The sequence below is a fragment of the Pseudoflavonifractor sp. An85 genome, assembly GCF_002161235.1.
Classification (GTDB): domain Bacteria; phylum Bacillota; class Clostridia; order Oscillospirales; family Oscillospiraceae; genus Enterenecus.
In genome coordinates, this window is the sequence record NZ_NFHE01000023.1 from 1 (window position 1) to 40,636 (window position 40,636).

The window sequence follows — 40,636 nt, forward strand, 5'->3', positions numbered from 1 at the left end:
GCTCTCGATTTTCTGCGTTCTTTACCAGCATTTTTATCACCCTACACCATTATACCGCATTTTCTCTCTCAATACGAGAAAAAGGCCACCAAAAGGTGACCTTTTTCGACAGGCTGAAACCGCTGTTTTCTCTCGAAAACAGCGGTTTTCATGGTGGACGATACAGGACTCGAACCTGTGACCCCCTGCACGTCAAGCGTTATGGGAACTTTTTTCTAATAATTTCGGCTTGTTTTTAGTAGTTTTCGTTCCATTCTATTTGCTTTTTAGCACTTTCCGCTGGCAGGGTTTTCACGTGTTCCGGGGCTGTCTGTGACTGGTTGTGTGGTCAATTTTTTCAGCCAGCCAAAGAGCAGCCACAATGGCTTTTCTCTTCTCAGTGGTTTTAGTACACCGTTAACAAAGAAAGCCGCTCAACGGATTATACTAGTTTCTATAGAAACGGTCCACATACTACTGCTGTGGGTGCATTTCTTTGGAATGGTCAGACGATGACGCTCACTCCACTTTTCGACGTATTGCATAGGCTTCGTGTAATTATGGGCATAACGGGAAGTTGAAAACATACCGTTTAGGAGTACGGCTACCATTTCGCAGATTGTTCATATCATATCTTCCCATGTTGTTTTTTCGCAAATTGCGCTGCTTGGAGGCAGGTCAATTTGCACACCCCCCTAAAACATGCTGCCTTGTAACGGCTTTTCAAATGTCGTATTAGCAAGGTATTAGCAGGAACCCCTTGTGACAAAGGTACCCGTCAAAGCCCATAGCTTGAACAAAGCGCACCACCGTGGGCTGGCTGACCTGCACGCGCTCGGCCAGCTCGGAAATGGTGCACTGGGTGCATCCCTCCGGGTCTCCCAGCACATAGTCTGCCACTCGCTGCTCCGAAGGGCGCAGGGAGGCATAGGCGTTTTTTACTCGATCTAAGACCTGAATATCCTGCCGCATGAGTCTTCCTCCTTATGTAACAAACTTACACATCCCGTTTTCCCCGCCCTGATTTCTCTTACAAAATCCAGCCAGGCGTCTTGTAAGAAATACAAAACTTTTTTCTTCCCCCTCCCCCGGGGGGCGTTGTCATTTTAGGGGTTATATGATTTTAACAAAGGCATGTAAAGGCCCCAAGTATCCCTGGGTGTGCTGCGTGTAAAATGTTCCTCCACCCCTTGACTTTTCCACAGTGGGGACGTATAATGTGCAAAACTTTTGGGAGGTGTGACCATGCTTCGTCGTATGGATAACGGCAATATGAACGATCTTCTGTCCGGTATGCCTTGTGGCAGTGTCGGGCTTGCATGGTCATACTCTTTTTCGGAATAACCCCGAAGGATAGTTCCAAAAAGCAGACGCAGTGCAAGCTCACCCCATCACCGGGTGCTTGCACTGCGTTTTATTTTCACGGAGAGGATGCCCAGGCCATGTTTGACCACTGGGCCTCTGACCCGCAGGTCACCAAATATCTCATGTGGCCCGCCCACAGCAGCCCTGACATCACCCGGCAGGTGTTGCAATTCTGGGTCAATGGCTACCAGCAGGACAACTTCTACCAGTGGCTCATTGTGCCCAAGGACTTGGGCCAGCCCATCGGCAGCATCAGCGGCATGAACCCCAATGACCTGCTCTCCTGTGTGGAGCTGGCCTACTGCATTGGTCAGCCCTGGTGGCACCAGGGCCTTACCACCGAGGCGGTGGAAGGGGTGATCCGCTACCTGTTTGAAACCTGCGACTTCAACCGCATCACCGCCAAACACGACACCCGCAATCCCCACTCCGGCGGGGTCATGCAAAAATGCGGCATGACCTGCGAGGGCACCTCCCTGGAATCGGACTACAACAGCCAGGGCCTTTGCGACACCGTCCACTATGCCATCTTAAAGCGCCAATGGGAACGCCCCAAGGACTTCACGGAGTGGCTTGTATACAAAAACGACACCCAACTGGTGCAAGACCTGTTCCGCCGCTTGGATGAAAGCCGCCGTCTCACCCGCTCCCAGGCGGCCCGGGTAGAGTTTCTCACCACCGTGCGCTACATAGAGCGCTATCTCACTCCGGTGGCCAAGATTCTGGATATCGGAGCCGGGGCTGGAGAATATAGCCTGTATTTCGCCCGAAAGGGCTACCAGGTATCTGCTCTGGAGCTGTCTGAGGCCAACATCGCAGCTTTCCGGGCCAAACTGACCCCAGAGGACAACATCGACCTGGCGCAGGGCAACGCCCTGGACCTCAGCCGCTACCCGGACAACGCCTTTGACATTGTGCTTCTCTTTGGCCCTCTGTATCACTTGCACAGCCAGGCCAACAAACTCCGCTGTATTCAGGAGGCCAAGCGGGTGTGCAAACCGGATGGCACCCTGTTCTTCGCCTTCATCGCCAACGATATGGTCATTCTCACCATGTTTCATGAGGAGCCGGACTATTTTCTCCATGGCGCCTATGACAAGGAAACCTTCCGCTGTGAGGACTTCCCCTTCGTATTCCACACCGTAGACGCATGTCGGGAACTGCTCCGTCAGGGTGGTGTGAAGGTGCTGCATGAAGTGGCCTCCGACGGTGTGAGCGAATTGCTCCAGGATCAGATCAACGCGATGGATGCCGCCAGCTACGCCCAATATTTGCGGTACCACTTTTACACCTGCGAGAAACCTGAACACCTGGGCGCCTCCAACCAACCACCTGCTGTTTGTGGGAAAGGCATAGGGCATTGGGCTGCGGTCCGTCAAAAACGGATCTATCTCATACACCAGTAAATTCATTTTGACATTTTGTCCACTCCGTGCTATACTCCCACGTAGGAATAAGTGGTGGAGTCTGTCATAGAGTGCTTGGATGCATCTCTATTTATTCCAAAGGGGATTTTAATCAAAATTAGTATAATTCTTGATTAAGAGAAAAAGACAGCTCTTCTAGGGGGAGACTGTCTTTTTTTGCGTTTTAAAAGGTTCTTTCGTATCCTTTTGGCGCATCTACGGACGGGATTGTATCAAACTTCACGCCACTTGTTACCGTGCAGTTTACACTTGGAGTAGTCTTTCCCAGGATTGAAGCGATGGACGAACCGCCATCGTTCCAAGCATAACCACGATGAACATGTGGGTTTCCCAGACCTGGGATCGTACTGAGGCGGATGATATGTAATTTGATGACCTCTTGATGGGATGACAATGAGTGCAGACAGAACGATCCATTTGGTGGTGCTGCGGAGACTTTATTCCGTGGCCATACCATTCATTCACAGAGCGCAGGATGGACAAATGTTTATCAGCGTTCTGTTTTTTTGGAGCTGCTTGTTCCATCGTCATGGCTCATCTCTGGACTGGTCTTTTTGTATTTCCAATTATCGTGTTCCATCTCATCCTGTCGTCTGGAACAAGTGTAGGAGGTGAAAATACCACATCTGTCGGTACAGATGGAATCCTATCGTCGTACCACAAATCCATGTTCAGTGCGAACACTGCTCAAGATGGAAAGGGGCGTATTCTGCCGGAATGATTACCGGCCGTCATTATGGAAAAACTGATGATTCAATTCAAAAAACAGCCACCGGGAAGACTGATTGCTGCCGGATTTGCAATGCTTATCCTGTTTGGGGCAGTTCTTCTCCTTCTTCCTCTGTCCGTGAGAGGCGACGCGGAGGTACACTTTATTGATGCTCTTTTTACCTCCACCAGTGCAGTTTGTGTGACAGGTCTCATTGCAATTGATGTGGCAGATCACTTCACTACTTTTGGTCAAGCTGTCGTTGCCGTTTTGATTCAGGTTGGCGGTTTAGGCGTTACATCCATTGGTGTGGGTTTGATCTTGGCCGCACGAAAGAACGTGGGTCTCAAAGGGCGTATTTTGCTCAAAGAAGCCTTAAATATCGAGGGAATCAAAGGCATGATCCGTTTGGTGAAGTCTATTTTGCTTATGACGCTGTGCTTTGAACTGATGGGTATTGTCTTGAGTTTTCTTGTATTTGTTCAGGACTATCCTGTGCTGAAAGCCCTTTGGATCAGCATATTTCATTCCATCGCAGCTTTTAACAACTCTGGTTTTGATATTTTAGGCGGGCTGAGAAACCTCATCCCTTACCAGAACAACATTCTTTTGAATCTGACCACAAGCGGACTTATCATTTTTGGTGGATTGGGTTTCCTTGTGATTTTAGACGTCTTGAAAAAGAGATCTTTTCGCAAACTAACCCTTCACTCCAAAGTGGTTTTAACCACAACGCTCACTCTGCTTGTGGCGGGTACGTTACTATTAAAGGCCACGGAGGATATCACCTGGCTTGGAGCCTTTTTCCAGAGCGTATCTGCACGAACAGCTGGTTTTTCTACTTACCCCATTGGCGAATTTACAAATGCCGGTCTGTTCACCCTCATTATTTTGATGTTTATTGGCGCTTCCCCCGGGTCTACCGGCGGCGGTATCAAAACAAGCACGTTCTTCGTCTTATCGCAGCACGTACGAAGCCTGTTCACAAAAAGGCATATCAGTGCCTTCCGGCGCAACATCCCGTCGGAAGTCTTTTCCAAGGCCTGCACCATTTCATTGCTTTCCCTTCTACTCGTATGTGTGGGAACATTTTTCCTTTGTGTGCTGGAGCCGGAGTACAGCTTTGTCCAACTGCTATTTGAAGAAGTGTCCGCGTTCGGTACTGTGGGCCTTTCTACCGGCATTACGCCGACTCTGAGTGTAGCAAGCAAGTTAATTTTGATTTTCACCATGTTTGCTGGACGAGTGGGCACGTTTACCCTGCTGACAATGTGGATTGATCGTCCAGCCCCCAGCGTTCGTTATACAGAAGAATCCGTTTCGATCGGATAAATAAGGAGAAAATACCGATGAAAAGAAAAGACTACGCAAGCAGCTATGGAGTGATTGGTCTTGGACGGTTTGGCATGGCCCTTGTGGAATGCCTTTCCTCCGCCGGAAAAGAAGTCATTGCCATTGACAAAGAAGAGTCTCGTGTGCGGGAAGCACGCCGTTTCACAGAAATGGCTCTGGTTGTGGAGAACCTGGATCAAGAGGCGCTGGAAGAAGCAGGCATCCGAAACTGCGACGTCGTGGTGGTGTGTATTGGAGAAAGAATCGATGTCAGCATCCTTGTCACCATGACCGTGCTGAAAATGGGGATTGCTCATGTTATCTCAAAAGCCACCAGCTTTATTCATGGGGAGGCACTCAAGCAGTTAGGTGCTTCTGTGGTTTTCCCTGAACGAGATATGGCAATCCGCCTTGGAAAAGGGTTAATTTATGACAGTTTCCTGGACTCTGTCGCCTTAGGCGGAGATGCCGAAGTTCGGAGAATCCTGGTGACCAAAAAGCTCATCGGCACCTCAATCCAGGATATGAACATCCGTCATCGCTACGGGGTAAACATCATTGCAATCGAACACGATGGCCATACAAATGTAAACTTCAACGCGGACTATTTCTTCCGCGAGGGCGATGCCATTTGTATCGTGGGGCAGAGCAAAAACGTAGAATATTTTGAAAAGGACATTCATTGATTGCACATATGAAAATGAAGAACATTTGGGAGAAATATATTTCGGTTGCCGCAAAGGGATTCGTCATCGGAGGGACCATGCTGGTTCCCGGTGTCAGCGGTGGTTCGATGGCAATGATTCTTGGTATATACTCCTCTCTCATTTCCGCTGTCAGTTCATTTTACCAGAGAAAAAAGGATAGCTTTTGTTTCCTCTTTACATTTTGCATCGGTGCCGTCATCGGAATGGCACTGCTTGCCAATCCCATCTCCGATTTAATTGACGCATTTCCCAAACCGATGATGTATTTCTTTATCAGTGCAGTGGTCGGGGGCATCCCCATGATGTTTCGAGAAGCGAAAATTCAGAGTTTTTCATGGAAAGTACCTGTTTATATCCTTCTCGGGATGCTAATGGTTTGTGCGATCTCCATTCTTCCGTTGAACTCAGAAAGCATCGAGCAATCCAATGGGATATTCGAACTTCTGCTTCTGTTTTTTGCGGGAATCATTGCTGCAATCGCCCTGCTCCTCCCAGGCATCAGTATATCCTATCTTTTGCTGCTGCTGGGACTGTACAGCAAGACGATCACTGCGATCAAAGCCCTCCAATTCTCCTTTTTACTCCCCATGGCACTGGGCGGCCTGGTTGGTATTATCCTAATGGCCAAACTGTTGGAAAAAGCGATGGCCCGCTATCCACAAGTGACCTATTTAGTGATTCTTGGCTTTATTCTTGGTTCAGTGGTCAGCATTTTCCCTGGACTTCCCACTTTGAGTGAACTATTGAGCTGCTCCATCGCCATTGGTGGTGGATTTGCGGCGATATATTTTTTACCAAGCAGTTGCCCGGACGACGGGCCTCATACCATAAGCGAACAGCATTCTTAATCACGTTATCATGCAAACACAACGAGAGGCCGCCCAGAAATCGGGCGACCTCTCGTTGTCTATTGCTCTTAAACAAAGCATTCCCCATCCACGGAACACACCACACGTTGTTCTCTCAGTCTCGTTTTGAGAAACCCAATATGGTCACATAGATGCCTACCAGCATTGCCCCCACAGAGATCCCCAGCAGCAGACCGGAAACAAAGTCCTGCACGTCGCTCCCGCCCACATTATCGTGCAAAGCCAACATGGCAACTCCCATCAACAGCAACACAATGCCGTATAGAGATGTACGCTGATTCTCCAGGGTCTGGGTCCGCCGCAGCAAATCTAACATCTGCGCTTCATCGCAAGTGCTGATGCTGTTGGGGCCTGCCTCTCCTCCGTCCATCAGCTCCTGTAGGGTAACGCCCAGTTCTCGGCACAAAGCCTGAATCACGCTGTAGTCGGGCATACACCTTCCATTCTCCCACTTAGAGACCGTCTTATTGGAAATGCCTAAACGCTCGGCCAGTTGCGCTTGAGTCAGGTTTTTCTCTTTTCGTTTCAAGGCAATGAAATGGCCAATGCCGGTTTGGTTCACAATGTCCCCTCCTCTCATTTGATGGAACGAGTATAGCCCAAGCATCCCGCAAAAAACACCCCCTATCTGGAGAATTTCGGGGGAATCCATGAAATAAGGACATGCCGATACCCATTCATACGGTTTTTCCTATCCTGTTGTATCCTACCATACGTCCGTCTGTTTGGGCAGATGGGTTTGCCGTTCTTGTTTGCCTTCCCAAACCGGCACCCAGGACAGGCCGATGACCCAACCATTGCCCCTGTAAGCCTCTGTGTCCCCTTCTTCGGCGCAGGGCCATATTCTCCCCCACCTAGGGCGGCTCTGCCCAATTTAAGCGGCTTTCAAGGACACTGGCAGCGGCCACCATGGGCAGCTTTATGGCACAAGTGATGTAAAGCAGAGAGAAAAAGCCGGACAGGAATCATGACCTTCCTGTCCGGCACTCTTTGCCCCACACCAAAATATCATTATTGGAAGCAAAAAAGCCTTGAAAACTTCGGTTTTCAAGGCTTTTTGGAGCTGCTAGGCAGATTCGAACTGCCGGCCTCATCCTTACCAAGCGGAAAGTAAACTTTTTTCTAATTATTTCGGCTTCTTTTTCGTTGTTTCTGCTCCATTTCGATTGATTTCCGGCACTTTCTAACCATGGGGTATCCGTGTGTTCCACGGCGGTCTGTGGCTGGGTGTGTGGTCAATTCCTTCAGCCAGCCCAGACATGGACACTGTACTTTTCACCCCTCCGTGGTTTTAGTACGCTGTTATCAAAGAGAGCCGGTCAACCGATTACACTACTAGTTTCTTTAAAACGCTCCATGTACCACTGCCATAGGCTTTCCGCTTCTCTGGAATACTCAGACAGATTGCTCACGACATCATCAGATAGAGCGCTAATATGCACTTCATGAAGCAGCAGGCAGAGCACGCCACATAATGTAAGCAATAGGGCAATAGTGGTAATACCAAGAAATTAACACAAGAAATTACATGTCAATTTGTAGTTGCTCCATACTAGCATTATCATTTAGACGCTGTTCAGAAGTAATTGAAGAGAAAACTTTTTTCATATTTGGAATTCCATTTTTCCCTCGTATGGGGATCCCACCCTTACTGATAAAATACGGATTAGCCTCGGCGGTTGTATCTGGTTTAGAAAAATCAATAACAAATAATGGACAGTTTACTCGTAATGCTTCTTCTCCAGCAGCGAATGTACCACCTTCAAGTCTCGATTCAACTAATATCATGGCTCTCGATAGCCCAATGATAGTTGAATTTCGCTTCATAGCATTGCCAGCATTCCAAGTCAACTCAGGCAAAAATTGCGATATAAACAAATGGTTCTTATCATTTAATAGGGGAGCTATTTGTTTCTTTATCCTGGCCTGTAAAATTCCCTCAGATAAAACAAATATTGTACTTCCCTCATTTTCTAATGCCGCTTTATGCACAGTTAGGTCGGTACCCGCAGCATATCCGCTAATAATGGTAACATTTTTTTCTACTAATTGTTTTGTGCAATTGGTAGCGATAGCCATACCCTTGTCAGATACTTTTCGTGATCCACAGAAACCAACACTAAGTTCACTTAAAAGTCGTTTGTTTCCTCGTGCAAATAGCAAGGGTGGACATTTATTTTGAAGCATTCTTTTTAAGTATTGTGGGTAATCATTCGATGTTTCTGTAATAATTTCGACATCTTTTAAACAGAGTTTCTCAAAAACACTCTTTGCACGCTCTTCAGTATTTTTTATGCTATTAAGCATATCAACACTAAACCCGATACAACGAAACACTTCATCACTTAAATAACTTTCTTGTTCAACACAGTGATCATGAATATAATGAAGGTATTTTTTTAATGCTACGTCTCCTACTCCTTTGGCAAAAGCCACTTGCAATACTCTTGCATCCATTTCTCAGTTCCTCTTCTTGTGGATTTATTAATTGGGTTGGTTATCACTATCTTTTAATGATTTTACCATTGCAATGCCTAAGATATGTGAAGCACCTACTGATTTTAAATATTCGGCATAGCACCACATAGATGTTCCAGATTGATACAGGTCATCAACGATAATAACCGTTTTACCTTTTAAGCTATCTATATCAATAGACAATTCGACCTGATTATCTGCATAAATTTTTCTCCAAGATTTAATTTTATCAGTAACACTTAAAGACTTCATTTCAGGTTTATCACTGCGCAGTGTAGCAGAGAGAAATTCGGCATTTAGTGAATCGGCAACATATTCAGCCAGCTTCCACGAAGGTTTATTTTGCTTTTCTACGGTTGCAGGTATAGTAGTGATCAATATGTTGTCTATGTCATCATCGTAACCATTGATGCAAAATAAACATTTATTTAAATATGCTCCTACCATCTTAGCATCATCTTCGGAGATATTTCCAACGTATTTAAGACGATATTCTATATCGCCAATTTCAGTACGTCCACTTACCCCATCAAAATTAAAGTTCCAATCGGAGCAAATACAAAAGTCCAAAACACCGTCTTCAAAATGGTCCGTAGTATATCTATTTAATTTTACCCAAACACAGCTATTACAAGCTATTGCCCATTCTATAAAATCATCAAGAATATCATAATCGATTCGATCATTAGGAATCCAAAGAGTATACAAATCGTTATATCTTTTAGACTTTCTCCATCCTGTAGGACTCAAACACCCTATCTCCCATTGACATATTCGAATGATCCTTTTTGTAAATCGATTTGTTACGAGCGTAATATTATCATCATTTTCAAATGATGATAAGTAGAAGCAACTTCTATCTCGCTGAAATCTATAATTATAACTCATATTCTATGATTCCTTCTCTCATGTGAACTTGGTAATCACTTGTACTAAAAATAAAGCGGTCATACTATGTACTCCTCCACAATCGGTATGGTGAAGTACAGAACTCTCCGCAATTTATCGTATCAAAGGCCATTTTGTTTACATAGGCTTAAATCATTGTCTCTTCAACCATCTATGTAAAGGTGAGCCGTCTTACTGATGGCCATATGCTGAAAGAACAGTTCTTTTCCCTCTTTATGCAGTATTTAGGAAAATCCAAACGGATACACCCCACAGGACACCTCCTTCCCACTACTGCTATACATCCAGCTCCAAGGTCCCTCGCAGCCACCTCAGAAGACACCTATAAACTGTAAAATTATTATAGTGTATAAATTGGCGAGACACAAGGTATGGCCATGTTTCTACATGTGATAGCGCAAAAAACATTGTCATACCGCTGGATGCATTTCCTCTCGTACAGTTCTCATCCACCTAAGCGATTTTGACACTCTGTTGTCAAAGATAAGAGCGTACCCCAAATAGCAGAACAACCAGGCTCGTGATTGACACAGGCCGGGTTGTTCCATTTAGTCAAATCCTTCGAAATGGGGATTTTGAGTCAAAAGAGAATAGAGTTGCTTTTTCAGATCTGCCTCCCCAAACCAGTCACAGGCCTCCAGCAGTGCTTCCTGGGGGGTATCCACATAGGCGCTTTGAAACAGCTGCTGGGCCAGACGGTCGTCGTGTTTGAGTTGTTTCAAAAGGGGAGCTTGGACAAACTGATTTCGGCACAGATCGCACATATCCCATCTCAACAGCTGCTCGGCCACCTCCGGTTCCTGGAGGTGACTTTCTGCTGTGTCCAACAGCAGCTTCATCATCTGAACTGCGGTCTGGGGGTCGCTGTCACCGACTTCACATAGGAGATCCTGGGTGTCCATATCCTCCAGCTCCTCCGCCGTCCATCGCCGGACAGCATCGGGGAAGTCCGCAATCAGCAGATCCCGGCAGGCCCACTCGTTTTCGGAGAAGTCCCAGCGGCGCACCATATCCACCAATTCTGTGCGGGTAAAATGGCGTGGCGGAGGCGTAGTGTCCTCCACAGAGACGGTAAAACTCAAAGTAATTTGTGGTGTGCTTTTTTCGGGAACCAGCTTGGCCTGTTCGGAGGAAAATAGAGAAGAAGTACTTCCAAAATCCCCGCACCAGCCACACTCCCAACGGTTTCCCCGCACCATGACGGGACTGCCGCAATGTGGACACCGGATCGTCGCCATGCACCATCTCTCCTTCATAACGTCATTACATCAGGCTATATATGATAATCTGATATTAAAGAGTGAAAACTATAATTTAAGCCCCTGAAAAATGAGATCCAGATCTTCTTGTACCGTAGTTACAGATTCCAAGCAATTATTCTCAATGGCCTCCAGCATAATCCTTTCCTTCTCATTCAGACGATTTAAGATTCTGGCATCCAGCGAGAACGGTTCACCCTCACCTGTAACAAACTGCTGCTGGAGATAGTAATACTGCGTATATTGCCCATCCGGCAGGCCAAGTCGATGAATTCTATCCTTTGACTGCAACAAATGTACAAGGTTATAGCTGTATTCAAAATAAATCGCATCATGGCATCCTTTATGCAGAGAAACAGACTCGGCCAAAGTATGCGGGTTAGTAATCAAGACATCCACACAGCCATCTCGGAAGGCAGATACAATTTGTTGTCGTTCCTCCATAGTGGTTTGACCATAGATACACGCCACATCAATTCCCATGTCACGTAGGGCGGTGGCAATACGATTGATAGAGTCCACAAAGATACACCAGATAATCACTGGCTTTCTCTGCGTGATCAGCTTTTCTGCCAGAGAAATACACGCACGGAATTTAGATGTACTTTGAATAGAGTCGATGAGCTGCTTTACATCTTCTGAGTAATCCACATAATCAATGTCCTCAATATCAGCAGCTGAAATGTCCAAAATGTCTGCAAAGTCGGATAGATCCAATTTGTTAAGCAGCATCCTGGGATTGGACTCCAGCTGCAACAGTCGGACGATAAGTGCCAGCTTATTCTTCGCATACTTCAGCTGCAAAATGTGAAAGAGTTGATTCTCAGTATCATTTGCAGACACTTCTTCAATGATATCCGGGTTTGCTTCAGGAACTTCCAGCTGTTGTTTTGTCGTCCGACAAAAGAATGGCTGAATTTTCTTATTGATCAGATTGATCTCATCCTGAGATGGATCCTTAAGCTGTTGCGGGGTAAATCCGAAGAACTCATCATACTCGTTGTGGTATAAAATATTCAATAGATTCCATATATCCGTATAGGAATTTGGAATCGGTGTCCCGGTCAGAGCAATCGTATAACATGCATTCTCCGCCAGTTCCAAGGCTTTTTGAGCATTGCTTCCATCAATAGCCTTTACTTTATGTACCTCATCAAACACCAAAAGTGTTGAAGCCCCAACCAGTTTTTGAACTTCTGGAAGATAAGAGCGCAGGCACTCGTAATTCAATAAGACGAGGTTTGCACTACCGCTGTCGAATAAAAGTGCCGTTCGCTTCTCGTCTGCCGTTTTATAGCTCGGATTATGAATGTTAAATACCTGAAGCGGCCACTTATTGCCGAAGCAAAGCTGAAACTCTTCTTGCCAGGATCCAAAGGAATTTTTAGGACCAACCATTACAAGACGTCGTACAAATCCTTTGGCATAGAGGTATGCAAACACTCCAAGGACTGAAGCTGTTTTTCCAGAGCCGGGAACCGAGAAATTGCAAGCTTTCTTCATGGTACACATAAAGAAAGAATCCCACATCTGTTTTTCACGAAGCGGTCTGCTAAAAGCGTCGTTTACAACGGCTTTGTACTCCTCATATTTTCCCAACACATCCGGACTATGCTGCTTAATTGCCAACCCAAGCCCTGCTCGCTTTTCTATATGCAATTCCCGGTCCGCTATGTATTTCCTGAGACGGGATGTAACAAAAAAGCGGTATCCACGTTTTTCAGACTCATTCTGCAGCAGACTAATAATTCGGTTGAATTGGGGATATTTAAGTATATCTTTGAAGAAAATGCGTTCATCTGTGCTTTTGGTTGTGTCCACAAACCTTTTGAGCCGTATCTTATAGAAAGACGTGTTCCAGAGAAGATTCGAAATCCCCTTAAAATCTAAAGTCAATACACCATCGCAATCCAAGAGCATACAGTCTGTTTCCAACTGCAAAGGGTCTATAATCAGCTGGCCCTTGTTGTGCTTTTCCAACTCTTGATAGACAAGAGAATCCATTTCAAGCACGCAAATATTTTCCGTCTGGTTACTCCAAAGCTTCTCAAAAGTCTGCTGGCTCTTGGTTATTTTCGAATAGTCAAACGGCGATGCCTGCCAACTACAGGTAATATCAAAGGCTTCATAGTTGGATTCAAACGCAGCTGCAGTTTCATTGTTAGAACCACGGAAGCAAATAATGTTTCCTTCAGCATCCTCAACAATTCCAAACTTATCGTGGAAAATTCCTTCCTGGGTAAAGGCAACCTTAATGTCAATGACTCCAAGTCCCACCAAATAGGCCAGGTTGGATATATTTCGCTCTTCCTCCAAAGAAAGCGATTCCCGCATCCGGGCAACCAGTTCTTCTCTTATGGAAGCTCGTAACGCATAGCCATCTTGAATTTGCAGGTAATCTTCTTTATCAATTTCTGCTGACACAATTAGGCGCATGGTATGCCCATTTTGCGCAAAGCACTCGAGGCCCTTAGCATAATTTGCAAGGGCTTTGGCCGAAAAATATGCTGTTGCACGGTCATACCGAATACTCTGGGCCAGTACTGGAGAGTAGAATTGCTCTCCCAAATTATCCTCATAAGAAGAATAGGTAGCCTGCAAAGGTAAGTCTCTAAACATTAAGCATCAAGTTCCCCTCTGATGTGGTCAAGTGCTTTCTGGATCTGATCCAACCGATTCCGAACATCGTCTTTTTGCTCTTCGCTTAGTTTCTTAAAAATATTTGTATCGATGGTATCCAGCATCTCATATGCCTTCTCAGCCTGCTGCGCCGGACGATTCCTGGTAGCATCGCCATCTGCCTTACTGACCCATTTTTCTGTGGAGTGCGCAAAATCTTCTTTCAAATCTTCCCGGGTGCGAATCTTTTCGTTAATCACCTTTTCTGTGACAACAGGAGCTTCCTCCAGAAGGTCACAAACTTTTTCGGTGGTTCCCAACTGTTCGTCCAGATATTGGTCCAGGAACTTTGCATTGGACACAATTTTTTTGATCTTACGCATATAGCGGGTCATATCACCATGGGGTTGTATCAAGAAGTTTGCAAAGACAACACATTTTAGATCCTCACGTTTCTGATCGTCTTTGCATTGTTTAAGGATGGTATTAAGCTCCTTAAGTGGGTCGTTCAGATTCATAGTTCTGGCAAGATGAAACTGCTTGGGAGCATTGATAAACTCTAAGTATTCCACCATCAGATTCGCTTTCTCAACTTCCCGCTGAATATCCGTCTCTGATTGATTGACACCATCAGCATACTCTTTGACAGTGAGGAGCTTTTTATCAACAATATCATTATAGATTCCCACAAGTCGGTCGATTGGATTATAGTCAACAGGCTTATCTACGCCATGCTGAATCATCAGCTCCAGCAACTTGATTTGCTTGGCGTTATTTCGAATATCATGGTCGAGAATTACAGCTTCGAAATACTGTGTTTTCCCCGTCTTTTTTTCAATATTTCGAAGACATGTAAAACGCCTGTTACCATCGATGATGCGGCCATCTGTTAACACAACGCCAGCCTCTTGCTGGCCAATAAGATCAATATTGTTCTGGGTTTTCTTAATTGCTTCAGGATTACTCTCTATAATAAACCCTTGGATGATATCGTTATATTCCGAGTGACCCAATGATTCCAGGGCAACATCTGCATGCTCGGCTTTATATTGACTAATCCAAGTTGCAATGCGGTCATTCTGGTCATTAAAGTACAGCTGGTCCAGGCGAATTTTATATACGGGATATACCTGCGTGTGGTTATCAATAGAGAGCTTTTTTGTGCTCTGTGTGAGCATCACTGCCTTTGATTTAATGCCATCAGTCAAAAGATTCATAGTTAAACCTCCTCGAAGTATTCGTCGTAGTCTAAATAAATTTTTTCAGATATGGAATCGTAGTACATCTGAGAACCAGAAGCCAGAGTACGAATATAAGACGGAGCAAGGGCGATTCCATATTGAACAGCAATTAGCTCAGACAGATCAAATATATCAATGCTCCGGACCTGAGAAACTAGGAATTCAATAAAATCGGATAGGGTCACATCCTGCTTTGATTTCCTAAGCAAATAAGTGCCAGCGACTTTTCTCCCTTGAATCTTTTTCCCTTGTTTTAGGATAGAATAGTAGAATGTATCATCAAACCCCAAATCATCCAAAGGAAATTCATAGCCTTGGTCCCGCAAAAACTTTAAGGTAAAATAGGCATCATCTTGTACGCGTCTACACACCTCTTCAATAAACGCATTTAAATTCTTTTTGTGGATTCCATTACGTTTTAAGTAAGCCAGACGGATGAATTTCTGCGGCAAATATTCAACAATCTCGAACTTTGCTGCTTGTTTCTGCAAAGCTGCATAGATCTGTGGATTTTCCCACAATTCGTCTTGAACATAAAATGTATTCCCCGCCCAATCGTTTTTGTCCAGGCACTCGATTAAGGAGCGGTACCGGTTGGAATAAATAATCGTGTTGGTTTTACGAAAACCAATTTTTCGTAGGTTTTCTGTAGATAAATATGCCTCATACCGTGTGCCAACTTTACTCTTAAAAATTTTTTGAACATCCTCTACTATATACCACGGTTTCGTAAGCATCTTTGAAATACCCTCAATTTGTTTGTCTGTAATGCTCCTTGTCTGCAAATCATAAACTCCATTGCGTAAATATGGCGAGATCTCCTTCAGAAGGCGAACCTTTACTGTATTGGCCTTTAGTCCGTATCGTCTCTCATATTCTTGTGCAAGTCTCTCACCGGAAATTGGTGACAATTCCTTGAGAAGATCCTGTAACTGTGTAATGGAGTTCCCTGTTCCAAAGGCAAGAAACGGAGCTTTGGCAAAAGTAATATGATATTTTGCGCAGATATCTGGGAACTTCTTTAGAACTGTGATTAACTCGTAAGGATTTTGAATATCGGCTTTTTCCATCTCTGTTGCTGCATTTTTATATATAATCTCTGCAGAGATATACTGATTCCGGTATTGCCAAAGCTTTAGGCGCTTTATCATTGCACCGTCCGCTCGTTCTTTGGATTGCCTGAACCGTAAGGCTCCAGCCTGTCCGGTGATCGTTCTTGTACTGGCACTTAGAATAGAAGCGAAACGGTGTTTACTAACGGATAGTACATTGGGTAACGGAGCAGATTGATTAAGAAAGTTGCAATATTCTAAAAAGAAAGTTTCCTTATCAACAGGAGAATTATGTTGTCTCAATATATAAAGGCCAATCTCTTCCACCGAGCAAGGAAGCACTTGGTCACCCAGCAAAAGCCCCTCACTCGCTATCGCACTTATCGCTGCATTTCGTATATGAATTGATTGCGACTCGTCTAGCCGAATTTGGCGCCAATCGAGCTTTCCCTTCTTGCAAATTTGGGTCAAATAAATATACGTGCTAACTGGTTGTGAGAAAATCTTGCAAAAACTGTCTTGTGTAAAGCGATATTTCCGGAATACTTTCTTATAGGAATCCTCTTCAATTGGGCAACGATTTTGCAAGAACACCCTGACCGTTTGTTGTACATTGGCCTTCTGTTCAGGTGGGAAGGAATGTCCTCGAAAAAAGAGGTTCAGCACATCTCTCCTGTCTTTATCCTGTACCCATTCGATCAATTGACTTAGATTATGTGGCGCTCCAATAATACCAGCAGGCGTGTAAATAATCCGGTTTTCTTCAAATAATTGAGAAAGCGCATCATCAACAGCGGAAGACGAATACCTGCTTTGAAATACAATATGCACAAGTTGAAAAAGGCTGACAGGCTGACTATGACCCTGTAAATACTCCGCAATTTTTTCTTTTACATCAGTACAATCCATAAGTAGCCCCTTTACACATCAGAATAGTAAACATCGTAATCCAAATATGCTTTTTGGGATATAGAATCATAATACATCGAACTCTCACGAAGGGTTTCGATCAACTTCGATGTCGGAATGTAGAGTCCGAACTCGTCGCGCATATAGTCAGCCAAATCATAAATATCCATGGACTGCGTTTCCTGCGAAGCGAGAATTGATTCAATGAAATCAGATATCGCAACTGTGTAGGTGCCTCTCCGGAACAAGCGATTCTTACCAGCACGCCTATACGAAAACAAATCCTTGCTTTCAGCCAAGACAGATGAGTAAAACCAATCGTCAAACCCGAATTCATCCAACTTATGTACAAAACCTGACTTTTGCAAGGAGAACACTGTGAAGTATTCTCCCTCACTTACATACGCTGCGACATCTTTGCAGAACTCTTTCAAACCAGCTTTTTCAATGCCTGCTTCACTTAGTTTGCGAATATGTATATATTTTTGAGGTGCAAACTCGACAATTTCCATCTCCTCACGCAGTTTATAAAGCTGAGAAGTGAATGTCACCGTAGAAAGAATGCTTTTTTTGAAAGCAGAAATATCTACTATGTCTTGGTCCAGAAGCAGGTGCTTGAAGTACTCAACAGCGGAATGGTATTTACTGCTGACAACATAGTTAGAATAAATACGAAAGCCAAGGTTGATGATACTATAGCTATTAAGCAGTGATCTGTCTGCGTTTGGGAACATATTCTGATAAATTGCATGAATTTCCGAAAGAAGATAGAAATCGTCCTGCAACTCTCCCTTGAGTTTTTGCGACATTGCGTCAGACATAGCGGGAGAATCAATGCGATATGTGTCTCCATCCAGATAGGCGGTGATACACCCCAGATAGTTGGCCATCACACTGCCCGCTTTTATGCCATACTCTTCCTCATACCGCTGTGCAAATGCTTCTTTGGAGATGGGCGCACAAGAAAGCAGTAAATCCATAACCTGCTGGTCTCGGTCGGGATGTCCAAACTCGATTGTAGGCATCCGAGGGAAACGGACATTTGAATACTCTTGCTCCGTACAAATCTTTTTCAGCAGATTGTGTAGCTCGTATTCGTCCCGAATATCGTATTCCAGCATCAGCTCTGCGTGTTCGTTGAATAACTTCAATGCCGAAAGCTCAATGTCAACATATTGGTTAAGATCCAACGCCGTCAAAAAATCCGCATAATCATAGAGTGCAGCAGGCCGGTAGCGCAAGCATCTGCCATGCTTCCACAGGACATTTATACTTGCAGCAAGCTTGTTCTCATATCCTCTGCCACCCAATGTAAGTTTTGAATTATCGGCAATTCCTAGTTCAGACAACAACGCGTTATATTTCTCTACAAAGCCGCTATAAGATATTTCATCTGAAGCGTATTGACGCAACGCATAGTCACATAGGGCATCCCGCTTGCAGGGAACAATTATGGATCCGATTTGGACACAGTTTTTATATGCGATGCGCTCTCCTGCCCGACGGAATGCAGTAGGAAAAGATTCATCATCTATGAGTTCCTCTGGCTGTAATTCTCCAGACTTATACTCAAGTTTGAGATACTCATACACTGTTTCATCTTCTTGAAAAGCGAGGCGAAAATCATCTCTTGAAAAATCATATTTCTGAAATACTTCCGCATATCGGTCTTCATAAAGTGTGGGATGTTGCTCCAGCGCTTTGTTCATGATCTGCCGGATACGCTCTCTCTGAAGCTTCAACTCATTTCCAATATCCTCTAATGTTCGACCATGAAGTCTCTCAGTTAAAACATATCCTCGCCGCTGATCCGGGAGCTGTGCTGCGTACTCAATGGCTGTCATTCTCTTGATGGCATAGGAACCGTCTTCATTCCGCACCGCTTTTTTGGTAGCAATGAGAAATCGTAAATTGTTTTCCAATACATCTGTAGGCACCATAGCGCAGGCATCCAATAGGCTTTTAAGGCTACATCCATACGCTACTTTATTTAGGGTGGACAATATCTGTGCCTGAATCCCACTTGCAACGATTGGTGATGCAGACATTGCACGAATAAATTCTGGATTCTCTAAAAGAATATCTGTGTTCACACCCTCTACGGAGTTTTCCTGAAAAAACATTTCACAAAGTGGGCTGATTTGCTCATAAAGAGCATTTATAGGAAGCTCATAAATGGAAGCAAATCGTTTCACTACCGATTGGCACAGGCCATCAGAGGTTTCTGCTACCGAATCAGATACGTGAAACGAAATATCAAAAACAGGCTGGAGTAGAAGGGCATCCCGCTTCTCAAGGATTTCCGTTACAGTTTTTTCTCCAACATTATTCCATTGCTTTATTTCATTGCGGGTCAAATGCAGTAGTTCCGATAGAAAGGAAATGTTTTGCCTTTTCAGGCAGTTGTAAGCCCTATTTGACAGTCCCATTTGTTCAACAGGAACATCCTGATAGGTAATGCCGTCATCGCCTACAAACGATGGCATGCTTTTGTGAGCCTGGGCTTCTTCCGGTGCAAAACCTGTGCTAACTTCCATGCTTGATTTTTTCTCGAGAATTTCCTGAATGCTCTTCGCACCTAAGTTCTTAATGTCGCGCAGTTCTGCTTCAGGCAGCGCTCGAAGATCCCCAATCGTCAATACTCCCGCTCTATAGAGCGCATTATACGAGCGTGTAGAAAGATTTAATTCCTTAATCGAGTTAGATTTATGGTAGAACACTTTCTTCGCCTCTTTACTTACACAGATAACTTTAACTTCTATTGGCTTTAGAGAAAACTCTCTCCTATGTACTATTTATGTCTCTCTGCTTTTTTACATTTAATCTTCACTGATTGATTCCCCGCAAAAGTAACATCAATTCGTTTCTTATATTTGTAAGTCAAAATCACTTCAGCAGAGTAGCTGCCTTCATTATATACGGAATCAAGGGGACAAAAAAGATTCGTGCGGAAAATATCAATAGTATTTTTTCAATATATTTACATATTCGATTTCATCAACTATTATTTTCTCCACTTTTAATCCGTAAATCGGCGACTTGTCGACTAAGAACAAGCCGAGAATTTCACTCCTATTCGCACCTTGAAAGGTAGCGAACAGTTGGTAATTTAAGCAAGGAAAGCCATCTATCGGCAGTTGACTTCTCAGAAATATCTCTGGCATATATTGCAAATCGACAAATCTATCTGTTTGCTTCTTATAGCAGTGTTGTAATTATAATGCCAACTATCGAAATTACGTCAGAGACGTTTAAGCAATTCCCTGCTCCAGCTATTTCTAACACTGGCGATGATTCCGGTGTAGGCGGTATTACCATAACTTTTCTCCTTTATCGAAAAAAATAGTAAACAAGACTTCTAAAAGTATGCCGGGGTGTTACTATTTGTGACATTACTCCATTTCTCATGTTATCGCATAAATCAAACTTTATTTTTTTGTAATCATAGGATATATATTCGACTCTGTATGTACTAATAATTTCAGGAACGGTCAGCTTAATTGCTATGGCTTCACCAATATTTAAGAATAAGAATTTTCCGGTTAAGTGTTCACCTACTACATTCATCTCATCGTCGAATTCATATTGAAATATTTTAAGATTCCATATTCCTTGGCTAGATATGATAACGAATACATTATACGCATCTTCCTCAAGAATCACAGTCTCTATCACGTCGTACTTAGCATGGTCAAAATCTTTAGCTCCCTCAATAGCAAGTTTATCAGAATATAGCCCTCTGCTCTGAAAAGTTGCTATTGTCCTCCCTATAAAATAAATTACAAACAAAATCAACGTCGCCACAGATGAAACTGTCCCTAGAATATTTTGCCACATTCTATATAATCTCCTCTATTTCCAATTCGCTTTGTATATCCGTTTAGTGCCCAAGCACCTATCCTTCTTCCCCGCCAACTGGTTAACACACGTTTTAGTTTCTCCTTACCAAGTGTCTATACAGCCTATTCAACAAAGCAGAGCACTGTTATCGGAACGCATACCCAGGAGCAAAAACAAATGTGGGAAGAAATCTACTTGTCCATCAACAACGATGCACTTATAATCTTTATCCTACAAATCCTATCCAATACCAATCATGAAAAACCACTACTTTTCCTTTGCATTTCAAAATATCCCATATATAGAATAGCACTGAATGTAATAAAATTCTATTTTCAATATTTTATTACAACAGCCGTCCAATAAACAGGACAGCAGAAGTTGAGCCACTAAAAACAACACTCAGAGGCATCATTCCCCTTTTCACACAGAATGCAATGGTATTTTGACTTCTGTCGGTACAGCTCGATCCACCATCCGCCTGGCTCGACGCAGCTTCCATGCAAGGCTATCCAAACACCGATCCCGCAGCCGCTTGATTGCCTGATCCTTGGCTTTCTCCACGCCAGACTCCTTCATGCGGCTGCGTATGGCGATTTCCCGCAGATCTGACTTGGGGTGGCCATACACGCCGAAGCACCGTCCCAGAATCTCCTGATCCTTCTTGGAAAGCTGCAGAAACTCTTCCCGCAGGCATTCCATAGTCAATGACCGAATTACAGTTTCTTCTGGTGACTCAGACAACCAGCCTGGCGTGAGCCGCTCCAAGATGTCTCCATCCTCTTCCGGGTCTTGCAGGTCATAGACAGAGAAGAAATGCGTGGGGTATGCAACGGCTCTGGCTGCTGTAGGAAATGAGATGCCCAGCGCCTGGCTGATCTGCTCCACACTCTCCCCTTTTTGATGATAGCGTTTCTGTGCCTTTCGCACCAACCCCATGCTGTCCCGGTCCAGAGATAGTGTCCCCAAGCTGCATTCCAAATGCCGCCGCATGGCTCCGTCCAAAAACGGGGTGACATAAGTAGTGAATCGACCCTTTCCCGCATCATAACCGCCGGTTCGGACGCACTCCACCAGTGCCAGCCTTCCTACGCTCTCCAGTTCGGAGAGCATTTCTTTTGCATAATCACTCAAGGCACCATATTGGTTTTGCCTCAGGCAGTGATACTGCCGGGCAATCGACCAGGCACGATTCTTCACCAGACCTGTGTTCACCAGGCACAGTTTGGTCAAGGCAGCCTCATCCCCGTTGGAGATTCGCACCAACAGTTCCTCGTTGGTCATGCATCGTCACCGTCCTTCACCTTGCGGGGACGGCCTCGAGGTCTGGTCTGACGGGCCACTCTGCAAATCGGATAGAGATGCTGGGAAGAGATGGATCGCTCAAAATCTTCATTGGAGATGTCAGAGCTACTCAGTGCGTCAAACAGCCTGTCCCGAACGGCATCCTTCAGCCGCCGCATTTCCTCCTCTGTGATAATCCCCCGCTGATAATCCTTTCGGATGCGGTTGAAGGCAGTGATCTTGGTCTTGATCTTTGGCACATCCCGGGCCAGTTCCTTCTGAATCTCATAGCTGCCATACTGTCGGCAGGTAAAGCGCTCATCCAGCGGACAGCGGCCCTCACAGTAGAGCACATGGGCGCCGCTTCGTACCAGAAAATATTTCTTGCAGACAATGCACCGTCGGATGTTATATCCGGCGTTCAGGGCTGTCATATAATCTGCCTTCAGCAGCATCTGCAAACTGTCGGTAGTATGCTCCTGGCAGATGGCAAACTTCCCATCCGGCAATTCCCTTGGTACATAGCTCACCACACAGTGGTCGTATTTCTGATAAAAGGAGTGTTCCAGGCCCATAGGATTCACGATTAGCTTCTCTACCAGTCGCTCGTCGTTATAAAACTGATAGAGCGCAGCGGCGTAGTTCTCGGAAGAATTGTGTTCCAGTTTGGAGAGAACGAAGTTGATAAAGTTGTGGACGGTAGGATTGAACGCCGCCACTTCTTCCAGGTAACGCTGGTAGCGGTCAATCCGCTTGCGGTAGTACAGCCATTTTTCTCTGCGGCTGCCAGGATAGATGAGAAGTTGTGGGGGAATGGTTTGGTTCTCTTCCTCCTGCGCTGCTGCAGCTTCCCACTGCTCCGGGGTTGTCATGGGGCAGTCTATCTCTTCCTCTGGAAGAAAGGAGAACTGCTGGGTGTACTGCTGGGCTTCCTGAAAAAGCTGCTGGTCATCCTGCAGCAGGATTTGAAATACCCGGTACTTGCTCAACTGACTGCGCAGTTCCATCAAACAGCCATTCAGTTCCCACCAGATGCCACGGTCCTGTGTACTCTCGTACTGCTTGGCCAAGGACTGGATGTGCTGAAGTTGGTCATAGAGAGGGGTGTACTCCCTGGGCCCCAGGTTCAAAATATCCGTGGTCAGTTCCCCGGCATCAAACAGCGTTCCACCGTATTCGATTGTGCTGCCGTGAATGTAAAATACGATATCTCCATTCATAGGACTTCACCGCCTCTGAAAATTGTCCCACCTGGAAAATAATTGGTCACACCTTTTTCTCAGTCTAACAAAATCTCCGACACAATACAAGCAGAAGGGCATCAGCACCGTCGCTGGTGTCCTTACTTTTTTGTAAAGGGGAATTCAAAATGAAAGAATCCATGTACAAACACTACGACGAGCTGCCGCTGTTCCTCAACTCGGAAACGGTGGCAAAGGTACTGGGCGTGTCAGCGTCCAGCGGGTACGAACTCATGCACGAACCGGGCTTCCCCATGCTGCGCATCGGCAATCGCATGGTGGTCCCCAAAGAACAGTTCATCCAATGGGTGGTGGAACACATAGAAGGCGGTGAGCGCAACTGAATTTATCTCCCTATCAGCGTGACCCAAAGCGGCATCGCTTCTCCATTCCCAATGGAATCTGGAAGTGGGGGTTGAAGCCCCAGGCCTTCGCTACCTTCACCTATCTCTGCTATCTCCACACCCACGGCAAAGAATCTGTCCCACCCAGCGTGGACGAGATCGCATCCAAGCTACACATGAGCAAGGACATGGCTACAGAGCAACTCACGGAACTTAAACAACGTGGACTGCTGAATCAACATCTGGTTCCAGTGTGCAAGAATACCGGGAAGAATTTTTTCTCTCTGCCCAATGAATTGTTCTTCCTAAATCTCGGTCACGGAGTCATCACCGTCTACGCCTACCTGCTCTACTGTGAAGATCGACGCACCCATCAATGCCATCCCAGCTACCGAACCATTGCCTCGGCGGTACATCTCACGGTGGCTACTGTGATGAAGCACATTGCAAAACTGGAGGACCGGCAGCTCATCTCTGTGGAACACACCAGCTACCTGGACAGCCACGGTATGAAGTGGAACGGCAACAACCAGTACACCATCCTCCCAATCCAAATAACGTTGGACTGCTACTACCAGCAGCAGATGGACCAGCTGGAGGAACAGCGAAAGTGGCAACAGGCAAAAAAGCGCCTGGGACGAAACCCAGAGAAAGCCCCGTGTGCCCCGCTGTAAGGGGCTATGTGCCCGATGCCTGGACAGAGGCAGGCCCTGACCCACCCCAGGCGGAGAAAGGTCAAATTTGCCCCTTTGGGGCGGGAAACAAGGGGCCAAAAGCGTGGACTAAAGAGAAGTAAAGAGAAGCAGGAGAAAATCACGACGCTCCTTGTGCGCCGTGTCGGTCACAACTGCCCGCAGTGCGGGCAGTTTCAGGCTTTTCAAAGGGCGTTCCTTTGGGCGAAAAGTTCGGAGAGGAACGCTCTGTTGGGGACGAGCCTTACAGTCCCAAGGAATTCAAGATAGTTTCGAAGCGAAAGGAGACTAATCATGGTCAAAGGAAAACAGAAAACAACCGTCTTTTTCACCCCCTCTGTGAGGAGGAAAATCGAGGACACCTACCGGAGTGATAACTGCAAGAGCCAGAGCGAGTTCATCGAAAAAGCCGTGGAGTTCTATCTGGGCTATCTGAACACCAAGAATGCCGGTGCCTTCCTACCCGAGGTGCTCTCCACCATCCTCATCGGCACCATGGATGACTTTGCACAGCGTATAGGCAGGTATCTCTACAAGGTGGCGGTGGAACAAAATCTGTGCAATCACATTCTCACTGCCGACACCGACATGGATCAGCGAACCTATGAGCTTATGCGTGGCCGGAGTGTGCGGGAGGTAAACAGCACCAATGGCCGCATCAGCTTCAAGGAAGTGCTGGACTTCCAGAAGTCCGTGTGATCTATGTGAGCGTGTAAAAATCTGTGTTGCGATACAAAGATAAAATAGTCTCGGTCGACCACGAGGAGGAGCAGCTGAGCTGAGGCATGAGCATGGATGGATGGTAACCACAACGCCTAAAATAGCACACTGTCACCAAAGAAAACGCCCCGAGGAAATTGGCCCGGAGCAAATGATAACAGTTTGATAATTGTGGTGAAATCCACTGGCTATTCTCTTGATTGTTCGGTATTGTGTGTTGCTGATAAGGAGGCACACATATGAACGATTATATGAAAGCCCTGCACCAGCGGTTCTTCCGAAAACCAAATCTCACGGAACTGGAGAAGGAAATTGAAACTGCCCGTCAGGAAGTGCGAGACTGCCTGGACAAGGTGCAGCGGCGCAGGCTCATGGACTTGGTAGATGGCCAAGCCCTACTGCGAGAAGCAATCTCCCTGGCCAGCTTCACCGCAGGATTCAAACTGGCCTGGGGAATCACAAAAGAACTGGAGGCAGATGACCTGTATTCCTCACAGGAGGAAACAGAGTACATCTGCCATCACATACAGAAGGAGGATTGATGCCATGGCAAAACGCAGAGCATCCGGGGACGGCATGGTGCGGAAACGGAATGGCCGCTGGGAGGGCCGTATGGTCATCGGCCATAAGGAAAACGGCGACCCCATCTTCCGTTACGTCTACGCCGATACCCAAAGAGAGTTAACAGCCAAACTGCGGCAGAACATCAGCGCCTATCAGGGCGTACATCTCACTGAGAAAAGTAACATGACCCTGTCCCAATGGTTGGACAAATGGCTGGACGAGTACATCTCAGCAAACATTCGCCCCAATACCTTAGATGGATACCGGAGGGACTTGAACAACCATGTCAAACCATACCTAGGGGACAAGCCCCTGCTGAAACTCACAGGCAAAGACTTGAACACCCTCTACCAGAAGCTGCTGGAGCACGGACGCATGGACAAGCGGGGCAATCAGGGGCCGGGGCTGAGTCCCACCACCGTCCGTGGGATTCACAACACCCTTCATCACGCCTTGAAAACCGCCGTAGATGAAGGTCTCCTCCCTGCCAACCCCGCCCATAAGGTAACACCCCCCAAGGTGGCTCATCGCACCAAAGGGATTCTGAACCACCACCAGCTGGATGCCTTCAAAGCGGTCATCCAAAAAGATTGGATATGGCGAGACTTCTTCTTCACGGAACTGACCACAGGTCTGCGGCGGGGTGAGTTGTGCGGCCTCCAATGGTCGGATTTCGACGAAGCATCCGGACACTTGAAGGTGCGCCGCACCATCCACCCCAGAAAAGGCGGCGGCGTGGAGGTAGGGGATACCAAGACCTATGCGGGAACCAGGACCATCCTGCTCCCCTCCAGCACAGCTCAGATGCTGCGGGAGCGAAAGGCGTCCGCCCTATCCCAGTGGATCTTTCCCGATCCTCTCCGCCCAGAGCAACCTGTCTCTCCCTCCAAAGCATATCGGCGATTGAAAGAGCTGCTCCAAGAGGCGGGCTTGCCAGACATTCGCTTCCACGACCTCCGCCACACCTTTGCCACCCATGCCCTGTCCAGCGGTGTGGATGCCAAGACCTTGTCCGGGATTCTGGGCCACACCAAGGCCAGCTTCACCCTGGACACCTACACCCATGTGACTGGGGAGATGCAGCGCAACGCCGCCGACATTGTGGGCGGCTTCCTGACAGAACTACTGGGAGAGGAGATGGAGCCATGGCAAAAAAGCGGAAACGTGGAGATGGCAGTCTCCACCTGAGAAAGGATGGCCGATGGGAAGGGCGATACGTCATCGGCTACGACGACAACGGACGCCCCAAAACCAAAAACGTGCTGGCTAAAACCAAGGCAGAATGCGCAGCCAAACTGAAAGCCCTGAAAGAGGAAGTCCAGGAGGCAGCCCCCAAGTCACCTAAGGTGGACATGACCTTTGGGGCATGGTTGGATTACTGGTATCAGCAGTACTGCAAACCGGGCATTAAGCCCAAGACCCAGACCGACTATGAAAACCGCATCTATCAGCACATCATCCCGGAGTTGGGGCATATCCCCCTCTCCCAACTGACCCAAGGGGATCTCCAGCAGTTCTATCAACGGCTGAAACAAAACGGACGGCTGGCCCAAAGGGATCTGTACGGCCCCGGCCTGTCTGACCGAATGGTGAAAAGCTGCCATGTCACCTGCCGCATGGCACTGGACAAGGCCCTGGCTGAGGGCCTGATCCAGAAAAATCCCGCCGCTGCCTGCAAAGTCCCCACCACCCGTCTCAGGGAGATGCAGGTGCTCACCGGAGAGGAGATCCAACACCTGCTGATTCAGGCCAAAGAGGACGGGTGCTATGAGCTCCTGCTGCTGGAGCTGTCCACCGGCCTGCGCCGCGGGGAAATCCTGGCCCTCCAATGGGATGACCTGGATGTGCAGACGGGTGTATTAAAGGTAGAGCGGCAGGTGCAGCGCATCCACAAGAAGCTGGTGGTCTCCCAGCCCAAGACCAAGGCCTCCAGCCGAAGCCTGGTTCTCCCCCGCCCCATCCTCCACGTCCTACTACGGTATCGGGAAGGCAGCAGCTCCCGCTGGATGTTCCCCTCCCCCAAAAAGAAGGACTCCCCCTTAGACCCGGCAGCGGTACGAAAGAAGCTGTCCAAGGTATTGGAACGGGCGGGATGCAAACACGTCCGCTTCCACGACCTCCGCCATACCTTCGCCACCAACGCCCTGGAACATGGCATGGACATCAAGACCTTATCCGCCATCATCGGCCATGTGTCCAGCGCCACGACACTGAACGTCTACGCCCATGTCAGCGATGAAATGCGCCAGAGAGCCGCTGACCGCATCGACCGAGGGATTGCCGGGGTGGAGCCACCCCCCAATCCAAAGCCCAGCAGACCAGCCACAGCCGTCCCCTTCCAGGCGGTGAAGGGCAAATACCGCAAGCCGGGAACCGGCTGTGTGACCCAGATCAACGACCACCTCTGGGAGGGACGCTACTCCCCCAAGGTCAACGGCAAGCGCATGGCCCGGAACATCTACGCCCCCACGGAGGCGGAGTGTGAGGAGAAGCTGGCAACACTGATCACAGAGATGAAACAGGAACTGGCCCTCCTCCGAGCTAAGAAACCAGCAAGCTGAGAAAAAGCCACCCTCCAGATAAAATACTCCTGGAGGGTGGCTCTTGTATCAATATTTAACTTAAATCGCTTCTCTGAGGGGATCCTCTACAATGGGACAGGCCTCATACAGCTGGCATGGGTCAAGATCAATACAGGTACAAGGATCTCGGTTTCCGTCCACATCCCACGCCACCGTATCGTTTAAGACGGTCAGCCGATCCCGGAAGAAGTCGGCATCCTGCAAGGGTGCAAACACGCCACCCTTTTGCACCAGTGGGGATGCGTCCAGAAGCCGCACGGTGCCATCGTGAAAATAGACGTAGACAGAGTAATTTTGTCCAGCCACAGCCTGGACAACCTTTGGGATCAACTCCATAGCGGCCTCCTTTCTCAGATCAGGGGGTTAATTCGATTCAGAGGCTTGGCATCCTTGGCCAATTCCCAGTTCTGCATCAGTTCGTCCCGATGCAGCTCACACCACGCCAGGACCAGCTTCAACTGCCGAGATGGAAGTGCGCCCCGAATCACACAAGCAGACTGAATGTCCACCAATGCTTTGTTCCCGGCGTATTCCGCATGAAAATGGGGAGGATTGTGGTCACTGTAAAACATGGTGACCCTGATTCCATAGAACAGACTGATTTCCGGCATCGTCAGCGCCTCCTCTCTTCATTCAGTATAGCAAACCAGAGGCATTTTTACAACCAAAATCGCCCCATCAATTTGAATTTCTCTCTGATCTGGAATCAAAGCGTTATTTTTCCTGTCTGTGGCTAAACTGTGGTCAAAATGAATATGTGGTCAGAGCCCGTCCCGTGAATGGCAGAAAAAAGTAAAGAAAAACCGCCGTTTTCTCTCGAAAACAGCGGTTTTTCTGGTGGACGATACAGGACTCGAACCTGTGACCCCCTGCACGTCAAGCAGGTGCTCATACCAGCTGAGCTAATCGTCCATTTCTCTCACGGACGAATGCTATTATACATAAACTCCCCCTTCTTGTCAACACCTTTTTTTCATGATATAATTTTTTTATCTTTTCTTCGAGGTGATGGTATGAAATACGCCCTGATCACCGGCGCTTCCGGCGGAATTGGCTCCGCCACAGCCCGGGCTTTTGCCCAGGCTGGATATGGCGTGGCCCTCCACGCCCACCGCAACCGTGAAAAACTACACACTCTCGCTCAGGAGCTCTCGCAGCTTGCCGTGCCGGTAGTGGAGGTATATGCAGATCTGTCCGATCCCAAACAGGCCAAGTCCATGGTTGACAATGTGTTAGAAAAATTTTGTCAACTTGACATTTTGGTTTGTTGCTCTGGCCTGTCCCATGTGGGGCTTGTCAGTGATATTGACCAAGAAAACTGGCGCAAACTCTTTGGGGTCAACGTGGATGGAATGCACTACTGCTGCCAAGCCGTGTTGCCCCATATGATCCACCGGAAAGAGGGCTGCATCCTCACCGTATCCTCCATGTGGGGACAGGTTGGGGCCTCCTGCGAGGTGGCCTATTCCGCCACAAAAGGTGCAGTAATCGCCTACACAAAAGCCTTGGCCCAAGAGGTCGGCCCCTCAAACATCCGGGTCAACTGCATTGCCCCCGGGGTGATTGCCACGGAAATGAATGCCCATTTATCCTCTGAGGATATGGCTGCTCTGGCCGATGAAACCCCCTTGGGCCGCATTGGAACCCCCGAAGAGTGCGCAGCCTGCGCACTGTTTTTGGCCTCCGACGGGGCCTCCTTTGTCACCGGCCAGATGCTGGCTCCCAACGGAGGATTGGTGGTATAAAGACAAATGTCCGTCACTATGCAACACAATGACCGTCCCACGTGGACGGTCATTGTTTATTTTTTAGGTTGACAACTTTGCGCCCCAGGTCTATAATTGTCAACAATCTTACCGGTGCTTGCAACGTGCTAAATCGGTAAAATGGGAGGTTGTTGAAATGAAAAAGAGAAATGTATGTGCAGTTGCCATGGCCGGCGCCATGTGCTTGAGCTTGCTGGCTGGCTGCGGCGGCGAGAGTGGAGATACCGCCGACAACGCATTTAAGATTGGTGTGATTGGCCCTCTCACTGGAGACAACGCCATCTACGGCAACGCCGTAAAGTATGGCGCTCAGATTGCTGTGGATGAGATCAACGCCCTGGGCGGTGACATCCAGCTGGCCCTGAAATCCGAGGACGACGTGGCCGCCGCTGATACATCCGTCAACGCTTATAACACCCTGAAGGACTGGGGCATGCAGGTTCTGGTTGGACCCACCACCTCTGGCTCCTCCATCGCAGTGGCTTCCGAGGCCAATGCCGACCGCATGTTTATGCTCACCCCCTCCGGCTCCTCTGCCGACATCACCGAGGGTAAGGATAACGTCTTCCAGGTCTGTTTCACGGACCCCAACCAGGGTACCGCTGCTGCTGACTACATCTCCGAGAACATGCCGGACAGCAAGATTGCCATCATCTATCAGAATGATATCGACTACTCTCAGGGCATCCGCAACACCTTCGCTGCAGAGGCCAAGGAAAAGGGCTTGGAGATCGTCTCCGAGGGCACCTTTACCGCAGACACCGCCACCGACTTCTCCGTGCAGCTCACCGCTGCTCAGGCTGCCGGGGCAGACCTGTTGTTCCTGCCCATCTACTATCAGGAGGCCTCCGTCATTCTCAACCAGGCCAAGACCATGGGCTTTGCTCCCACCGTCTTCGGTGTAGACGGCATGGACGGCATCCTCACCCTTCCCGGCTTTGACACCTCTCTGGCCGAGGGTGTCATGCTCCTGACTCCCTTCTCCGCCGACGCTGAGGACGAGAAGACCCAGAACTTTGTCTCTGAGTACAAAGAGCGCTACGGCGAGGTTCCCAACCAGTTCGCTGCTGACGCCTACGACGCTGTGTACATCGTCTACGAGGGTCTGAAGGCCGCTGGCTGCACCGCCGATATGTCCTACGAAGACATCTGTGAGGCTCTGGTTGGCCAGATTACCACCATGACCTTTGACGGTCTCACTGGCGCGGACATGACCTGGACCGCCACCGGCGAAGTGTCCAAGGCTCCCATGGCTGTGGTCATCGAAAACGGCACCTATGTGCTCCCCTAACCCCGCAATTTTCGGAAAACGCATCCAAGCCTGCCAGGAGAATTTCTCTCCTGGCAGGCACCCGCTTTTTCTGTGGGAGGGGCAAGAGGCGTTGCCTCTGCCACGGAACAAGCGAGAAAGAGAATTGAGAAAAGAGAAATGAGGTGCCATTGCTTATGACAGAATTCCTCAACTACCTCATCAGCGGCATCAGCTTGGGCAGCGTCTATGCCATCATCGCCCTGGGTTACACCATGGTGTACGGCATTGCCAAGATGCTGAACTTCGCCCACGGCGATGTCATCATGGTGGGAGGTTATGTGTCCTTTTGTGCTGTATTCTACTTAGATCTTCCCGGCTGGCTGGCCACCATTTTGGCCATCATCGTATGTACGGTGCTGGGCGTGGTCATTGAAGGTCTGGCCTACAAGCCCCTGCGTCAGGCCGGAACCCTGGCCGTCCTCATCACCGCCATCGGCGTGAGCTACTTTCTGCAAAACGCCGCCCAGCTCATTTGGGGCACCAGCACCAAATCCTATGCCTCGGTGATGCCCGGCAACCTGGCCCTCGGCGGCGTCACCATCCCCTATATCTCCATCCTCACCATCGCTGCCTGTCTCATCATCATGGTGGTGCTCACCCAGTTCATCAACCGCAGCAAGCTGGGCAAGGCCATGCGAGCCTGTTCTGAGGATAAGGGTGCTGCTCAGCTCATGGGCATCCACGTCAACCGCACCATCTCCATGACCTTTGCCATTGGCTCCGCTCTGGCGGCCATCGCCGGTGTGTTGCTGTGTTCCTCCTACACCACTTTGAACCCCACCACCGGCTCCATGCCCGGCATCAAAGCCTTCACCGCCGCTGTGTTTGGCGGTATCGGCTCCATCCCCGGGGCCTTCCTGGGCGGTATTTTGCTGGGCGTCATCGAATCCATGGCCAAGGCCTACCTGTCCTCCGCCCTGGCCAACTCCATCGTCTTTGCGGTGCTCATCATCGTGCTGCTGGTGCGGCCCGCCGGACTGCTGGGCAAATATGTGCCCGAGAAAGTGTGAGGTGGGAAGCATGAAGAATTTGTTGAAAAAGAAGACCACCCGCACCGACTTTCTCACCTATCTGGGTGTCATCGTCGCCTTTGTCATTATGTTTGCCTTACAACAGGCCGACATGCTGAAAAACTCCACCCAGGGTATGCTGGTGCCCGTGTGCTGCTTTGTGGTCATGGCCGTGTCCCTGAACCTCACCGTGGGCATCTTGGGTGAGCTGTCCCTGGGCCACGCCGGATTTATGAGCGTGGGTGCCTTCTCCGGTATCATCGCCGCCATGAGCCTGGAACAGAGCATCCCCTCCGATCTGGCCCGGCTCATCATCGCCATTGTGGTGGGCGCCATCTGCGCCGCTATCGCCGGGTTCATTGTAGGCGTGCCGGTGCTCCGCCTCCAGGGCGACTATCTGGCCATCGTCACCCTGGCCTTTGGTGAGATCATCAAGGAACTCATCAACTGTCTCATTGTGGGCTACGACGAAAATGGCCTGCACGTGATGTTCAATCTCTCAGGCAAGCTGAGCGTGGAAAACCTGAATATGACCGAAAACGGCGTGGCCATCATCAAAGGCGCTCAGGGCGCCGTGGGCGTGGACAAATTGGCCACCTTCCCCATGGGCTTTGTGCTGGTGATGCTGTGTCTGGTCATCGTGCTCAACCTGGTGCGCAGCCGCACCGGTCGTGCCATCCTCTCCATCCGGGACAACCGCATCGCCGCTGAGAGTGTGGGCATCAACGTCACCAAGTACCGCCTCATGGCCTTTGTCATCTCCGCCGCTATGGCCGGTTCTGCCGGCGCTCTCTTCGGACTGAACTACTCCACCCTCTCCTCCACCCGCTTCGACTTCAACACCTCCATTCTGGTGCTGGTGTACGTGGTACTGGGCGGTCTGGGCAACATTTGGGGTTCTATCATCGCCGCTGTGGTGCTGTATGTGCTGCCCGAGGCCCTGCGTGAATTCAACGACTACCGCATGCTGGTCTACGCCATCGTGCTCATTCTGGTGATGTTGGCCACCAACAACGACCAATTCAAGGCCATGCTGGGCCGCATCCTGCCCAAGAGAAGAAAGGGGGCCGCTGCAAATGGCTAAAAAAGTATTTGAAAAGGGAAAAATGGTCCCGGTGCCCAGCCACTCCATCATTCCCGAGCGTGACCTCCACAAATCCCCCATTCTGGAGTGCAGCCATTTAGGCATCGACTTTGGCGGTCTGGCCGCCGTGAAGGACTTCAACATCACCGTGGGCCGCACCGAGATAGCCGGCCTCATTGGCCCCAACGGCGCAGGCAAAACCACTGTGTTCAACCTGCTGACCAAGGTCTATCACCCCACCCGGGGCACCATCCTGGTGGATGGCATGGACACCTCAGGGAAAACCCCCGCCCAGGTCAACCGTATGGGCATTGCCCGTACCTTCCAGAACATTCGTCTGTTCAACAATCTGTCCGTGGAGGACAACGTGAAGATCGGCCTGCACAACCACACCCGATACAACGCCCTGTCCAGCATTTTCCGCCTGCCCAGCTACTGGAAACAGGAGAAAATCGCCCATGAGAGCGCCATGGAGCTGCTGTCCATCTTCGACATGCAGGATCTGGCCGACCACAAGGCCGGCTCCCTGCCCTACGGTGCACAGCGTAGGCTGGAGATCGTCCGTGCCCTGGCCACCAACCCCTCCCTGCTGTTGCTGGACGAACCGGCTGCGGGCATGAACCCCTCCGAGACGGTAGAACTGATGGAAAACATCGTGAAGATCCGGGACACCTTCCAAATCGCCATCATGCTCATCGAGCACGACATGAACCTGGTCATGGGCATCTGCGAAGGCATCTGTGTGCTCAACTTCGGCCAGATCATCGCCAAGGGCACTGCCGAGGAGATTCAGAACAACCCGGTGGTCATCGAGGCCTATCTGGGCAAGCAGAAGGAGGGCTAAGGACCATGCTGAAAGTCAACAACATCAACGTCTATTACGGCGCCATCCACGCCATCAAGGATATCTCCTTCGAGGTACATCCCGGCGAGGTGGTCACCCTCATTGGCGCCAATGGCGCAGGCAAAACCACCACCTTGCAGACCATTTCCGGACTGCTCCACTCCCGCACCGGCTCCATTGAATTCATGGGAGAGAACATCATGGGCCAGCCCGCCCACAAGCTGGTGGGGAAAGGTCTGGCTCAGGTGCCCGAAGGCCGTCGGGTGTTCCTCCAGATGAGCGTAGAGGAGAACTTGGAGATGGGTGCCTACACCCAGCCCAAGTCCGCCGTGGCCGCAGGCATGGAACGGGCCTACGAGCTCTTCCCCCGTCTGAGTGAACGCCGCCGTCAGGTGGCGGGCACCCTGTCCGGCGGCGAGCAGCAGATGCTGGCCATGGGCCGCGCCCTCATGTCCAACCCCAAGCTGCTGATGCTGGACGAGCCCTCCATGGGTCTGGCCCCCATCCTGGTGGAACAGATCTTTGACATTATTCGCAACTTGCACAAGGCAGGCACCACCATTTTGCTGGTGGAGCAAAATGCCCAGATGGCTCTGTCGGTGGCAGACCGGGGCTACGTGCTGGAGACAGGTAAGATCGTCTCCACCGGCACCGGCGCCCAGCTGCTCAACGACGAGTCGGTGAAAAAGGCATACTTAGGCGGCTAAACCTCCGAAATATGCAAGCATATTTCGGAAAAAGCTGCAGCCCGCTGCATGCACCCTTGGGTCAAAGGACGACCCAAGAACACACTGGTGGGCTGAGAAGTGTTTTTTTCGATGCACATGTCCTCGGAAAAACGGATTCAATTTATTTTCCCGCCTTCGGGCGGGAAAACTCTGCCGAGGGCTTTTCCTGCGTGTTAGATTTCTGGCATTTCTTGCGTAGATTTTGGCTTATAGAACAGCCTAAGCAACTCCCCACAGATCATACCTCTGTGGGGAGTTGCTCTTTTATTATCCTAGCACGATGCCGTTGATGGCCTCCACGAGGCTGACCACAGCGGAACGTTCCACCAGGCACATGGACGCTCCATCCACCTGGGCCAGGCAGTACGTGCCGTCCTGGCGGTATAAGGTGATCTTCACAGATGGGAAGTTGTCATCGGTGAGGTAGAGGGTGAGTTCCACTTCCTCCCCACCGGTGGGGTCCTGGTCGGTGAAGCTGCTGGCGGTCAGGCCGGTGAGGGCCGTTTCAAAGTCGGTGGCATCCACCTCGTTGCCGTCAAAGCTCCACACCGTGCTGTCCTCCGCCTGGTCGGCAGTGAGGGTGTAGCTCTCCCCGTCCAGAGTCACGTCCACCTGGTAGATCTGGGACACGTCGCCAGCGTACACCTCCTGGTGGCGCAGATCGTCGTAGGAGGCCGCCATCAGGTTGTCATAGTCCGTGCCGGTGATCTCGTAGATGATAGAGGAGTCTCCCACCCGGACATAGGCGGACACGTCCTCGCCCTCCTCTGCCTCCTGGGCCTGTTCCTTCTGCTCTTGGGTGCGGCCCACCGAGAGCTTCACGGTGCCGTCCACTGCATTGCCATCGTCGTCCTCCTCGGTATAGGCCACCGTCACCGTCAGGTCGGGGTTATCCAAGCCATAATTGGCCAGCTCCTCCTCCGTCACCTTGTAGTTGGCGTAGTTGGTCAGGCTCAAAAAACGCAGAGTATTGAGATACCCCTCGGTGCGGGTGGTACTCAAGGGCAGGTCTTGGTCCTGGACAAAATACACGTCGTCGACGCAGTAGGTATTCACGCTGTCCTCCAGATAATAGATGGAGTAGTCCTGCGCTCCACTAAACTGGATGGTGGTAACAGAGTCCAGATCAGGCATCTTGTCGTTGCGGATGAGGTCCGAGAGCACAGCGTCATACTCCTCCAGCGGGTCATGATCCACCAGGTACACGTTACCATCTCCAATGGAGACGTACCGTTTTTCATCCATGGTGCTGTAGCTGCCCAGGGTGATCTGGTAGCTGTCCTGATCGGTGGTCAGGTCAATGGTACACACCGGCTCGTCCAGGCCGTACTGGCCGTAGTCCTCCACGTTCTCAATGACAAAGGACACGCCAAACGAGGTAAAGGGCTCCAGCAGATCCTCCATTTTGGTCTCGTCCACTGGGAAAGCTTCGTCCTCGTCATACACCCAGTCCCCATCCCGGTGGAAGGAGAGGGTGTTGGAGTCGTAGGTCCAGGAGAGGGTCTGCACCGCGCTGGAGTCAATCTCCAAAATGATCTCATCGCTGTTGCTGATATCCTCTTTCACCTGCTGGAAGCGGGTCACCCCAAAGGTGATGGCGCACACCACCACCAGTACCCCCAGTAGCACACACAGTTTTTTATACCGTTTCATGCTGCACCTGCTTTCTTCTCACAACCACCACAATGCCCACACCCAGATACACCAGGGGGAATACACCGATCATCACGGTTTTCAGCAGCGAGGCCACCGAGTCACTGATGGTCAGGTAGTTGTAGTCCAGAGATTTGCTGCGAATGGAAATGGCCTCCCGCTCCCCGATGAGGTCGGACAGAGCGTTCATAGCCAAATCCAGGTTGGCCCCCGAGGAATAGGCGTTGCACGCATCGGTGAGGAAGTCCGAGGAGGAGAACCACACCATCTGTCCGTCGTTGCCGGTGTCAATGGTAAGACCCAGCACAAAGGGGCCGTCGGTGTCCCCTTCCTCCTTCTCGTAGGTGGTCAGGTCAAATCCAGCTGCCTTGCTGAAGGAGGTGTCCGAGGTGGTGAGCAAAGCGGTGACGGCAGAACTGGTGCTCTCATCGGTGGTCAAGCCCTGGGCAATGGAGAAAATGGGGTAATAACTCTCTTGGACCAGGGGGTCAGTGATGTCATTGGAGAACATCTCCGGCATGACCAGATAAGGGTATCCAATGGCGTAGTGCTCCCGGTCCTGTTCCACCACAATGCCCTCCACTGTTTTCACTCCGTACTCCTCCAAGAGGGTGTACAGGTTGGTCAGCGGATCATCTTCGGTGGGGCCTGCCATCACCAGCAGCTTGCCGCCGTTTTGGGTGTAGTCGGCCAGCATATCCCGCTCCTCCTCCGAGATATCACTGGTGGGCCCGTAGATGACCAGACAGTCGGCATCTTCGGGAATGGCATCCACCGTGAGTAGGGACAGGGTGTCGGTCTCCATATTCTCCTTCTCGATCTGCGCGGTGAACTTAGAGGGCAGTTCTGCCTCGCCGTGCCCCTCCAGGAAATACAGCTTGGGCAGCTCCTCGCTGACCACATAGTCAATGGCAGAGGTGATGGCACCCTCTCCGTCAAAGGAGTTGGTGTAGGAGTAAGTGTACATGTCCAAGTCGCTGATATAAATATCCTCATAGGCCACATAGCGGCTGCGCTCCCCGCACTCCACAATGAGGCTGTTGTTGGACACCGTCTCATCCGTGTACTGTTGAGTAAAGGTGGGGTACACATCGGGGTTTTTCTTCACCACTTGGATGTGATCGGACAGGCTCTCATACTTGGCCAGGAGGTTTTCGATGACATCGTCCTCCTCCCCCGACTGCACCACCCAATAGATGGTCACATCTTCTTCCAGGGCGCCCGCCACCACCTTGGTGTTGCTGGTGATGGAATAGAGCTGGGTGGCACTCATATCATACTTGGTCAAAGTGGTGGGCAGAGACGAAACCAGGATGTTGAGCACCAGGAGAATCGCCAGAACAATGGCGGTCAACACCAGGGAGTAGCCGCCTCCTTGTAAGGCCAGACCCGGGGTGTGGGGTTTTGACTCCCCTTTTTTCCAAAACTGCTTCATCAGTTGTACCTCCGTTTCTCCAGGGACTGCACCGACAGGAAGAGGAAGAACACCACCACAGACAGGTAGTAGAAGATTCCCGTCAGGTCAAACACCCCGTTGACAAACACATAGAATCGCTCAAAGAGGGACAGCTGGGTCATGATATTGGGAAGCAGTCCTTCCAACAGGGTGGCGTCCACCTGATAGACCACGAATGCCGCCACCATCAGCACGCCCATGATGACAAAGGCCAGATTTTCCTGCCCCGTCACAAAGCGAATGACCAGCCCCAGGGCAATGGCAATCACCCACAGGGCTACCAGGGTACCCAGGGCACTGGAGGAGATGTATTCCGCCAGCTGCACCGAGTAATAGTTGAACAAAATCACTGCAATGCCGATGCCAGCGGCAAAGCCCTGGTTGTCGGTGAGAGAGGAGATGAACACCCCCAGGGCAATGAGAGCCGCGCCCAGCACAAAGAATGCAAAAATGGAGCCGTAAGAGGTGGGCAGGTACACCTGGCCGTACCGAGAGAAAATAAGGGGGTAGAGGGAGACGATACACAAAGGCACCAGATACACCACCAGCAGGGCCAAATACTTGCCCAGCACCACGCTGGTGGTGGAGATGGGCAGAGAATAGAGCAGCTGGTCAGTTTTTTGCTTGCGCTCCTCGGCGATAACCCGCATGGTGAGAATGGGCACGATGACCACAAACACCAGGCAACCAAAGGAGAGCACATACTCGAAATTGCTCACGGCCATCTCCAGGTTGTACATCATGGCGCCAATCCCCACAAAGCACAGCAAGAAAGCCCCGAACACATAGGCCGTAAGGGTGTGGAAATAGCTTTTCAGTTCGTGTTGCAGTACGGCAATCATGCCTCCTCCACCTCCTCGTCCATCTCTTCCGCCTCATCCTCTTGAGCGGGGGCCGTTTCGGTGAGTTCCAGGAACACATCCTCCAGGGAGGCCTTCTTCAACGTCATCTCCAGCAGGGGCACATCGCTTTCGGCAAAAGCCCAGAACAGCTGCCGGGTCATCTCATAGGGCTTGGGATGGCTGGTGTGGAAGTGGGTCTGGGTGTAGCCGCCCTCCTTGGCCTGGAAGGTGATGTCGGACAGATGGTCCAAACGGTCCAGCACCTCCTGCACCTCATCCGGCCCTGCCTGAGTGGTGAGAGTAATCTGGTTTTGGGTCAGCAGATCCCGCTCCAGGTTCTCCGGACAGTCGAAGGCCACCAACTTGCCGTGGGCAATGATGAGGATGCGGTCACAGATGGCCTGCACCTCGGAGAGAATGTGGGAGCTGAAAATCACGGTATGGGTACGTCCCAGCTCCCGAATGAGATCCCGGATCTCGATGATTTGGATGGGGTCCAAGCCCACGGTGGGCTCATCCAGGATGATGACCTTGGGGTTGCCCAGCAGGGCCTGGGCAATGCCCACACGCTGGCGATAGCCCTTGGACAAGTCGCCAATGCGCCGGTGGGCCACGTGCTCAATCTTGGTCTGGGCCATCACATCCGTCACCTGATGCTTCAACTCCTCCCCTTTCAAGCCCTTGGCGCGGCCCACAAAGGTAAGGTACTCCACCGGCGATTCCCCCAGGTACAGGGGTGGCTGTTCGGGCAGATAGCCCATGAGTCGCTTGGCCTCTTTCGGCTCTTCAAAGATGTCATGTCCGTCAATGAGCACCCGCCCACTGGTGGCAGACAGGCACCCGGTCATGATGTTCATGGTGGTGGACTTTCCCGCCCCGTTGGGGCCCAAAAAGCCGTAGACGTGCCCCTCGTCGATTTCAAAGGACAGATCCCGCACCGCCATGACGTCACCATAACACTTGGTCAAGTGTTCCACTTGTATCATGGTAAACCTCCTCACGGTTAAGGGTGGGCGCACCCACCCCTTCATACCTGGGCATTATAGTTCACCAAGCTGAAAGGATGCTGAAGTCAGGACCCCCGGCTAAGCCGGGGGCTTGAGTAAGCCCTAGAAGGGCATAATACAGACAACGCCCCTCAAGGGGCCCCGAATGGGTCGGTCAACTGCATTGCTGACTCATGGCGGGCCCCTTAAGGGGCTTTATTTATGCCTTCGTATTCTTGCTACCCGTAAACGGGTCAATGAACTCCTTTAGACATATCTGATCTGCTATCTTGTCCTCCTCTAATTGATTCCGGATGTATTCCTGTATCTGCTTTTTATTCCGTCCTACCGTATCTACGTAGTAACCTCTCGCCCAAAAATGTCGATCTCCATACTTGTACTTCAAATTCGCATGCCTATCAAATATCATAAGACTGCTTTTCCCTTTGAGATATCCCATAATCTGTGCTACACTAAGTTTTGGCGGTATACTGATCAGCATATGGATGTGATCTGGGCAAGCCTCTGCCTCTATGATTGTTACCCCTTTTTGTTCACACAATCTACGCAATATTTGCCCTATATCCCTTTTGATTTGCCCATATATCGCCATCCGCCGATATTTCGGCGCAAACACCACATGATATTGGCATCGCCATGTTGTGTGTGCTTGTTTCTCTATATCTTTTTCTTTCATCGAAAAAACCTCCTGGTCTTTGTTGTTGCAGTTGGCCGACCGCAACCTCAATTTTACCAGAAGGTTTTTTCACTATATAATCTTTTTTACTCTCCCCAGCATAGCTGGGGGTTGTCGTTACGCTAAAGCTAACCAA

Annotated in this window: 36 protein-coding genes and 1 tRNA gene; 16 read left to right on the top strand and 21 right to left on the bottom strand. The window is 49.5% G+C overall.

From position 1 onward, the window contains the following. Positions 1-714 precede the first annotated feature (714 nt). A complete protein-coding gene (locus B5G37_RS10515) occupies positions 715-951 on the bottom strand; it encodes a MurR/RpiR family transcriptional regulator (protein WP_087257253.1) in 237 nt (78 codons plus the stop codon). 347 nt (positions 952-1,298) lie between these two features. Here B5G37_RS10515 and B5G37_RS10520 point away from each other — a divergent pair, with 347 nt between their 5' ends. From B5G37_RS10520 to B5G37_RS10535, 4 genes are all read left to right on the top strand, one after another. After that, entirely contained in the window at positions 1,299-2,750 is a 1,452-nt protein-coding gene (locus B5G37_RS10520; RefSeq protein WP_087257255.1) for a GNAT family N-acetyltransferase, read from the top strand. 769 nt (positions 2,751-3,519) lie between these two features. Continuing rightward, complete coding sequence (locus B5G37_RS10525) at positions 3,520-4,812, top strand: TrkH family potassium uptake protein (RefSeq protein ID WP_343224123.1); 1,293 nt, start codon at positions 3,520-3,522, stop codon at positions 4,810-4,812. Positions 4,813-4,829: 17 nt separating this feature from the next. Continuing rightward, positions 4,830-5,498 carry a TrkA family potassium uptake protein gene (locus tag B5G37_RS10530; RefSeq protein WP_087257259.1) on the top strand — a complete coding sequence of 223 codons (669 nt, stop codon included), beginning with the start codon at positions 4,830-4,832 and terminating at the stop codon, positions 5,496-5,498. A gap of 8 nt (positions 5,499-5,506) precedes the next feature. Beyond that, a complete protein-coding gene (locus tag B5G37_RS10535) occupies positions 5,507-6,367 on the top strand; it encodes a DUF368 domain-containing protein (RefSeq protein WP_242962867.1) in 861 nt (286 codons plus the stop codon). A gap of 115 nt (positions 6,368-6,482) precedes the next feature. Here B5G37_RS10535 and B5G37_RS10540 read toward each other — a convergent pair whose 3' ends face one another. From B5G37_RS10540 to B5G37_RS10600, 11 genes are all read right to left on the bottom strand, one after another. After that, a complete protein-coding gene (locus B5G37_RS10540; RefSeq protein WP_087257261.1) occupies positions 6,483-6,950 on the bottom strand; it encodes a helix-turn-helix transcriptional regulator in 468 nt (155 codons plus the stop codon). A 962-nt stretch (positions 6,951-7,912) separates the two neighbouring features. After that, positions 7,913-8,845, bottom strand: coding sequence for a DNA-processing protein DprA (locus tag B5G37_RS10545; protein WP_087257263.1), 933 nt, complete (start codon positions 8,843-8,845; stop codon positions 7,913-7,915). 27 nt (positions 8,846-8,872) lie between these two features. Continuing rightward, on the bottom strand, positions 8,873-9,616 hold the full coding sequence (locus tag B5G37_RS10550; protein WP_087257266.1) for a phosphoribosyltransferase: 744 nt from the start codon (positions 9,614-9,616) through the stop codon (positions 8,873-8,875). Positions 9,617-10,323: 707 nt separating this feature from the next. Then, positions 10,324-11,013, bottom strand: a complete 690-nt coding sequence (locus B5G37_RS10555; protein WP_143482926.1) for a hypothetical protein — start codon at positions 11,011-11,013, stop codon at positions 10,324-10,326. A 69-nt stretch (positions 11,014-11,082) separates the two neighbouring features. After that, positions 11,083-13,653, bottom strand: a complete 2,571-nt coding sequence (locus tag B5G37_RS10560; protein WP_087257270.1) for an SNF2-related protein — start codon at positions 13,651-13,653, stop codon at positions 11,083-11,085. Next, on the bottom strand, positions 13,653-14,870 hold the full coding sequence (locus B5G37_RS10565) for a ParB/RepB/Spo0J family partition protein (protein WP_087257272.1): 1,218 nt from the start codon (positions 14,868-14,870) through the stop codon (positions 13,653-13,655). The genes B5G37_RS10560 and B5G37_RS10565 overlap by 1 nt, the downstream gene beginning before the upstream one ends. A gap of 2 nt (positions 14,871-14,872) precedes the next feature. Continuing rightward, positions 14,873-16,855, bottom strand: coding sequence for a hypothetical protein (locus B5G37_RS10570; RefSeq protein WP_087257274.1), 1,983 nt, complete (start codon positions 16,853-16,855; stop codon positions 14,873-14,875). Between the two features lie 11 nt (positions 16,856-16,866). Next, a complete protein-coding gene (locus B5G37_RS10575; RefSeq protein ID WP_087257276.1) occupies positions 16,867-19,575 on the bottom strand; it encodes a DNA-directed RNA polymerase subunit alpha C-terminal domain-containing protein in 2,709 nt (902 codons plus the stop codon). Positions 19,576-20,185: 610 nt separating this feature from the next. Further along, positions 20,186-20,692, bottom strand: a complete 507-nt coding sequence (locus B5G37_RS10585) for a hypothetical protein (protein WP_087257279.1) — start codon at positions 20,690-20,692, stop codon at positions 20,186-20,188. A gap of 426 nt (positions 20,693-21,118) precedes the next feature. Beyond that, a complete protein-coding gene (locus B5G37_RS10595) occupies positions 21,119-21,979 on the bottom strand; it encodes a hypothetical protein (protein ID WP_087257284.1) in 861 nt (286 codons plus the stop codon). Then, the gene (locus B5G37_RS10600) at positions 21,976-23,199 is read right to left on the bottom strand and encodes a DUF6076 domain-containing protein (protein WP_087257286.1); all 1,224 of its coding nucleotides are present in this window, start codon (positions 23,197-23,199) and stop codon (positions 21,976-21,978) included. The genes B5G37_RS10595 and B5G37_RS10600 overlap by 4 nt, the downstream gene beginning before the upstream one ends. Positions 23,200-23,348: 149 nt before the next feature. Here B5G37_RS10600 and B5G37_RS10605 point away from each other — a divergent pair, with 149 nt between their 5' ends. From B5G37_RS10605 to B5G37_RS10635, 6 genes are all read left to right on the top strand, one after another. Continuing rightward, a complete protein-coding gene (locus B5G37_RS10605; RefSeq protein ID WP_087257288.1) occupies positions 23,349-23,564 on the top strand; it encodes a helix-turn-helix domain-containing protein in 216 nt (71 codons plus the stop codon). Between the two features lie 71 nt (positions 23,565-23,635). Next, positions 23,636-24,238 carry a helix-turn-helix domain-containing protein gene (locus B5G37_RS10610; protein ID WP_087257290.1) on the top strand — a complete coding sequence of 201 codons (603 nt, stop codon included), beginning with the start codon at positions 23,636-23,638 and terminating at the stop codon, positions 24,236-24,238. A gap of 312 nt (positions 24,239-24,550) precedes the next feature. Then, positions 24,551-24,955: a hypothetical protein gene (locus B5G37_RS10620; protein ID WP_087257294.1), complete on the top strand. Its 405-nt coding sequence runs from the start codon at positions 24,551-24,553 to the stop codon at positions 24,953-24,955. Positions 24,956-25,215: 260 nt separating this feature from the next. After that, positions 25,216-25,518, top strand: coding sequence for a hypothetical protein (locus tag B5G37_RS10625; protein ID WP_087257296.1), 303 nt, complete (start codon positions 25,216-25,218; stop codon positions 25,516-25,518). Between the two features lie 4 nt (positions 25,519-25,522). Then, positions 25,523-26,728: a site-specific integrase gene (locus B5G37_RS10630; protein ID WP_087257298.1), complete on the top strand. Its 1,206-nt coding sequence runs from the start codon at positions 25,523-25,525 to the stop codon at positions 26,726-26,728. After that, positions 26,686-28,101, top strand: a complete 1,416-nt coding sequence (locus B5G37_RS10635; protein ID WP_087257300.1) for a site-specific integrase — start codon at positions 26,686-26,688, stop codon at positions 28,099-28,101. Before B5G37_RS10630 ends, B5G37_RS10635 begins: the two co-directional genes overlap by 43 nt. Positions 28,102-28,161: 60 nt before the next feature. Here the strand turns inward: B5G37_RS10635 and B5G37_RS10640 are convergent, their stop codons facing one another. The 3 genes from B5G37_RS10640 to B5G37_RS10650 all read right to left on the bottom strand — a co-directional run bounded on the left by B5G37_RS10640 (position 28,162) and on the right by B5G37_RS10650 (position 29,034). After that, on the bottom strand, positions 28,162-28,458 hold the full coding sequence (locus tag B5G37_RS10640; RefSeq protein WP_087257302.1) for a DUF2442 domain-containing protein: 297 nt from the start codon (positions 28,456-28,458) through the stop codon (positions 28,162-28,164). Between the two features lie 14 nt (positions 28,459-28,472). Further along, complete coding sequence (locus tag B5G37_RS10645) at positions 28,473-28,733, bottom strand: DUF4160 domain-containing protein (protein ID WP_087257304.1); 261 nt, start codon at positions 28,731-28,733, stop codon at positions 28,473-28,475. 224 nt (positions 28,734-28,957) lie between these two features. Continuing rightward, positions 28,958-29,034 (bottom strand) — tRNA-Val (locus tag B5G37_RS10650). 101 nt (positions 29,035-29,135) lie between these two features. Here B5G37_RS10650 and fabG point away from each other — a divergent pair. The 6 genes from fabG to B5G37_RS10680 all read left to right on the top strand — a co-directional run bounded on the left by fabG (position 29,136) and on the right by B5G37_RS10680 (position 34,845). After that, complete coding sequence (fabG, locus tag B5G37_RS10655; RefSeq protein WP_087257306.1) at positions 29,136-29,867, top strand: 3-oxoacyl-ACP reductase FabG; 732 nt, start codon at positions 29,136-29,138, stop codon at positions 29,865-29,867. 157 nt (positions 29,868-30,024) lie between these two features. After that, positions 30,025-31,179, top strand: coding sequence for an ABC transporter substrate-binding protein (locus B5G37_RS10660; RefSeq protein ID WP_087257308.1), 1,155 nt, complete (start codon positions 30,025-30,027; stop codon positions 31,177-31,179). A gap of 155 nt (positions 31,180-31,334) precedes the next feature. Then, positions 31,335-32,210, top strand: coding sequence for a branched-chain amino acid ABC transporter permease (locus tag B5G37_RS10665; protein ID WP_087257310.1), 876 nt, complete (start codon positions 31,335-31,337; stop codon positions 32,208-32,210). Between the two features lie 10 nt (positions 32,211-32,220). Further along, a complete protein-coding gene (locus B5G37_RS10670; protein WP_087257313.1) occupies positions 32,221-33,294 on the top strand; it encodes a branched-chain amino acid ABC transporter permease in 1,074 nt (357 codons plus the stop codon). Positions 33,295-33,316: 22 nt separating this feature from the next. Continuing rightward, positions 33,317-34,138: an ABC transporter ATP-binding protein gene (locus B5G37_RS10675; RefSeq protein ID WP_242962868.1), complete on the top strand. Its 822-nt coding sequence runs from the start codon at positions 33,317-33,319 to the stop codon at positions 34,136-34,138. 5 nt (positions 34,139-34,143) lie between these two features. Next, entirely contained in the window at positions 34,144-34,845 is a 702-nt protein-coding gene (locus B5G37_RS10680; protein ID WP_087257317.1) for an ABC transporter ATP-binding protein, read from the top strand. Between the two features lie 288 nt (positions 34,846-35,133). On the opposite strand, the gene B5G37_RS10685 is transcribed toward B5G37_RS10680, so the two are convergent. The 6 genes from B5G37_RS10685 to B5G37_RS15790 all read right to left on the bottom strand — a co-directional run. After that, the gene (locus B5G37_RS10685; RefSeq protein ID WP_087257318.1) at positions 35,134-36,519 is read right to left on the bottom strand and encodes a DUF4340 domain-containing protein; all 1,386 of its coding nucleotides are present in this window, start codon (positions 36,517-36,519) and stop codon (positions 35,134-35,136) included. Next, positions 36,506-37,954 (bottom strand): GldG family protein, encoded by a 1,449-nt coding sequence (locus B5G37_RS10690; protein WP_087257320.1) that lies wholly within the window; start codon positions 37,952-37,954, stop codon positions 36,506-36,508. The genes B5G37_RS10685 and B5G37_RS10690 overlap by 14 nt, the downstream gene beginning before the upstream one ends. Further along, the gene (locus B5G37_RS10695) at positions 37,954-38,817 is read right to left on the bottom strand and encodes an ABC transporter permease subunit (RefSeq protein WP_087257322.1); all 864 of its coding nucleotides are present in this window, start codon (positions 38,815-38,817) and stop codon (positions 37,954-37,956) included. The genes B5G37_RS10690 and B5G37_RS10695 overlap by 1 nt, the downstream gene beginning before the upstream one ends. Further along, complete coding sequence (locus B5G37_RS10700; protein ID WP_087257324.1) at positions 38,814-39,803, bottom strand: ABC transporter ATP-binding protein; 990 nt, start codon at positions 39,801-39,803, stop codon at positions 38,814-38,816. Before B5G37_RS10700 ends, B5G37_RS10695 begins: the two co-directional genes overlap by 4 nt. A gap of 220 nt (positions 39,804-40,023) precedes the next feature. Then, positions 40,024-40,443: an IS200/IS605 family transposase gene (gene tnpA / locus B5G37_RS10705; RefSeq protein WP_242962869.1), complete on the bottom strand. Its 420-nt coding sequence runs from the start codon at positions 40,441-40,443 to the stop codon at positions 40,024-40,026. Beyond that, positions 40,367-40,636 (bottom strand): hypothetical protein (locus B5G37_RS15790; RefSeq protein ID WP_242962870.1); only part of this gene is annotated, 270 nt, incomplete at its 5' end. The genes tnpA and B5G37_RS15790, both read right to left, overlap by 77 nt.

Bases quoted from the DNA above. Each gene is read 5' to 3' on its own strand.
- B5G37_RS10515 (WP_087257253.1), bottom strand. From the start codon at position 951: ATGCGGCAGGATATTCAGGTCTTAGATCGAGTAAAAAACGCCTATGCC.
- B5G37_RS10520 (WP_087257255.1), top strand. From the start codon at position 1,299: ATGGTCATACTCTTTTTCGGAATAACCCCGAAGGATAGTTCCAAAAAG.
- B5G37_RS10525 (WP_343224123.1), top strand. From the start codon at position 3,520: ATGATTCAATTCAAAAAACAGCCACCGGGAAGACTGATTGCTGCCGGA.
- B5G37_RS10530 (WP_087257259.1), top strand. From the start codon at position 4,830: ATGAAAAGAAAAGACTACGCAAGCAGCTATGGAGTGATTGGTCTTGGA.
- B5G37_RS10535 (WP_242962867.1), top strand. From the start codon at position 5,507: ATGAAAATGAAGAACATTTGGGAGAAATATATTTCGGTTGCCGCAAAG.
- B5G37_RS10545 (WP_087257263.1), bottom strand. From the start codon at position 8,845: ATGGATGCAAGAGTATTGCAAGTGGCTTTTGCCAAAGGAGTAGGAGAC.
- B5G37_RS10555 (WP_143482926.1), bottom strand. From the start codon at position 11,013: ATGGCGACGATCCGGTGTCCACATTGCGGCAGTCCCGTCATGGTGCGG.
- B5G37_RS10560 (WP_087257270.1), bottom strand. From the start codon at position 13,653: ATGTTTAGAGACTTACCTTTGCAGGCTACCTATTCTTCTTATGAGGAT.
- B5G37_RS10565 (WP_087257272.1), bottom strand. From the start codon at position 14,870: ATGAATCTTTTGACTGATGGCATTAAATCAAAGGCAGTGATGCTCACA.
- B5G37_RS10570 (WP_087257274.1), bottom strand. From the start codon at position 16,855: ATGGATTGTACTGATGTAAAAGAAAAAATTGCGGAGTATTTACAGGGT.
- B5G37_RS10585 (WP_087257279.1), bottom strand. From the start codon at position 20,692: ATGTGGCAAAATATTCTAGGGACAGTTTCATCTGTGGCGACGTTGATT.
- B5G37_RS10595 (WP_087257284.1), bottom strand. From the start codon at position 21,979: ATGACCAACGAGGAACTGTTGGTGCGAATCTCCAACGGGGATGAGGCT.
- B5G37_RS10600 (WP_087257286.1), bottom strand. From the start codon at position 23,199: ATGAATGGAGATATCGTATTTTACATTCACGGCAGCACAATCGAATAC.
- B5G37_RS10605 (WP_087257288.1), top strand. From the start codon at position 23,349: ATGAAAGAATCCATGTACAAACACTACGACGAGCTGCCGCTGTTCCTC.
- B5G37_RS10620 (WP_087257294.1), top strand. From the start codon at position 24,551: ATGGTCAAAGGAAAACAGAAAACAACCGTCTTTTTCACCCCCTCTGTG.
- B5G37_RS10625 (WP_087257296.1), top strand. From the start codon at position 25,216: ATGAACGATTATATGAAAGCCCTGCACCAGCGGTTCTTCCGAAAACCA.
- B5G37_RS10630 (WP_087257298.1), top strand. From the start codon at position 25,523: ATGGCAAAACGCAGAGCATCCGGGGACGGCATGGTGCGGAAACGGAAT.
- B5G37_RS10635 (WP_087257300.1), top strand. From the start codon at position 26,686: ATGGCAAAAAAGCGGAAACGTGGAGATGGCAGTCTCCACCTGAGAAAG.
- B5G37_RS10640 (WP_087257302.1), bottom strand. From the start codon at position 28,458: ATGGAGTTGATCCCAAAGGTTGTCCAGGCTGTGGCTGGACAAAATTAC.
- B5G37_RS10645 (WP_087257304.1), bottom strand. From the start codon at position 28,733: ATGCCGGAAATCAGTCTGTTCTATGGAATCAGGGTCACCATGTTTTAC.
- fabG (WP_087257306.1), top strand. From the start codon at position 29,136: ATGAAATACGCCCTGATCACCGGCGCTTCCGGCGGAATTGGCTCCGCC.
- B5G37_RS10660 (WP_087257308.1), top strand. From the start codon at position 30,025: ATGAAAAAGAGAAATGTATGTGCAGTTGCCATGGCCGGCGCCATGTGC.
- B5G37_RS10665 (WP_087257310.1), top strand. From the start codon at position 31,335: ATGACAGAATTCCTCAACTACCTCATCAGCGGCATCAGCTTGGGCAGC.
- B5G37_RS10670 (WP_087257313.1), top strand. From the start codon at position 32,221: ATGAAGAATTTGTTGAAAAAGAAGACCACCCGCACCGACTTTCTCACC.
- B5G37_RS10675 (WP_242962868.1), top strand. From the start codon at position 33,317: ATGGTCCCGGTGCCCAGCCACTCCATCATTCCCGAGCGTGACCTCCAC.
- B5G37_RS10680 (WP_087257317.1), top strand. From the start codon at position 34,144: ATGCTGAAAGTCAACAACATCAACGTCTATTACGGCGCCATCCACGCC.
- B5G37_RS10685 (WP_087257318.1), bottom strand. From the start codon at position 36,519: ATGAAACGGTATAAAAAACTGTGTGTGCTACTGGGGGTACTGGTGGTG.
- B5G37_RS10690 (WP_087257320.1), bottom strand. From the start codon at position 37,954: ATGAAGCAGTTTTGGAAAAAAGGGGAGTCAAAACCCCACACCCCGGGT.
- B5G37_RS10695 (WP_087257322.1), bottom strand. From the start codon at position 38,817: ATGATTGCCGTACTGCAACACGAACTGAAAAGCTATTTCCACACCCTT.
- B5G37_RS10700 (WP_087257324.1), bottom strand. From the start codon at position 39,803: ATGATACAAGTGGAACACTTGACCAAGTGTTATGGTGACGTCATGGCG.